We start from the raw sequence: 57671 nt of genomic DNA, 5'->3' as shown, positions 1-57671 counted from the left end.
CTCGACGTTCTCGATGACGACGATGGCGTCGTCGACGAGGATGCCGATGGCTAGCACCATGCCGAACAGCGACAGCACGTTGATCGAAAAGCCGAACAGCCAGAGGCCAAGACAGGCACCGGCGAGCGCGATCGGGACAACGATCGTGGGAATGAGCGTCGCCCGCCAGTTCTGCAGGAACAGGAACATGACAAGGAAGACGAGCAGCATCGCCTCGGCAAGCGCCTTCACAACCTCGTCGATCGAGACGGTGATGAACGGGGTCGTATCGTAGGGGATCGACCAGGCGATGTCGGCCGGGAAGCTGTGCTGCAGCTCTTTCATCCGCGCATTGACGCCCTCCGCCGTGGCGAGCGCATTCGCGCCGGGCGTCATCTGCACGGCAATGCCGGCCACCGGATTGCCGTTCAGCTCCGAATCGAACGTGTAGTTCTGCGCGCCGAGTTCGACGCGCGCCACGTCCTTGAGGCGCACTGCCGATCCGTCCGGGTTGGCGCGCAGGATGATTGCCGCGAACTGCTCCGGATTGGTGAAGCGGCTCTGCGTGATGATCGTGGCGTTGAGCTCGCTGCCGTTCGCCAGCGGCCGGTCGCCGAGCGCACCACCTGGCGACTGGCTGTTCTGCTCGCGCACGGCGCCGAGCGCTTCCGCCGCCGAAAGGCGGTAGTTCGCGAGCTTCTGCGGATCGAGCCAGATGCGCATAGCGTAGGGGGGCGTGAACACCTGCACCTCACCGACGCCGGATACGCGTCGCAGCTCGTCGACGACACGGCTGTTGGCGAAGTTGCCGAGATCGAGCGCAGTCGTTTGGCCGCTCTTCGATTGCAGCCCGACGATGAGGAGGAAGCCGGTGTTCGCCTCTGCAACGGAAATGCCCTGTCGGCGCACCTCTTCGGGAAGCCTTTGCTCGACGCGGCGCAGACGGTTCTGCACCTCCATCTGCGCTTCGTTGATATCGGTGCCGGTGCTGAAGGTGACGTGGATTTCCGCCGTGCCGTTCGAGAGACTGGTCGACGACATGTAGAGGAAACCCTCGACGCCGTTCAGCTGCTGCTCGATGACCTGCGTGACGTTCTGCTCGAGCACCGCGGCATCGGCGCCGGGATAGGTGAGCTGGATCGTGAGCGAGGGCGGCGCGACCGACGGATACTGCTCGACCGGCAGCCCGCGCAGCGCCAGCACGCCCGCAAGCGTGATGCAGAGCGCGAGCACCCACGAGAAGACGGGGCGATCGATGAAGAAACGCGGGGTCATTTGGCGCCGGCAGCCTTCTCTGCAGCCTTTTTCGGCGCAGCATCCACGATGCGGACCGGCTGACCGGGGCGGACGCCCTGAAGGCCGCTCACCACGACACGGTCGCCGCTGTGAAGCCCCTCGTCGATCACCCAGCTGCCACCCTGGATTCGCCCGAGCTTCACAGGGCGTACCTCGGCGACGTCCTTAGTGCCGATCACGTAAACGCTGCCGCCATCTTCGGTGACGGTGACCGCGCGCTGCGGCACGAGGATGCCGTTCGCCCGCGTTCCTGCACCGATCTGTGCGCGTACGAACTGGCCGGGCAGCAGTATCCGCCTGGGGTTCGGAAACTCGGCGCGCAGCGCGGCCGTGCCCGTCGCTTCGTCGATCGAGAGGTCGAGGAAGTCGATGTGGCCGACCTGTTCGTAGGTCGTGCCATCCTCGAGGATCAAATTCACATCCCAGCGACCGAGCTCCGGAATGTGCAGCTTGCCGCCCGCGATGTCGCGGCGGATCGCCAGCAGATCGGAGCTCGACTGCGAAAAGTTCACGTAGATCGAATCAATCTGCTCGATCGTCGTGAGCAGCGTACCTTGCGATGCGCTGACAAGCGCGCCCTCGGTGACCTGCGCCCGGCCCGCGCGGCCTGCGATCGGCGCCCGAACGGTCGCGTAGCCGAGGCTGAGCCGTGCCGATTCGGCCTGCGCGCGTGCCTGATCGACATCGGCCTGCGCCGTACCCAGCCGCGCCACGGCCGCATCATATTCCTGCTTGCTGATCGCCTGACCCGCGATCAGCCCTTCATAACGCTGCAGGTCCTGCGCCGCGTTCGCCGAGGTCGTCTTCGCCCGGGCGAGCGCCGCCTGCGCGGCATTGAGCGCCGCGGTCATCTCGCGCGGGTCGATGGCGAACAGCGCCTGCCCCGCCTTTACGTCCGTGCCCTCGTCGAACAGGCGGCGTTCGATGATGCCGTCCACACGCGCGCGCACCTCCGCTGTGCGGATCGCCTGCACGCGCCCCGGCAGCTCGATGACGTTCGCGACCGGCTGCGACCGGACCGTGACGATCTCGACTTCGGGCGGCGGCGGCGCGGGCGGTGCATCCTCCGCGCAGGCGGAAAGCCCCACGCAGACGGCGAGTGCCGCTGCCGCCAGCCATCGGTTGTTACGCATGAAAACTCCGTCGCGGGGGATGAATCGGGACACTGTCGGCGCCGCCCTTGTCAAAGCGTGTAGTGTAACGTACATTACAGGTCAACAACCAAAGACAAGATCAATATGGGGAACGCCAGAATAGCATGAACGCAGAGGCAGAGCAGCTAGACGTACCACGCATGACACAGGACGAGCGCCGCACCGTCCGGCGTCAGGCCATTCTCGACGCCGCGGAGGCGCTGTTCCTCGAATACGGCTATCCGTCCGTCAGCCTCAGCACGATCGTCCAGCGCTCCGGCGGCTCGCTCGCCACCATCTACCAGATGTTCGGCAACAAGCAGGGCCTGCTGCGCGCCGTGGTCGACCGCAGCAGCGACGAAAGCCTCAAGGATCTGGATACGCTGCTGGCCAGCGGATTGTCGCCAAGGCGCATCCTCGAAGAGTTCGCCGTCAGTTATCTCGCTTTTACAACAACGCCGCGCAAGATCGCCTTCATGCGCCTCGTCATCACGGAAAGCCTCACCGATCCCGACTTCGGTGAGGCGTTCGATAACGACATGCAGATGAAGTACATCGCGCGTATCGCGAGTCTTTTCGAAAACTGGACCGCGCGCGGTCTTGCGCAAATCGACCGTCCGCAGCAGGCAGCAGAGCTGTATCTCGCCATGCTGCTCTGCAATCTGCCGATCCGGTTCATGCTCGGCAGGCCGGCAGAGAAACCCTCGCGCGAGGACACCATTTGGCGCCTCGCCGGGTTCCTCGATCGCTTCGGAATGAAGGCCGAGGCCGAGGCTTAGCGCGCCGGTCCCATCCAGCGGTTGAACCAGGCGACGATGCGCTTCAGCGCGTCATCACGCTCGGGCGTCGCGCCCTTCATGAACACGTGGCCGCCAGGAGCCTCGTCGTAAATCTTGGCCTCGTGGACTTTACCGTTCGCCTTCAGCGCATCGACAAGCCGGCCGGTATGGATCGTATGCGGCACGATCTTGTCGCCGCTCGTGGCGAGCACCAGCACCGGCGCCTCGATCTTATCGACGAAGTTGATCGGCGACACGTTGATGTAGGCCGGCAGGTTCTCGTGCGGGAGCTTGCCCTTGAAGCTCGGGTTGGTCTCGGCGATTTCCTTGCGGCGGTAATCGGGCTTGTAAGACATATAGGCCACGAAATCGGTGAGCCCGACGATATCGACCGCCGCCTTGAACTGCTTCGGTGCACGCTCGATGGCGAGCAGCGTGACCATGCCGCCGCGGCTCTGGCCGAGGATGCCGATGCGGCCACCGTCGATATCCGGGCGCGTCGCAGCATAACGCGCCGCCGCGAGCACGTCCGCAACATCGGTGTTGCCGTAATCGTTCTGGTAGATGGCATCACCGTAGCCGCGGCTGCCGCGGTATTCGGGGAACAGCACCGCATAGCCCGCTTCCACCGCCGCTTCGATAATCGGGAACCATGACGGTTCCAGCCGCTCGTGGAAGCCGCCGTGCACCATCACGACGGCGGGGCGGCGCGCATTCGAAGCCTTGACGGGCGTGAACACGTGCGTCGGGATCAGTTCGCCATCGCTGTTCACGTACTCGGTCGACAGCCGGATGCGGTCTGAATAATCGAGGCGGAACTGTGTAAGGATCGCGAGCTGCTGGTTGACGTAAATCTCCTGCTGGAGATGCTTCAGCAGCGCGGCGGGGTCGTCGGTGCCTGTGTTGGTGAAGCTGTCGAGCGCGCCTTCGCGCCCGTCCGCCGAGCGTGAAAAATTGTTCGCGGCGCCCTTTCCGGCAGCGGAAGTTTCCGGAGCCGCAGAGGCGGCCAGCGATGCGATGAGAGCCGTAACAAGCAACATAATCTTCCCCCTTATGCCCCCTTGTGCCCGCCATAGCTGACGCCACGCTGTCGCGTTCAGGCGCCTTCCCAGACCCGGGCGTAGAGTGCAGCCATCTCCGCTTCGCCGGGAACGCGTGGGTTGTTCGCGGGTGAGCCCGAGGCGAGCGCCTGCGTGCACATCAACGGCACGAGATTGTTCCAGCGCGCCTCATCGATGCCCCACGCGGCCGGCGACGGCACATCGAGATCACGGTTCAGCACAGAGAGTTCTTCCAGCAGACGCGCGACCGCCGACTGATCGCCTTCCCCCTCCTCAGCGACGCCCATCGCCCGCGCGCAGTCCGCATAGCGTATCATGGCGGCAGGCGCCGACCACGCCGTGACGGCAGGGAGCAGCATGGCGTTCGAAAGCCCGTGCGGGACATGGAAATGCGCGCCGATTGGCCGGCTCATGCCGTGCACGAGCGCGACCGAACTGTTCGAGAAGGCGATGCCGCCCTGCATCGCGCCGAGCATCATCGCCTCACGCGCCGGGCGGTCGTCGGGATCGGCGCAGACACGGCGGATGTTGGGTGCAATGAGCCGCATCGCGGAGAGTGCCATGCCGTCGCTGAACGGATTGGCCTTGCGCGAGACGTAGGCCTCGATCGCGTGCGTGAGCGAATCGATGCCCGTGTCGGCGGTGAGCCGCCGCGGCTTGCCCAGCGTCAGCTCATAATCGACGAGCGCCGCGACCGGCAGGTAGGCAAGGCCCGCGCAGAGCATCTTTTCGTCGGTTTCGCCATCGGTGACGATCGTAAAGCGCGTCGCCTCCGAGCCCGTGCCCGCCGTTGTGGGGATGGCGATCACCGGCAGGCCCGGCGCATCCTGCACGTGCGGCACCTTGTAATCCGCCATCACGCCGCCGTGGACGGCAAGCATGGCGATCGCCTTGGCGCTATCGAGCGGGCTGCCGCCGCCGAAGCCGACAACGCAGTCGTGGTCGCCTTCCTTCAGAAACGCGAGACCCGCTTCGATCGATGCTACCGTCGGGTCCGGCACGGTCTCCGTGAAGACCCGCGCGCTGACGCCCGCCGCGCGCAGTCCGTCCAGCAGCCGCTCGACCATGCCCTGCCCGGCGAGGAAGGAATCGGTGACGACAAGCGGCCGCGAGACACCAAGGGAACCCAGCACTTCGGCAAGCTGCTGCGAGGCGCCGCCGCCGATCTTGAGAATGCGGGGAAGCGCAATACTGGCAACCGTCAACGAACCATCTCCTCCCGGATCATCGGCGGCCAACCTATCGCTTTCGCGGCGGCGAGGCCAAGGGGATCGCCGCACCAAGCCACAGGCGGTCGCGGATGAACAGCCCTGCGAGCACCCACACCAGCCCGAACGCCCAGCCGCCGAGCACATCGGACGGCCAGTGCACGCCGAGCATCACACGGCTGAGCCCGACACATCCGGCGAGCGCGACCGCGAGACCCACCGCCGACCGCGAGCCCGAAAGCAGGACCGCGAGAGCCAGAAACGTCACCATGCTGTTCGCGGCATGGCCGCTCGGGAACGCAGCAGAGCCGACATCCACGAGGTGGACAACGTCCGGCCGCTCACGCGCGAAGAGGTGCTTCTGCGCCTCCACGGCAAGGCGGGCGCCCACAAAGACAAGAAGCAGGAAAAGCGCATCTCGCCGCCGCTGCCGAAGCCATAGCCACAGCACTGCGCTTCCGGCCGCGATGGTGAGCGCAATCCATCCGCCGAGCTCGGTCACGACGTGCGCCGCCGTCGCAAGACCCGGGGCGTGCTCCGCATGAAGCGCTGCAAGCAGCACTGCATCGGCGCTCGACGCAGGCCCGCCGAAATAGCCTGCGGCGAACCACAGGACTGCGGCCGCGCCGATCAACGCGATGCGGCCGCAGTCCTGTGGCATGGAAATCAATCCGCCGGGAAGCCCTGGCGCTTGCCGCCTGCCTTGTGGACGACGCCGCGGCGCATCACGAAATCGACGCTTTCCATGCGCGTCACGTCTTCGAGCGGGCTGCCCGCGACCGCAATGATGTCGGCATCCTTGCCGGGCGTGATCGTGCCGATGTTCGCCGAGCGGCCAAGCGCCTCGGCGGCGTTCACCGTCGCGGTCTGGAGAGCGGCAGCAGGCGACAGGCCCGCCTTCACCATCAGCGCAAACTCCTTCGCGTTGTCGCCATGCTTCGAAACGCCGCTGTCGGTGCCGAACGCGATCTTCACGCCCGCTGCGAACGCCTTCTTATGGCTGTTGAATGCGTTGGCGGCCGCTTCCTCGGCCTTCGGGATCACCGCGGGCGGCAGCGCGCCGGCGCGCGCCTGCGTGACGGCCGTATTGGCCGCAAGCATGGTCGGCACGAGCCACGTGCCATGCGTCTTCAGGAGCTTGATCGCCTCGTCATCAAGGAACGAGCCATGATCGACCGTGTCGACGCCCGCCGGAATCGCCGCCTTCGTGCCCGCGGCATGGTGGCTGTGCGTCGCGACCTTGCGGCCAAGACCGTGCGCCGTGTCGATCACCGCCTTGATCTCCTCGTCGGTCATCGAGCGGCCGAGACCGCCCGAGACGTTGGAAAGCACGCCGCCCGTCGACATGAACTTGATGACCTGCGCGCCGAGCGCGACCTGCTGGCGCACCGCGCGGCGGCAATCGTCCGCGCCGTCGCACGTGTTGATCTGATGCTCGTGGACGGCGTTGTAGAAAGGCTCGGCAAGGCCGTTCGAGGGATCGCCGTGGCCGCCCGACACCGAAATCGGCGCGCCTGCGTTCACGATCGTCGGCCCCTCGACATCACCGCGCTCGATGCCGTCGCGCAGCGCGCGGATACCGCGCGGATCGCCGCCGAGATCGCGCACCGTCGTGAACCCGGCATCGAGCGTGACGCGCGCGTTCGAGACGGCATACATCATGTCGTCGGTCGTATCGTTGGTCATGCCGGTGAGCCGCGCGCGCAGCGGATCGCCGCCGATGCCATAGAAGTGGACGTGGAGGTCGATGAGGCCCGGCAGCACGAAGCGGTCCTTGAGGTCGACGACCTTCGCGCCCGCCTCCGGCTCAGCATAGCCGTCGCGCACTTCGGCGATCTTGCCGTTCCGAATGACGATCGTGCTCGGCCCGCGCGGCGCCTTGCCGGGCTCGGCAAGCAGCGTTCCAGCGTAAACGAGGGTCACGGCCTCGCCCGTCGGCGCGGGCTGCGCGGCGAGCAGCGAGGTGGAAAGCAGGGCGAGGGTGACGGCAGCAACACGACGCATATGGAAAATCCCCTGAAGCTTTGGATATGAACCCGTCATAGTCCCGCTTCTTTCAAAGGATCAAGGCCAGCCTCGGCGCCGTGATGGCGGACGCTGGGTCAGGCCGGGTCGCGGTGCCTTTCGATATGCCGCCGCAGGATCATCAGCGACACGGCAAGCAGCGCCATCAGAAGCGCTATGGTGACAAAAAAGCCGCCGGCCTGCCAACCGATGAGCACGCCACCCGCCAGCGCGCTGATCATCGCGCCCGTCCGCCCGAAGCCGAGCGCCACGCCGATCGCCGTCGATCGTGTCTCAACCGTGTAGAGCTGCGCGGCGACCGCGAAGAGAATCGACTGGATGCCCGCGCTGGAAACACCAAGCAGAGCGATCAGCGAAACGCTGAGCAGGAACGATCCGGGATGCGGTGGAAAGCTCGCGAGCAGCACGCTGGTGACGGCGCCGCCAAGTGCCATCGCGACAAGCACGGTCCGTGAACCGAATCTGCGAATGAGCACTGCGCCAAGCAGCGCCCCGACGATACCGCCGCAGTTGAAAAGCGCAGCACCGATGCTGGCATCGCCGAGATCGAACCCCGCGCCGACAAGCAGGCTCGGCAGCCAGTTAAGCGAGAGGTAAACGGCCATCAGCGACCAGAAATAGGACACCCACATCGCCAACGTGTCGCGCCGCGCATCCTTGCCGAGCACCAGAGCGAGGGTTTTGCCGAAGCCCGGCGAGGGCAAGGGGCTGATATCGGGCGTTTCAGGTGCGGCAGTGGCTTCATATTTTTGCAGGAACAGAAGCGCGCCGAGCAGGATCGAGGCCACGCCACAACCGATGAACAGCGGCCGCCAGCCGAATGTGGGCAGCACCCACGACGCGAGGATACCACCCAGCATCCCGCCGAGCGGAATGCAGAGGATCGTGGCTGTCACCGCGACGGCCCGCCATCGCGGCGCTATGGTTTCCGACATCAGCGCCGCAGCGTTCGGAAGCGCGCCGCCCATGCCGAGACCGGCGATGAACCGCAGGAGCAGGATTTCGTTCACGCTGCCCGCCATGGCGCAAAGCCCTGTGAACAGCCCAAAAAGTACGACACTGATGCCGAGCGCGATGTGCCTGCCGAAACGATCGCCGACATAGCCGAGCACGATGGTTCCTGCCGCCATGCCGACGAGCCCGGCCATGAAGACGAGGCCGAACGCACTTTTCTCCGCACCCCATTCGGCGGCAATGGCGGGCAGGGCAAAACTCAGCGCCTGGCCATCGAGACCGTCGAGCAGGATCGCAAGAACGGTGAGCACACCAAGCTGCCGGTAAGCCGGCCGAACGAAAATCATCTGCACCCGATTCCCCCAACGCAAGGCGCACCCACAGCCGCCTCCCAGGCAGGACATATCGCAGTCCGGCCGCTGTGCGAACGCGATTTCCGGCTGTGGTGCACTTTGCTCCCTTACCTTATAGACAAATATTATATTTTATATAATCTGGAAAAAGGCAATGGGAGTGAGGGTGTGCGGTCAATCTTTCCGATCAGCGGCGGCATCAAAAGCGGCCTGGCCAGCCTCGCCGTTTGGAGCTTGCTCGCCGGAACTGCCAATGCCGGCATCACCCCCGACAATGTACTGGAGCGAATGCGAAAGGCGCTCGGCACACCTTCCGCCGAACTGCAGGCGGGATGGACGCTGGAAGGCACGGGCGAGGCGTTCAGGATGCCTGCCCGCTTCTCGGTGAGCCGCGAGGGTGACGCCCGGTTCAGCGTTTCGATCTCGACCGCCGTCTACCAGATCGCGCGCGAGGTGGACGCGCACGGCGGCACGGAGCGCAACGGCTGGGACGGCATGGCGCCGCAAGCCCCTGCCCGCACCCGCGAACTCGCGCCCGATGCACTCGCCCGCACGCGCGCTGCGTCGATCTTCCTGCCCTTCACCGGCACGCTTCAGCCGCTTGCCAATGCGAAGCTCGATGCCGAAGAGGTGGATGGCCGCAAGGCTTACCGCATCGCGATCAAGGACGGCTCCAGCCTGTTCGTGGATGCGAAGACCTACCTGCCGTTCCGGCGCGACTATCCGGCACATTGGGATGAAGGCGCAGCGGTCAGCACCTCGCGCTTCGAAGACTATCGCAAGGTAGGCGGAGTGCAGTTGCCGTTCCGCATCCGCGACGCCGCACCGGACAACAGCAAGCAGAGCGTATCGATCACCGTTTCGTCCTACCGGCCGCTCGCCACGAAACTTCCGCCTGTCGCGGGCGCCTCCGCCGCGCCGCTCGCCATCAGCCTCGATGTGGCCCCCTCAAGGCTGTTCAAGGAACACGACTTCATCGTCAGTGACAGCAGTTGGGAGATCAACCCCGCGTGGGCAATCTCCTACCCCGCGACCGAGACGTTCACGCTCGACCTCCTGCTCGATGAAGCGGACGGGCGTTGGGTGGAGCCGGTCTCCGCCACCGCGTATCTCGAAACAAAAGGCACGCCATTCCGTACGATCTTCTTCTCTTCCGAAGAATTGAAAACCGTCCGCCGAACCGTCCTTTCGCGCTACTCTGGGAAAGCGCCGGTGTCAGTGTTCCGCCATCATTTCACGACACCGATTCCGGTGGATATCGATGCTATCCGCTACGAGATGACCGTGCGCGATCCCAGAGGACAGACGGCGACCGTATCGCGCACCTTCCCGGTGACCGTCTACGATCAGAAGACGCCGCTCATTTTCCCCATCAAGGGGAATTTCATGGCGATCTCGGCACACGACCACGATGACCCTTCGCACAAGGACGATTTCGGGCAGTGGGGCGCTTATGACATCGTGGCACTGGGTCCGCGCTTCGAACTGCTGAACAATCCCGTATCCGTGCCGAAAAACGCGGACGTCTACACGTTCGAAAAGGAGATCATCGCACCCGGCGCGGGCACGATCGTGGCGATGCGCGACGGCGTTCCCGACGATACGCCCGCTGACCTTCTGATGCAGGGCATGTCCGACCCTGTTCACGCCATGCCGGGAAACTGGATCATGATCGATCACGGCAACGGCGAGGTCAGTTTCTTCTGCCACCTGCGGCAGGGATCGCTGCGAGTGAAAACCGGTCAGAAAATCCGGCAGGGCGAGGTGATCGCGCTGCTCGGTGGATCGCAGACGACGGGCTATCCGCATCTCCACTACCAGTTGCAGACGAACGCTAACCTGATGCGCACAGACGGCGTACCGGCGCGCTTCGACAATATCGAACTCGCCTTCCCGGCGCCGGGCGTGAAGGTGAGCATTCCGAAATACGGATATTATCTGCGCACAACAGATACGACGAAGGAGGCGAAGTGATGCGCTTCCGCCGCCGCGAAATCCTGGCCGCGTTCAGCGCCGTGCCGTTCGCGGCGAAGGCAGCGCCGCTTGAGGCCGCCGACGCCATTGCCGTGCGCGACCGGATGCAGGCAGAGCTCAACTTCCTTGCCGCGCCGGGCGATGTTCCCTCGCTGCCAGGGCGGCCGTTTTCGGGCGTGCCGATCCTCATCAAGGATCTGCTCGACGTGAAGGGGCTGCCCACCCGCTATGGCTCGCGCGCCTACGAGGGAAAACCCGCCACCGGCCAGTCGCCCTATGTCGACGCACTGCAGAACGCGGGCTTCGCGATCATCGGGAAATGCACGACCTCCGAATTCGGCTTCCTGCCGACATCGGAGGCGCTCGGCACCGGCCCTACACGGAATCCGTGGGACACCAGCCGGTCGACGGGCGGCTCATCCGGCGGCGCGGCGGCAGCGGTTGCCGCGGGCGTCGTCCCGATCTCGCACGCGGGCGATGGCGGCGGCTCGATCCGTATTCCGGCAGCGTGCTGCGGCCTCTTCGGCCTCAAGCCCTCACGGGGCCGCCTGATCCGCGTCGCGCCGCCTCCACCGCGACCGGTCGAGCTCGGCACGCAGCATGTGGTGACGCGCTCGGTGAAGGAGAGCGCTATGGTGTTCGCGCTGACGGAAGACACCGCCGCAAACACGCCGATCGGCTTTGTATCCGGGGCCAGCGAGCGAGCGTTGCGCATCGGCTTCGTTGAAGAGAGCATGGAAGGCATTGCGCCCTCCGACGAGGTGCGGGCAGCATTCGATGCAACGCTACAACTGCTCGGATCGATCGGGCTGAAACCTCTTCAGACCCGCTGGCCGGTGAAACGCGGCGTGATGCACGACTTCCTCACCTACTGGGCGGAAGGCGCGATGATGCAGGAAATGGTGACGCCGAAGCCCGACCTCCTCGAGCCCTTCACACGCGCACTCGCCGAGCACGCCCGGCGCATGTCTCCGGCAAAGCGGCAAGAGGCGGTGGATGGCCTGCTCGCCGCCTCGGCGGCCTACAACAGCTGGTTCGACGACTTCGACATCATCGCGACGCCCGTTCTGCGCACGACCGCGCCGAAACTCGGACATCTCGCGCCCACGGTTCCGTTCGATACATTGTACGAGCGCCTCGTGGAATTCGCCGGATACACGCCGATCCACAATGCGGCGGGCGCACCCGCCATGAGCGTGCCGCTCGGCTGGTCGCCAGAGGGACTTCCTATCGGCATCCAGTTCGCCGCCGCGCCGGGCCGCGACGACGTGCTGTTCGACCTCGCTTACCGGCTGGAAGCCGCGCAGCCTTGGGCGGACCGGAAACCGCCGGTACACGCCTGACGTCTATTCGATAGTTACGTTGATACCGGACACACGCCGGTTCCGATCGAGCGCCATTTCCAGGACCACATCGAAGCGCCCGGCGTCGAGGCGGTAGACTGCCTCTTTCTTGTCTCGCCTTACAAGCGCGAAGCTCTGGGACGTGCGCACGGGCGATGCGAAATCGAGCAGTTCCTGACGTGCGCGGCCGGTCCATAGTGCTTCGGCCGCAGGAGTCATCGCGCCTTCGATGGTCTTGCCATCAAGCAACGCCTTGAAGAGCGCTCGGTGCGCCTGCGTGGTCTTCGGATCGGGATCGACCGCCGTCGCTTGTCTGTAGAGCGCCGGATCGACGAGCCCTGCAAGTTTCCACGCGAGCCGCCCTGTGCCCGCGCTTTCGAGATTGGCTAGCACCGCTACGCTGAGACCCGTGGAAGGCACATGCAGAAAATAGGCGCGATAGCCCGCCCACGTGCCGCCGTGGCCGACGACAGCGACCCCGCCCGCTTCCTGCGATTGCCAGCCGAGGGCGTAGCGGATCACCGGATGCGACCCGTCGGAAAATGGCGCGACAGGCCACATGCGCGGCGGGATTCCCGAGACGCCGCCGGACTTCGCCGTGAGCAGCCGGTGCCACGCCTCAAGATCGTTCACAGACATCATCAGGCCACCATCGCCGGTGCTGTAGAGCGTCGGCGACACCCAGTCCGCATTTCGCAGGCCCTCTTCGCGCCAATACCCGTCCGCACGGTTCGGGATCAGGGCTTGCAGACTGGCCTTTCGCGCGGTGTTCATGCCCACGGGACCGAACAACCGCCGAGCGAGAAAATCCGTGTACAGCTCGCCAGCGATCTTCGTGATGAGCGCGCCGAGAACCACGTAGTTGCTGTTACTGTATTGGATACGACTGCCCGGTGCGAAAATAAGAAGCGGCCGTGCGAGACGCGTGACAAGCTCGGCATCGGTATAATCGCGGCGCAGGTCGATCGCGGCTTCGGAGTCACCGCCGAGCGAGGCCTCTTCATAATCCGCGATCCCTGATCGCATCCCAACGAGCGTTCTCAGCGTCACGGGCTTCCAGTGCGCAGGCGCTTCTGGAAGATAGTGCGTGATGCTCTCATCGAGCGCGAGTTTGCCGTCTTCGACCAGCAGCATGACCCCCATCGCGGTGAAGGTCTTGCCGAGTGAGCCGATCTGGTAAACGCTCTGCGGTGTTGCCGGCGTGCCAAGCTCTACGTTGGCGTGCCCGAAGCCCTGCTTGAACAGAGTCTCGCCGCCGCGCGCGATCATTACAGAAACGCCAGGGATTCCTTCGGCCAGTCGAGCCGCCTCCACAGCGCTCTCAAGCGCCGCCGTTTCCGCGGCAAGCGCACGTGCCGGAAGCAGCACCGTAAGCAGGATCAGCAGATACCGCATCAGACGAGCTTTGCCGGATCAACGGAGCGGCCGCAAATGATGACGGCGATGCGTCGGAAGCGCCCGGTTTTTCCGATCACCTCGGCGGCGGCAAGGCTGAGCGCCGCGGCACCCTCGATCATCCAGCGCTCAGTGCGGGCGAAGCGCTGCATCGTATGGTGAATCGCAGCCTCTCCTATGAGAATCGCTTCGTCGAGCATGGCAGCTCCAATCGGGATCGTCATCGATCCCGGTTCCAGCGCGTTCGCCGTTCCGTCGGAGAGCGTCGGCCGTTCCGATGTCTTCACATAGTGCCCGGCGGCAACCGACCGATAGAAGGTCTGGGCGTTGCGCGCAGAGGCGCCGATAACGGTAACGTCCGGCTTCACGGCCTTCGCACCGATGGCAACGCCGCATACAAGCCCGCCGCCACCCGAAGAGGCGACGATGGCGTCGATCTCGAGGTCCTGCCGCATCAGCTCGGCGCCAAGTGTCGCCTGTCCGGCGATCACATCGAGATCATTGTAGGGCGGTAGATAAAGGTGCGTGCCCCTGTCCGCGCGTTCGCGCACGGCGGCGAGCGTTTCGTAGCCGGTGCGGCCCCGCTTAACGATCCGCGCAGAGGTCGCCCGCAACAGAGCATATTTGAACGGCGCAATCGTTTCGGGAACAAGGATTTCGGCCGGCCGGCCCAGCGCACTGGCGACATGCGCCACGGCAAGGCCGTGGTTGCCGCTCGATGCCGTAAGAACGGGACGGTCATCGCCCGCCTCCGCAAGCGCCTTGCTGAAGGCGCCGCGCACCTTGAACGACCCCGAATGCTGAATGTGTTCGAGCTTCAGGACAATCGGAACGCCGGCGCGCTTCGAGAATACGGGCGAGGTTTCCACGGGCGTCGTGCGGATATGCGGCCGGATACGCGCCTCCGCCGCCGCCATCCGGGCCCGCACCGCGGCCACGAGATCAGCCCCCTCCCCCAAGTCACGCACTCCTTTCCTATATATTTTATATAATAAGAGCGGGCATTTACCCGCCTAACCCGTGCCGCCTTCTACGCCGCCAGAAGGTTCGCCGCGTGCCGCTCGTACCAAGCCAGCGACTTTTCGAGCAGCGACAGCATGATCTCCTTCGCGTGTACCGCGTCGTGCGCGCGCAGCGCATTCACGAGTTCGACGTGCTGCGGCTGCACGGCGAGGAAGTCTTCGCGGTCGGCAGGGGCGGAGTTGAACACGCTGATGTGCAGCGGCCCGATACGCAGCCACAGCCGTTCGATCATCTCGACGATGTAGGAGGAGCCGCACGCCTCGTAGATCTGGAAGTGAAAGTCGTAGTTGGCCTTCAGCTTGTCGCGCGCCTCGGTATCCGCCGGGCGCGTAAACATCTCCTGCAACCCTTCATTGAGCGCCGCGACCTGTTCGGGCGTAATGTATTTCGCGGCCTGCTCGACCGCGTAGCACTCGATCAGGATACGCGCCTCGTAGATCTTGCGGACCTCTTCGAGCGTATAGACCGGCACGCGGACCGAACGGTTGGGCAGAAATTCGAGCGCGCCCTGCGAGGCGAGCTGCTGCACACCTTCGCGCACCGGCATGAAGCCGAGCTGCATCATCTCGGCAAGTTCACGGACCGTGATGGCCTCGCCCGGCGCGAAACGCCCGGAAAGCAGCGCCGCGCGAAGCTCGCCGTAAGCCAGCTCGCGCAGCGTATACCCCTTCACCCGCCCCACCTTGGGGGCAACCCACCTGTCGACCATAGATTCCGGCACTCCTTGACCGGAACCTAGGCGATTGTCGGGCGGGACGCCAGCGGCCGCAGGCCACTGGCTCCCCTTCTCGATCACAAACATGCAAGGTCTCAGAACGCGGCGCGAACGCCCGCGAAGAAAGACCGGCCGATCACATCGTAAAAGATCGGGTTGGTGGCCATGGCGCTCAAGAAGTTGAGCGGCACGGCGGGCGGGTCGTTGTCGAAAACGTTGTTCACACCGGCGAAGAACTGGACCGACTTGTTGTCCGCGACCTCGACGTTGAGCCGTGCGCCGATATTGAAATACCACTGCGCGCCGACCTTGTTGTCGTTGATGTCCTCGATCGTGAAGCTGTTGTCATACTTCGCGGAGCCGATGTACCGGGTTTGCAGGAAGCCGGAAAAATCACCCCGATCGTAATTCAGGCTCGCGGTTCCGCGCCACTTCGGAACGCTGAGCGATGTGTCGGCGTTGGGGTTCACCTCGCCTGCCCGCTCAAACACATCGACCCCGTTCGGCGAGAACTCCTTGTCCATCACGTGGGTCGCCAGCACCCGCGCCGTCATGCGGCCGCCGAACGACAGGAACGACGATTCCGGCACGCGGTAGCTCGCCTCGAAATCCATGCCCTTCGTGCGCAGGCTCGCAACGTTGATGAGCTGTGTACTAATACGTGTGATCACGCCGGAGCCATCACGCGTGATCGTGCTGCAGGCATCGGCATACCCCTCCGAGCAGAGGTTCACAGCCTCTTGCGCGGCGAGCGAGCCGATCGCATCCTTGATCTTGATGTCGTAGTAATCGACCGAAAGCTTCAGGCCATCGATCCAGCGCGGCTGGAAGATGACACCGAAGGTCTTGTTATCGGCCTTCTCGACGTCGAGGTTCACGTTGCCGCCGGTGAGCGTCGGCGTGAACGTGTTCGTCCCCGTCTCCGGATCGAGCACGTTGGCGAAGGAAAGCCGCGTGCTTGCGAACAGTTCACCGATGTTGGGCGCGCGGATATCACGCGAGATCGTGCCGCGGAAACGCAGGTCAGGAACCGGGCTCCAGTTCGCGCCGAGCTTCCATGTCACCACCGAGCCCATCGTGGAATAGTCGGTGAAGCGGACGGCGCCGTTAACCTCCAGAAGTTCGATACCCGGCTTTCCGGAGATGAGCGGCGCGGCGACCTCCGCAAAGCCTTCCATAACGTGGTAGCCGCCATCGAACGGCTGCGCGTTCACGATCAGGAATGCATTGTTGATCGATGACTCATCCGCCACCGAACGCACCTTTTCCTTTCGGTATTCGGCACCGGCCGCAAAGCCGATCGGACCAGCGCCAAGATCAAACAGTTCACCGTTGATCGAGCCCGCGACCACCTGCTGCGTGAGGCGGGACTGAAGAAGCCCGGTTCCATTCACGTAATCGATTGCCGCCTGGCTCGGCGAGCCATAGCCGAACAGGTTCAGCGGCTGGCAACCCGGCGCAGTCCCTGTCACCGCTGCACGGCACACGGGATCGCCAGTGACCGGGTCTTCAATCACATCGACGGCATTCGCGAAATTCGCGACCATGAGATTGTTCAGCTGGCGATTGTCGAACTTGGTCTGGCCATATTGGTAATAGGTTTCCCACGTCCACGATCCACCCAGGCCGCCGCTGAGCCCCATGAGACCACGGAAGGTTTCCGTCGTGGAATCGGCCGTGATGAAGCCCATGTCGGTGTTCAGGCGGAACAGATTGAAACCCATGATGCCGTTGTCGTCCATGATCGTGCGAAAGGCGGCAGGAATGAAAGGATTCTCATTGGTGATTCTCGCCGGAAAAGCGAAGCTCTGCACCGTCTTCGTCACCGAATGGGTACGCCCCCAGCCAGCCTCGAAGAACAGCGAGATATCGTCGGTGACATCATAATCGCCCTGCGCAAAAATGCTGGTGCGCGAGACGGGCACGGAAAGCTGGGAAGACTGCCCCATGTTGCCGCCATCGCCACCGATCTGGGAATTGCCGTCGTTGAATTCACCGAAATCGTTCTGCTCCAACGTGCCGCCCGGACCGAAGCGGATACCGTGAATCGCCGGATGACCACCGAGCACGAGGCCGCCCTCGTTCGCGAAGAACATGTTGACGTCCTGCGCGATCAGCTGCGCAGGAATTCCGTCATTCGGACCAGTGTCGGCGGGGTTGCCGATAAGCCCCCAACGCTTGCGACCCCAGCTACGGTCGCGCTGTTCTGCCACGCCCTTGTCTCGCTGATATTCGGCCGCCAGCATCAGGTAGCCGCGCCCGCCTGCGAGATCGGATCCGACTGCGCCGCCGATACGGAAATTCTGCGCGTCGCCGCGCTGGCTGATGCCCTGCTGCACTTCCAGCCGCGCACCCTGTAGCTTCTTCTCCGCGAGCAGGTTGACGACACCGGCCACGGCATCCGACCCCCAGGAGGCGGAAGCACCGCCAGTCACCACCTCGACCCGGCTGAGCGCGATCGAAGGCACGACGTTGAGGTTCACCGTACCATCCGTGGAGGTCGGCACATGGCGGCGGCCGTTGATGAGAAGCAGTGTGCGGTTCGCGCCGATGCCGCGTAGATCGAGCGTGTTGCTGCCATTTTCGCGCGAAAGAAGCGATGTGCTGGCCGGCGTAGTCGTCGGCGTGAAAGATGGAATCTCATTGAGGAAATCCGCGACGTTCACCGTGCCGCGCGCCTGAAGATCATCGAGGCTGACCGCCGTTACCGGGGTCGGCGCTTCGAAGCCGGTCTTCACACGGGTCGCCGTTACGGTGATCTCCGCGTCGTCCGCCTCCTGCGCAGCCGCCACCCAAGGTGACAGCACCGATCCGGCGAGCAACGCCGCCGCGCATACAGGCAAACGCGAAACAACAGCCTCACGACTCACGATACCGAGCTTTTCAATGCGCATGTTTTCCCCCTCTGGCGTGGAAGGGCACCCCTTCCCGCTCCCATTTCGACGTTGCGATGTTCGGATATATCTTTTATAAAATATTTTTGTCAATCGGGTGATGGGGGACATGAAGCGACACGCATGGCTGTCGACGTGGCTGGTACTGGGGCTGATCATCGCTTTGATGCCTGCACACCTATCCGCCGCCCTCGTCGCCCCCGGAGACGATGCCTCGGAGACGATCGCCGATATTCCACGTGCAGCGCTGGATGCATTTGCCGAGGCTGAGATCCATGGCCGCCTCGCCGCGACTGAGGCACCCGGCGCGATGATCGTCGTGGTGGATCGACAGGGGAATCGCTACGCGCGCGCCTTCGGCACGCTTGGCCCGAACGATGCAACACCGCTCGACACACGCCGCCACCTGTTCCGCATTGCGTCCGAAACCAAGGTTCTGACCGCGCTTGGGATTCTTCAGCTTACCGAAACCGGACGCCTGTCGTTGGACGACGACATCGAAACGCACCTCGGCGGCCTGCATCTGAAGCCCCGGGGGGGGGCGCCGATCACGATCAGGCACCTGCTTCAGCATCGCGCCGGGATCGGCAACATTCCGATGGTCGGCAGCGGTCTGCGCGACACCCGCGATCATCCGGCGCTTGCGGATTATCTTGCTGAGAACGCGCCCCGGCGCCTGCGCGCGCCCGGCGGCGGCATCGCCTACACGAACGGTGCCTACACGCTGCTCGGACGCATCATCGAAACGGCATCGGGCGAGACATACGAGAACTACATCACATCGCGAATCCTGAAACCGCTCGGCATGGATCACGCGGGGTTTCCCGGCACCGTAACGGCACCCATTGCGCAGGGGCTCTTCGTGTCACCGGACGGCGTGGCGACATTTCCCGCCGTGGACACGGTAACGCGTCCGTCCGGCGACGCCATGATGACCGCACACGAGATGGGTAGTTTCCTGGGGATGATGCTGAACGGTGGGCAGTATCAGGGCCGGCAGGTGATCGGCAGACATGCTCTCGAGTCGCTCTATGCCGACTGCTGGTCCGCCGACCCGGCCCTTGGCGGCCGCTGCCTCGGCCCGACTCGGATCCTGCGTGCCGGCACGCCGATCTATCTGCATGGCGGCGACTACATCACCTCGATGAGCACCTGGTACATCCTGCCCGAACAAGGCCTCGCGCTCTGGATCGGCAACACATCCAGCGTGCCGATCGACAACGACGTGTTCGAAGCGTTCCTGAAGCGCTTCCATCCCACGCTCGCGGCAGCGAACACAACGAAAGCAACAGGACCAATCGAAATCGATCTCGGCGGAACCTACCGCATCAACAGCCAGACGATGAGCGCTTCGGGGCGATTCTTCGAACTTCTGATACCGAGCAGCGAACTCGTCGTTGAAACCAGCGCGAACGGTATTTCCGTGAACGGGCGGCGCTACGTACGGATCGGGCCGGACCTTTACCAGGCAGCGGAATCGCCGACGATCGACGGCGATATACTCCGCTTCCGCCGCAATGAAAATGGCCGGGTGTTCGAACTCCATTCCAATGCGCGGTCAGCGACGAAGATCAACGTCACGGGATCCGCGCATGTCGCACGCTTCACTTTCGGAAGTCTGCTCGCGGCATTGGCGATCCTGTTTCTCTTCGGCACAGCACGTACGATCATGGCGTTCAAGCGTGGCACACCGAGATCATTGCCTGCACTTTCGGCAACGGCCTGTCTGCTGCCGATCGCGGGCACGCTTGCGGCATTGAGCCTGCCTGCTGCCGGCCCCTTCGTCATGTTTGGTTTTCCGCCGCTGTTTCGTGCGGCGCAGACCCTGTGGGTGCTCGGCGGAATTGCTGCCACCGCACTCGGTATCGCGCTCGCACGTGGTTCCGCGCCCCGGATCGATCATGCGGCCGGAATCCTCGCCATCGCCACCGCGGCTGCCTTCATCTTCATGCTTGTCAGATGGGATTTCCTGTAAATGCCGATTTCGATCAAGGGCGGTGTCACCGTCGCGGGCTATACGGTGGGCATCTTGTGTCTGCGCAGCACGCACCCGCTGCTGCCCGGCAATGTCCAGCACGCGCAGAGCTTCGACGCGCCCGTACTTTACCACGTAATCGATCTCGATGACCCGTGGCCGATGATGCGCGGCGAACCGCAGGTCGCGGACATGCTCGCCGAAGGCGTCACCGCGCTCGCGCGTCAGGGCGCGCGCGCCGTTGCGGGCGCGTGCGGATCGTTCGGCTACTATCAGAAAGCCGTGGCGGCCACCGCACCGGTGCCGGTATTCCTGTCCATCCTAACGCAGCTGCCGTTTCTGCTGCAGGCGATGCCGCAAAGTGCACGTATCGCCGTGATCCCTGCCGTCGGCGAATCGATGAACGCGCGCATCTACGAACAGTGCGGCATCGACGATCCGTCACGCCTCCACATCGCGCCAATGCGCGGCCGCCCTGTGTTCGACGCGCTGCTCGACGACGGCACGATGCACGATGTCGAGGCATTGAGACGCGAGACCGTCGAATGCGCCGTCGCGGCGGCGCGCGAACCCGGTGTTGCGGCGATTTTGATCCAGTGTTCCGAACTGCCGCCGTTCGCGGCGGACATACAGGCGGCGACCGGCCTTCCCGTTTTCGACATGACGACACTGATCCGGTGGCTTGCGCTCACGACGAATTGCCAGTCTTACTCCGGCCTGATCCACCGGACCCTTCCTTGAACTCAGGAGACTACAAGTGATCCCAGGTTATTCGCGCCCATCGGCGAAACGTAAGGTCGTGCTGACCTGCGCGGTCAGCGGCAATGCACCGGTCAATCCGCGTTATCCCTATCAGTATCCGATCACGCCCGCGCAGATCGCCGATACCGTGGCGGAAGCCGCCGCCGCGGGAGCAACCGTCGCGCATATTCATGTCCGCGATCCCGAAACCGGCCATGGTAGCCGCGATCCAAAGCTGTTCCGGGAGACGGTGGACCGTATCCGCCAACGCGGCACGAACATCCTCATCAACCTCACCGCGGGTGCGGGCGCGCTGTTCCTGCCGGACCCTGAGGACGAATCGCGGGGCCTTCCCGAAAGCGATATGCTTTCCGCCGAAGGGCGCACCGAGCATCTTCGGGACTGCCTGCCCGATATCGCTTCCATCGACGTGACCACCGGCAATCAGGTGGAGGGCGATTTCGATTACGTCTACCTCAATACGCCTTACACGCTGCGCCGCATGGCGGAGCTGTTCCGGCTCTATGGCGTGAAGCCGGAGATGGAGGTGTTTCAGGCGGGCGACGTGCTGTTCGCGAACCAGATGTATGCCGAGCGGCTGATCAACGACCCGCCGCTCTACCAGTTCGTGCTCGGCGTGAAGTGGGCATCTCCCGCCGAAACATCGACGATGATCTACCTGCGCGATCTGTTGCCGACCGGCGCGCACTGGGCAGGCTTCGGCATCGCCCACCGGCAGATGCCGATGGTGGCGCAGGCGGTGCTGCTCGGCGGCAACGTGCGCGTGGGCCTTGAAGACAATCTCTATCTCGATCGCGGTGTGTTCGCCACCAACGGCCAGCTCGTGGAGCGTGCCCGCCGGATCATCGAGGATCTGGGCGAAGCCGTCGCAACGCCTGAAGAGGCCCGCGAAATCCTGGGTCTCAGGTCCGCCTGACACCCCGGCACGGGGCGCGTCAGCTCAGACTGCGCGCCCCGCGCGACAATCGCACAAGACCGAAACCAAGCGCCGCCCAGCCGGCCATCATGAACCACTCAATCGGCATCCCATCTGCCCTGAACAGCGGCAATACTGCAGCCGCCGAGCCCATCGCCAGCACCAGAAGCAGTGCGATCACGATGGGCAGCGCGTTGCCGGGCACCTTGAATTCGGGATCAGGGGCGCCGGACGCACGCTCCTTCAAAAGCACGACGAGAAGCAACACGAACGTGACCGCAAGACACATGGCGCAGAGATTGAGGATCGGCAGGATCGCGCCTGGCCCAAGCAGAACGGCGAAGCCGGCGACGATCGAAAACGCGGCCACTGCCCGCGAGGGGGCACCACGCGCATTCAGCAGCGCCAGCGATGGCGGCAGGAAATTGTCCCGCGCCAGCGCCACGACCAGCCGCGCGCCGATGATGACGATGACGTTCCACGTCTTGGTAAGCGACGCGATCGCGATGATGATGACGACATCCGCAAGCCAAGGCGCGGACGGGATGAGCGTGCCGAACGCGTGCGCGGTGGGGAGCCCTGCCGCGACCGTCTCGTGCCACGGCGTCGCGCCCGCAACGGCGAAGATGATCAGAATATAGAACATAGTAGCCGCCCCGACAGCGGCGATCATCGTCCCCGCGACGGCGCGCAGGCTGACGCCGTTCGCGCGCTCCTCGGCGACCTGCGCTGCACCTTGAAAGCCGTTCAGGAACAGGATGCCGAGCGAGAACACCCAGAACATGCCGGACCATGGCAAACCGCTGTCATCCACCTTGAACAAGGGTTTCGCGTTGGAGAGATCGCCGAGACCGAGGCCAAGCACGATGAGCACCAGGGCAAAGGCCAGAAAGCTGTAGGTCATCACCTTCTGAAACAGGACCGTGGCGCTGCTGCCGCGACCGTTCAGCCAAGCGAACAAGGCGATGCCGCCCAGGCTGACGGCAAGGCCACCGACGTGGACGGGTTCGCCCAGCACTGTGTAGAGCGCGGGCCCTTCGATGGAGGGCAGCAAGGCCGAAAGCAGCCACACCAGCGCCGTGCCTTCGAATGCGGCGAGGCCAATGAAATTCAGCAGCAGGAACCAGCCGACGAGAAATCCCGGAATTGGCCCCAGAGATTCGCGCACGTAGACGAATTCCGCGCCGGTACGCGGCATCCGCGCGGTGAGTTCCGCATAGCAGGCACAGATGAGCGCCATGGCAAGACCGCCCGCCGCGAAAGCCAATGCCGCACCGCCGGGTCCTGCCGCACCCAGCCATTCACCGAGCACCACGACCCAGCCTGAGCCTACGATCCCGCCGAAAGCCAGCGCGAAATACCCCAGCCGTCCGATGTGGCGGCGGAACTGCATCGCATCGCCCCCTTCGATCGAAGGCGCTACGCTCACGCTAGTTTTCCCACTCGACGTTTCCGTCCACCGACAGAAGCTGGCCGGTGACATGCCGCGCCGCGGGGGACATCAAATAAAGCACAGCGCCGACGATCTCCTCGATCGCGATCTTGGTCCGCATCGACACGAAGGCAAGCAACTCCGCCTCGACATCGCGCTCGCTGCGCCCGATGTGCTGCGCCCGCGAGGTGACGATGCCGCGGAACCGATCGTTGTCGATAGCACCGGGCAGGATCGCGTTCACGCGAATGCCATGCGGGCCGAGTTCGCGCGCCAGATTTCGCGTCAGGCCTTCGAGCGCGTACTTCGCGGCGACGTAAGGGGTCCGTAACGGAAGTCCGACCTTTGTCGAGCAGCTCGAGAAATTGATGATACACCCCCCGCCCCGCGCCTTCATGCCCGGCACGACCTGCCGGATCGCATAAAAAGCTGCGCCTGCTGAGCCCGCTATGATCCGGTCCCACTCCGCAACAGTGGTCTCCTCAATGGGTCGCGGTTCGCCGCCGATGCCGACCGTGTTGACGAGCACGTCGATAGGACCATCGGTGCGTTCGATCTCCTGAAGACAAGTCTCGACCGCCACGGGATCGATCGCATCGACGTTCCGGCAGACGATGTCGGGCCTTGCCGCCACCAGATCATCGAGATCCGCCTGGACGATATCGGCGACATGCACCTTGAGGCCAAGGTCCGCCAGCGCGACCGCAATTCCGCGCCCGACACTCGATCCCCCACCCATGACAACGGCAATCTTGTGAACAGGATCGTGACCCACAACACCTCGCGAAGACAATTTATGATATTTTATAAAATAATGCGATATTGGCAACCCTGTCCGCTGATCCGCGACGCCGAGACCTCCACCATCCCTCACTTTCGCTGAGCCACGAGGTTTATCGCTCCACCAAGCTTGGGATGGAATCCCACTCAAACTCAAAATATAAAGCATTCATCCCATAAAGCGGTAGAAAACGTAGCACATTTGGGGCCACCTTCTGCGCCCCTCCCCCTATTCTACACCCACTAGCGGACGGACAAAGGGCGGAGGACACATGCGATCATTTTTCGGGCTCTTTACGAATCATCCTGCCTCGGTGGGTGAGAGCTATTTCGAACACATGGCCGTGTCGTTCGCCTTTTCGATCCGCATGTTCGGCGGCTGTCTTGCATGTCTGCTCCACGGGTTGTTCCCGTTCCTGTTTGTGCGGACCGGCAGCGACCAGATTCGCATTCTTCATGATCGGATGGTCGCGCACCGCGACCGCCGGCTTCCCCGTATCGACGGAGACCTGAGCGGCGCCCGCTAGCCGTGTCCAGCATCGGGAGCGATCCGGCGCAGGCCGGCGCAGGCGCAAACGAGCGGCCGCGCACAACACTGTTCCTTTCAGGCATCGCGCTCTGCGCCTCGCTGGCAGCAGGCGCGATCGGAATCGCAAGCGTTTCGGCGCTTCCCGGCGTGGTCGCCGCACTGATGATGGGGATGATCGCGCGTGCATTGCTTCCCGGGCTCGCGGAAGCGACCGAACCCGGCATACGTTATTGCAGCCGTACACTGCTGCGCATCGCCGTGGCGCTGCTCGGGCTTCGGCTGGCGGCACCCGACCTCGCCGCACTCGGCCCCGGTGCGATCGGCATCGTCGCGGTTTCGCTCGCAGCCACGATCGGTGCCGGTTATCTGATCGCGAGGCCCATGCTGCGCGATCGGCAGGTCGCGGCCGTGGCCGCCGCCGCGGTGGCGGTCTGCGGCGCGTCCGCCGCGCTGGCAGTCTCCGCGATCTTTCCGCAGCGCGCCGCGCTCGAACGCATGACCACGCTCGTCGTCATCGTCGTCTCGCTGCTGAGCACGATCGTGATGCTGGCGTATCCACCGCTCGCTGCCGCGCTCGCCTTTTCCCCCGCCGAAACCGCGCTGCTGTTCGGCGCGGCCATCCATGATGTCGCGCAGGTGGCGGGAGCAGGCCTTGCGATATCCCCGGAGGTCGCAACGCAGGCCGTCGCCGTAAAGATGATCCGCGTCGCGGGACTTCTGCCGATCGTTCTCGGCTTCGGAATCCTGCTTCGCGCGAAACACGACGGCGGCACGCGTCCCCAGCTCCTGCCAACGTTTCTGGTCGCTTACGTCGTCCTCGCCCTGATCGCCGGTTTCGGGATCGCCCCGCCGCTCCTCGTCAGCCTCGGCAGCACGGCGGCGACATGGCTGCTGACCGCGGCCGTCGCGGCTCTCGGCCTTTCCACCCGACTTGAAGACCTGCGGGCCGCGCCGCCGCTCCTACTGGCCTTCCTTGCCGCCCAAACGCTGTTGCAGCTGGCGATCGTGGTGCTGCTCATTCGCGTGTAAACTACACCTGCCTTCCAATATGGGCCGTTCATTCTCCAGCCATGTTCGGAGGCGGAAAATGGTGCACAGGTTTCAGATCACTTAGGAAGGCCAACATGAAAAGGTCGTTCTTCATTCTTCTCTCCGGCGCATTGCTCGCCGGCACCGCCGCGCAGGCCAAAACGCAAACCGCTGACGAACAGCTTGCGCGCGCGATCGAAGGCCGCGTCGCCGGCAAGCCGCAGGACTGCCTGAGGCAGCGGGACATCCGCTCGTCGCGCATCATCGACCGCAAGGCGATCGTTTATGAAACGGCGGGCGGCACGATCTATGTCAACACCCCCGACTCGGGCGCGGCATCGCTGCGGCGCGACTATGTGCTGGTGACGAACACGCATTCGGACCAGCTCTGCTCGGTCGATATCGTGCGCTTGTTCGATTCCGGATCGCACATGCAGGCCGGATCGGTGGGGCTTGGTAAGTTCGTGCCCTACACGAAGGCAGCCAAGGCAGACCCTCACAAGCACTGATCGAGGCTTGAAACCTAAGGCTGTGCGAGCAGTTTCCCGATCGGCCGCATGACAAGCAGCATGATCAGGAACGCTGCAAAGGCGAGCCCTGCGTGCAGGGCGAAGAAGCTGGCGTGGGTCAGCGTCTCCCATAATCCGGCAAGCATGCCGACGAGGAGATTGGCGAGGAAGATGGACAGGAAAAGGATGCCCATCATCGTCGAATTGACCTGCGCTGGCGCCGCCCGCGAATAGAGCGCCAGCTGTGTCGGCCAATAGAATATGAACCCAAGGGCGTTCAACGCATAGAGCGCAACCGGCCAGAGCGCGCTGACGGTCTCGCCCTCGTCTACCCGCCCTGCTGGAACGACCATCATCAGATTGGCAGCGGCAATGATCAGATAGCCGATTGTGATCTTGCTGAGATCATGCGGTTCGCGGCCCCGCTTCGCCTGCCACTGCCAAAGGGCAATCAGAAGCGGCACGGCCATGATGCAGAAGAAGCCGTCGAGCGCGTTGAACGATGCTGCCGGAATGATCCAGCCGAACAGTCCGCGATCTACCGACGCTTCAATGAACAACAGGCCGGCATTCATTTCCTGAAAATAGGCAGCACAGGGTAGAATCGCGATCGCGCCCACGAACAGCAACGCGGCAATGATCCGCCAATCTCTTCCCGTCAGCGCCTTGGACGCAGCGGCGTTGCTCTGCCGCTTGCGGTCGGGAGGGAGATGCTTCCAGCCCGCGCCGTAAATGACAAGCGCGATCACCATCAGAGCACCGGCTACGCCGAAGCCGACGTGCCAACCGTAAATCTGCGCAAGCACACCGCACACCAGCGGGCCCAGCAGGGCACCGGTGTTGATCGCGGCATAGAAGATCGCGAAGGCGCGGGTGCGCCGCCCCTCGTCGCCCGGTTGATAAAGCTGCCCGACTTGCGCCGAGATATTGCCCTTGAGACATCCCGTCCCAAGGATCAGCAGAAACAGGGCGATCAGGAAGCTCGCATCAAAGGCCATCAAGACATGGCCCGCTACCATAAGCAGCGCACCGAGCACCACAGTGCGCCGCTGCCCGAGCAGGCGGTCCGCCAGCATTCCACCAAACACCGGCGTGAAATAAACAAGCCCCGAATAGAGGCTGAACACCTGGCTTGCGAACGCCTGGTTGGAGAGCGGACCAGTCAGCGTCTCGATCCCCGTCCGGAGGCTGTTGAACGCAAGGACGCTGCCTGCGATCTCCGGCGTCAGCAGCCGCTGGATGATATAGAGCAGCAGCAAGCTTGACATGCCGTAGAAGGACAGGCGCTCCCACGCCTCGGTGAAAGCGAGGTAGGTAAGGCCCTTGGGGTGACCGAAGAAGCTCTGCTCATCACCCTGCATGGCGGGAACGGGTGCTGTTGATGCTGTTGCCACCATGTTGTTTTCTGCCCGAATTCGATCAGGCGCTGCCCGCCCTCGCAAGATCCGATCTCAGCGAGCCCACTGCGGCATAGAAATGCCATGCCGCCCAGATGCCTGTCAGCCCGAAACCAGCGAGGGCGTAGCGCAGAGATTGGGCGGGATCGGCGATCCGGCTGGCGAGGATGTCCGACACAAACCCGATCAGTTGCGGCGCGATTGCAAGGTTCGCGATGTTTGCCGTGAATAGCAGAACCGCGACCGTGAACCCGCGCACATCGGGTCGTGTCAGATTCTGGATGAGCGCGAGGCTCGGCCCGATCATCACGTTGATGAACGGTATAAAAAGCCACAGTAGGACAATGGCGGTCGCACGATCCGAAACCACGTGGGCGGCAACGCCGGGAATCGTGATCAGCAGCGTCAGGCCCGCAAGGAAATAGCACTGCCACTTCGGGTCCATGCGGGCCATGCGGAACATCAGGAACATGGCCGCCAGCATCGCCGCCGCACCGGCCGCGCCGCTCATCAGCCCGACCTGGAGCCCGGCCTCGCCGACACTGAAGCCGTGTGATCTTCCAAGGAAGGCCGGTGTCCACCAAACGAGGCCGCCGCCGGCGAACGTCGCCACCGTGCCTCCCGCAATCACATGCATCAGCGCGCGCTGCGAACGGATGAAGTCAAGCGATTCCCGGAAACCGGGCTTTTGAACGCTGGCACTGACGCCGGGATCGCAGGCGCCGCGACGCGGCTCGCGAATGGTAAGGAGCATGAGGAGCGCCGGGAGGCTCGCGAAGGCAAATATGATGAGGCAGGTTCGCCAGCCGAACTGTTCCGTCAGCAGCCCTCCGCCGATACCGCCGATCGCAGAACCGAGCGAGACGCCTAGCGCATAGATCGACATTGCGATGACACGTTCGGACGGCAAAAAATAGTCGGCGATGATGGAATGCGACGGCGGCGTACCACCGGCTTCGCCGACGCCGACACCGATACGCGCGATGAGCAATTGCCAGAAATTCTGTGCGAGCCCACAGCAGGCCGTGAAAATCGACCAAATCGCGAGTGCCCAGCCAATCATCTTCTTGCGGTTGACGCGGTCTGCCAGGATACCGAGGGGCAGCCCAGCAGTTGTGTAGAACAGGGCAAGCGCAACGCCGGTAAGGAAACCGACGGCGCTATCCGACAACGCGAACTCCGCCTTGATCGGTTCGATCAATGTCGAAAGGACAAAGCGGTCTGCGATATTGAGCGCGTAGACCAGCGTCATCACCGCCAGAACCCAATAGCGCTGAAGGAGGCTAGCGCCCGAGGGATGGGAGATCATCGGCGTATTGCCCGAGGCGCTGACGTCCATTTTGTGTCCCCCCTCCCGTGAGCTGCGCAGAAAGAGCGACAGTCGCCTTCTTGTCAATACATAACTGTACTGTATGTGAATTTGGATAAGGCGGTAAACTGCCTGTACTGCCCCCCTTTTAGAAAGGCGATTGGGCGAGGAAACGCTTCACCTCGGCCCTGAGCCAGTTTCCGACAGTCTCGATAGCCGGAGTTTCCGAATACGCGCTTGGGAAGGCAAGCCAGTAGGATGCAGGGCTTTTCACTTTCAAGGCGAAGGGTGCGACAAGGGCACCCGCTTTTAGCAAGTCGCCGACCAATGCGGTTCGGCCCATGGCGACCCCCTGATCGTTGAGCGCGGCGTGGATTGCCATGTCGGCAAGACTGAAGAAACGGTCCTGCGATGCCGGTATTTGCAGGACCCCCGCCTCCTGAAGCCAGACCTTCCATTCCGCATCGTTCGCGCCCCCGCTCCAGGCATGGGCGTCGTGCAGGAGGGTACACGTGTCCAGTCCGTCGGGCGTATTGAAAGGATGGTCTTTCAGATAGGCCGGCGTGCAAACCGGGGTGATGTATTCGTCGAACAACCTTTCGGAATGAAGGCCGACGAGCGGCTGCACGGCTTGTTCGATCGTAATATCAAAATCGCGCTCGGACAGATCGATATCGCCATATTCGGCAATCATGAAGAGCTTGATGCCGGGGTGTTTCGCATAAAAATCGCCGACGCGCGGCATCAACCAGCGCAGCGCAAACGATGGATTCACGCGGACACGGATTTCCGTTCTCGTGTCGCCGACACTGATGGCGCGCGCTTCGTCTTCGATCTCCGCGAGCGCTTTCCGCACTGTAGCCGCGAAGCGTTCGCCTGCCTCCGTAAGCGCGATACGCCGGGGCAAACGGAGAAAGAGTTTCTGCCCCAGCGCCTCTTCAAGATGCTTGATCTGCTGACTGACGGCGCCGTCGGTTACGTGGAGCTCAGCCGCCGCTTTCCGGAAGCTCAACTTGCGTGCGGCAGCTTCGAAGAAGCGAAGCGAGGCAAGCGTCTGTGAATTCAGGAACATGGTTTAGCAGCGCTCGCCCTCGCGTTAGGACTACTGGTTTGTCTTGCCTGCAGCGACGGGTCAAACCCACGTTCCCATCACAACGCACTGGTTCGGCGCCGGCTCTTCGCCGCGCCCGCACACAGGCAAAAATGGATTTTTACAGGGAATATGCTGACGATCAAGAAACCGTTTCTCCTCGTCATCGGCGACATGACGAACCCCCGCAACGCGAAGACCGCCTTCGGCCTGCGCGATTGGGCGCGAGCCGATTGCCTGGGCCAGCTCAGATTCGCAGAGGATGCAGTCGATCTCGGCCTACCTTCGATGACGGTTGAGCAGGCCGCAGCCGAAGGCGCGAAAACCGCCGTGATCGGCATTGCGCCGCAAGGCGGAGTCCTGCCGGCACACTGGGTGCCGATCTTGCAGGATGTGCTTCGGGCGGGCCTCGATATCGCATCCGGCCTTCACAGCCGTTTGAAGGATATTCCGGAAATCGCAGATTTGGCCGCAACGCTTGGACGCACGCTCCACGATGTACGCCACAACACGCTTGCCTTGCCCGTAGGCAACGGCAAGCCGCGCGCCGGGTTGCGTTTGCTGACGGTCGGGACGGACTGCGCGCTCGGGAAGAAATATACCGCGATGGCGATCGCGAGCGAAATGAAGGCGCGTGGATTGAAGGCAGATTTTCGCGCGACGGGCCAAACCGGCATTCTCATCGCTGGAGGCGGAATCGCGATTGATGCCGTGGTGGGCGACTTTATTTCAGGTGCTGCAGAGATACTGTCACCCGATAACGACCCGGACCACTGGGATATCATCGAGGGACAGGGCGCGATCCTGCACCCGGCCTATGCGCCTGTCACACTCGGGCTTCTCTATGGTTCGCAGCCCGATGCTCTTGTACTGTGCGACGATCCGCTTCGGGAAAGGCTGAACGATTTTCCCCACGTCCGATGCCCGACGCTTCAGGAAGCCATGGCCGCCTACCTGCCGCTGGCGCGCGCGGCAAATCCAGCCGCGCGCTTCGTCGGCATATCCCTGAACACGTCTGCAATGTCGGAAAGCGAAGCGTTCGAAACGATCATTCGCACGGCGGAAAAGACAGGCCTTGCCTGCTTCGACCCGATACGGACCGGCGTGAAAGCCGTCGTAGACGTATTGGCGGATTTTACGGCCACTCACCCGGTAGAGAGTAAAACGCTGAAAATACAATGATGTATGTTGAAACCTATGCGCCGGCCAAGAAGCGGGTTATGCCGGACTGGAGTCGTGCGCGGCTTGCAAGGAATTTGAATTGCGACGTTTCTTTGAAGAAAGTTTTACGGATTTTCTCGCCTCACCAGTCTTCGTCTACAGGGCTGGTGTGAAGATCCGATACGCGCCGTTATGCCCGGCCAGAAATGGGAGAGGTTGAGTTTGCGTTGGCAACTCACGCTTGGCGGCGCTTTTGCCGCCTCCGTGGTTGTTGCCGCGAATGCTCAGGCTTTGCCGGCGGGCTCCTACGATCTTCGTATCGAAGAGGAGACTCTCGGGGAGGCACTGTCATCGTTGGTAAATCTTACCGGCGCACAGCTTCTCTACCCTCCAGATCTGGCCGATGTCCCGAACGCTCCGCGCGTTCGTGGACGGCACACGGTCGATGAAGCGCTCGCAATTTTGCTTCAGCGCACAGGATATTCCGCCCGCCTCACCAAGAAAGGGGTGATCGTCATCACCCCGAAACCAACAGGTGAAGGCAGGGAGATGAAAGTGGCAGGCAGGGGATTGAAAGCGTCGCTCTTCGCGGGAATTTCGACGTTCATATTCGGTGCAAACGGGGCAGCGGCACAGGATGTTGCTGTCCAAAGCAACGACCGCGAGGAGATCGTCGTAACCGCACGATTCCGCCAGGAATCCATCCAGAACATCGGCGGCAGCGTCGCTGCGCTCGATGGCCGGGAGCTTCGCCGTTCCGGCATCGTGGACTTTGAAGACCTCTCGAACCGGGTTGCCGGCGTGGAGCTTCTGGATCGAGGCCCGAACACGAATGAAATCAACATTCGCGGCGTAACGAACAGCACCCAGGTTTCGGGCAATCAGCTGCAGCCGCTCGTTTCCATCCTCGTGGATGACATTCCGGTTGCATCAGCATCCGCCTCGCAGCGCGACTTCAACTTCTTCGATTTCGACCGGGTGGAGGTTCTCCGCGGCCCGCAGCCGACCTATTTCGGCGAAGGCGCAATGGGCGGTGCGATCCGCTATTTTTCGGCCGACCCCGACCTCGATAACGGCAAGGTGATCGAGGGCATGTGGAGCAATGGCCTCAGCGCCACGAACCACGGCGGCTTCAACTATCGCGTGGACAATGCGACGAGCTTCGTTCTGGTACCGGGCAAGCTCGGTGTGCGCGTGGTCGGCTTTTATCGCAAGGATGACGGCTACATCGACAACATCGGCCTCGGTAAGAAGGACATGAACGATTTCGAGTCCTACGGAGGGCGCGCCATCGTTCTTTTCAAGCCGACGGAGGATCTGAGCATCCGTCTCGCCGCGCATTTCGGACGCGACGATATCGGCGAACTCAACTTCATCGAACCGACGACGATCGGCAATTCCGTTGGAACCGAAGACCTGATCGCGCCGTCGCTCAGCCTCATCGACGGCCTGGGCGAAGATGATTTCGAGCTCTACAGCGGCAAGGTTTCTTGGAACGGCGGACCGATCACGATCGAATCGATCACCGGCCTCTACAAGCGCAAGCGCCAGGCCGAAACGTTCAGCTCGGCATATACATATGGCTTCGAAGGCTTCTTCAATGCCTTCCCGCCGTTCGATACGGCAAGCAACCTGCTCTCGTCCGATCTCACCGCCATTGCCCAGACGCGCGGCAAGGAAAAGAGCGTTTCGCAGGAGTTCCGTTTCGTTTCGGACTTTGAATCGCCACTGAACTTCGTTGCCGGCGCTTTCTATCAGGATACAGAAGCGACCGATACGGCGCTTGTCGCGGGCCCCGGATACGCCAACATCACGGACAGCGGCACAACGGAGATCGAACGGTCGACCACAAAGGTCGATACACGCCAGTTCTCGGCGTTCGCCGAATTCAGCTATGATGTGTCGGAGCGCTTCCGGGTCTTCGCCGGCGCGCGCTACGTGAACGAAAAGGTAAGATCGACGCTGGTCGAGTCCTACGTGATCGGTATCTTCTCACCGATCTTCACGAACCCGGCTGACATCTATGCACCGATCTATTTCCCGGTTCCGAATGACGTGGAAGCACTCACCGCACCGGGCGGCCCCGGCGTCAGCTTCGATTTCAAGCTCAACACATTCCTGCCACGCGCCGGCTTCGAATATGATATGTCCGACGATGCAATGCTTTACGGCACGATCGCACGCGGTGTCCGCAACGGCGGCCTGAACAGCCCATTTTCGGCGATGGGCTTCGGCCCGGTCGGCTCGCCGGAATTCGAAGATGCGCTGACCTATGGCTCCGATGATATCGTGACGGGCGAAATAGGCCTCAAGTCGCGGTGGATGGATGGCGACCTCACCTTCAATGTCGCCGGCTTCTATTCCGATTTCGATACGCCCCAGATCGGCATCAGCAATCCGGGCGCGCTTACGGCGAACGGGCCGCAGCTGCGAATCTACGGCCTTGAGATCGAAAGCCTTTACAAGATGAATCCGAACGTTTCGCTGTTCTTCAGCGGCAACTATACGGAAGCGGAATACACTAAGGGCATGACGGTCTTTTCCATTGCCGGCGCCCCTGCTGACTTCCAGGATCTCGCCAAGGGCAACCGCCCGCCGAACGTGCCCAAGGTTTCATTCTCGACCGGCGCGGATTTCAATTATCCGCTCGGCGTCGGCGATATCGAGCTGACCGGACAGGTCGCGTTCCAGTATATCGGCGAGCGTGAGACGTTCCCGCAGAACTTTCCGTCAGGCCGACTCGGAAGCATGGAGATGCTGAACCTTCGGCTGGGTCTTGAAACGGAACGCTGGTCGCTGACCGCGTACATGAACAACGTTTTCAACGACCTGGAGCTGCAGGCGACCACCATTCCGACGAGCGCGGCGACTCTGGTTGACGGCGTGCTCGATGGCAATCTGTCGTCGGCCTTCATTAACAGGCCGCGGACAACCGGACTGACGTTCACCGTTCGCTACTGACACTGCACAGAGGACGGCGGCACTCATGCGGGCGCCGCCGTTCTTGCTTGGGAAGAGTGCTATGCTGAAGGCGTATGTGCGGCGGGTATTGATCGGGGCGCTGGTCCTGCTCTCCAACTCCTGCGGAAGCATCAACCAGCTCGGAGCTGGTGAGGCGATGCCGGGGCTGACGCGCGCCGATTTCGAGCGCGCAGCACGCTTTTATCCCGATGCCATTCGCGGCCTCGTGCTCAATGCCGCGCCGGTTCCAAACTGGATCGGGGAAACCGATCAATTCTGGTATCGCCGTGACGTGAGCGGCGGCTATCGTTTCGAGACCGTGAATGCCGCGACCGGTGAAACGGCGCCCTCGTTCAATCATGAAGCGGTCGCACGGATGCTTTCGCTTGAACTCGGCAAGGCGATTTCGGCGTACAAACTGCCTTTCACGTCCTTTCGCTATTCGGACGGCTTAAAGAGGGTCGCCTTCGTCGCAGGGGAAAAGACGTTCGAATGCAGTCGCGACGCCAGTTTTTGCAACATGAAAGCGGAAACGCCGCCCGATCCGGCAGCCACTCTCTCGCCGGACGGTATGCAGGCGGTCTTCGCCCGCGATCACAACCTGTGGCTGCGGGAAACGTCGAGCGGCAACGAAAGATCGCTGACGACAGACGGAACAGCGGAATTTCCGTACAGGTATACCGCATTCCGAACGACGTATATCGAGGAGCGTCGTGGCACGGAGCCACCCACCTACCCCGGTGCAACATGGTCTCCTGACGGGCGCTATATTCTTGCGGTTCGCACGGACTACCGAGGCGTAAAGTCCGCGCCTTATGTCGTCGAATATCTCCCGCCGGATTCGCCGCGGCCCATTGCACACCAGATTGCGATGCCGACGGCCGCGGATGCCCCGAAGGTGCCTTACGCGCTTTCGCTCATCGATCGAAAAAGCGGCCGCGTTGTCGAGGTCAATGGCGGCGCTTTCGGCTTCAATGACTACGCACCGTACTGGGCGATCGTTGGTGAGCCCGGCTGGGATATGGAGAACGGCGAACTCTATCTCGTGACATCGACTCGCGATTCGCGCGCGCTTGGCCTCGTTGCCGTCGATCTCGAAACCGGCAACGTTCGGGCCGTTCTCGAAGAACGAGGAGACCAGTTTCTCAATCTCAACCCGTTCGACTACCACGTACCGAACGTGCGCCTGCTGGCGAGCCGGGGCGAAATTCTGTGGTGGTCAGAGCGTAGCGGCTGGGGACATCTCTATCGCTACGACGCCAGAACCGGCGCCCTCAAGAACGTCGTGACCAAGGGCGACTGGGTAGTGTTCGATATCGTGCGCCTCGATGAAGCCGCGGGCGTCATCTACTTCACGGGCGGCGGCAAGGAGGAAGGGCGCAATCCCTATTATCGCCATCTCTATCGCGTCAATCTCGATGGAAGCGGGCTGAAGCTGTTGACCCCCGAAAATGCCGACCACACCTATACGAACTTTCCGGAGCGGGGCCTCAATGGTCATTACGACACGCAGATGCGCCGCTTTTCGCCCAGCGGCCGCTATTTCGTCGACACCTACTCAACAGTGTCGGAAGCGCCACGCACCGTGGTGCGTACGGCAGCTGGCGCGCGCGTTTTCGATCTTGTCGATGCGGATGCAAGCGCCCTGCTCGCGACCGGGTGGTCACCGCCGGAGCGACTGGTCGCGAAAAGTGCTGACGGTGCGTACGACATTCACGGCGTTCTCCTGAAGCCCACGAATTTCGACAAGGCCAGGCGCTATCCCGTGATCGAGCAGATTTACGCCGGCCCGCAGGTATCGTTTGCGCCGCAGGGCTTCATGGATACGCTTGGTGCGCGCGGCGCCTATATGCAGGCGCTTGCGGAACTCGGGTTCATCATCGTTGTTCAGGACGGGCGCGGCACGCCGCGACGATCGAGGGCCTTTCACATGGCCCCGATGAAGGACGAAGATTCCTTCGCCCTCATCGATCATGTTGCCGGGATCAGGTCGGCTGCAAGAACGCGGCCTTATATGGACCTGGAGCGGGTCGGCATCACCGGCATTTCGTTCGGCGGCTACGCCTCGGCGCGAGCCATCCTGCTGTTCCCGGATTTCTACAAGGCCGCCGTCTCGATCGCAGGGCCGCACGACTACCGGACCATGATCTCATCGATTTCGGTCGAGCGCTTCTTCGGCATTCCGGTGGATGGCGAGGACGATGTCTACACACGCGTCGACAATCTGCATTTGGCGAAGCGGCTAGAAGGCAAGCTGATGCTGATCGCAGGCGAGATCGATCAGAACGTACCGTTCAATCAGGCGGTGGCGTTGTCGAATGCGCTGATTGAGGCAGGCAAGGAGTTCGACTTCGTTCTTGTGCCCAACGCGGCCCATGACGTGGGATATCATCCCTATGCCGCGCGGCGGCTCGCGGGTTTCTTCGTTCGGCATTTGCAGCAACAGGAACCGCCCGTGCCTTTTGCACAGGCGGCGAAATAGGGTTTGGACAGGGAGGCTTTCTGATGGGATCCGAAATGAACCGACGCGGGCTGATGAAGCTGACGGGAGGAAGCCTTCTTGCCGCCGCGGCAAGTACGACCGCAGGCCGCGCCGTTGCGGACGAGCCTTCCGCAGTTGGTCCGATCGTCGTGGATGGATGCAGCCCGGCTGCGCCGACCACCGAATATCTTGAACTGCTTCGAAAGGGCGGCGTCGATTGCTGGAACGTCAGCATGTTGCCGACGCTCCTCCAGATGTCGCAGCTGCTCGAGTTCGTGGCCCGGAACGCAGCGCAAGTCGAAATCGCCAAATCGGCCGCCGATATCAGGCGCATCAAGCGCGAGGGCAAGATTTCCCTTACCATCGGCTGGCAGGAAGCCGACCTCTTCGTCATGAAGGGCGAAAGCGACTGGTGGTCCAAACCGCCAAAGACAACGATGCGACTTTTCCACGATCTCGGCCTTCGCGTTTGCGGCCTGATCTACAACCTGACCAACGCCTTCGCCGGCGGCTGCCTCGATCCGCATATCGGGCTCACCAAGGCCGGGCGGGCCATCGTCTCGCAGATGCAGTCGCTCGGCATATTGGTCGATGTCGGTGGCCACACCGGCGAGCAGTCCAGCCTCGACATCATTGCGATGGCGGAGCGGCCGGTCGTGTGCACGCATTCGAACATCGCCGCGCTCAACGCCAATCCGCGCAACACATCGGACCGGGTGATTGAAGGCATCGCGAAGACCGGCGGCCTTTTCGGCGTCAGCGCGATCGATCCCTTCATGAGCTGGGGCCGCGATGATGTCGGCAAACGCAAGGAGCCGCAACGCCGCGCAGACATCAAGCGTTATGTGGACGAACTCGACTATCTGAAGAGGCTCGTCGGCGTAGACCACATCGGCATTGGCGGCGATTTCACGACCGGCGCGACGTCTTCCATCAATCCGGAGGAGTCCTTCGCATTTCCGCCGGAAATGACCTATCTTCAGGACCCGATCCAATACGCACAGGGCTTCGAAGACATTTCAAAGCTGCCGACCGTCCGCTCCGAGATGGAGCGGCGTGGCTGGAGCAAGCCCGACATCGACAAGGTGATGGGCGAGAACTGGATGCGCGTTTACGAAGCGAGCATGGGGGCCTAGAATCCGAATGGCAGCGGTAAAGAAAACCGAGGCAGCATGATGGATTCTGGCCTGCCATGCCGCTACGTGCTAGCGTCCGCATCGCCGAGCACCCTCGGCCGCTTCGGAAAGCATCGATGTCGAGTTTGCTGAACACGTTTATCGAGTGCGAGGTGACGCTTCGGCGCGTCGTCTCCCGGTATCGCCGCCGGGGCGACGATGTCGACGACCTCGTGCAGGAGGTCTTCCTGCGCACCTTTGTTGCCAGCGAAAAGCAAGACATCGGAAACCTCAAGGCCTTCCTCATCCGCGTTGCAAAAAACCTGGCGATCAGCGAGGCGACCAAGAAGGAAAACAGCACGACGGAATTCTTCGAGGATTCAAAAGGGTCCGAAGCTCTCGTCGACGAGCGTCATGGCACAGTCGAGGAACAGGTCGATGGGCGCATGAAATTGTTCGTCCTGTGTCAGGCCATTGCCAGCCTGAAACCGGAACTGCGGCAAGCGCTCTGGATGTGCAAGGTTGATAAACTGAAGTTCAAGCAGATTGCAGCGAAACTGGATGTCTCGGTCAGCACGGTTGAAAAGCGCGTAGCGGCGGCCTTGATCGCGTGCAACGCCTACCTCCGCAATCAAGGCTATGACCCGGCGGAATTCAGCGGAGGCGCCCTGCGCAAGGCAAGCACAGGCGCGATCGTGGAAATGAAGGCTGCCGGAACCGAAATTGCGCGCAAAGCCAATGACTGACGCGGGGAACATCTATCTTCTTCCTGATCCGAAGAAGAGCGAGGCAGAAGCTGCCGAATGGGCGGCGCGCCTTGAAGGCGGTGAGATGACGCCGGCAGACCACGCGGCGTTCGCCCGGTGGCGAGGCGAAAGCGAACAAAATCATGATGCCTTCGAACGCTTTTCCGGGCTCTGGGATGGCCTCGACAGGCTGGAAGACCTGAACGCCTATAACGCGGCAGAAGACGTGCCCATGAAGCAGCCGTTCCTGCGCCGCGTGGCGGTGGCATTGCCGGCACTGGCTGCGGTTCTGCTGGCCGTGGTGGCCATCGGTGCGCTTATCAATCGCGATGTTCTTGAAACCCGCTCTCCCCGCTTCGCGGCAGACTATCAGACGAAAGTGGGAGGGCAGGAAATTGTCACCTTGCCGGATGGTTCTAAGCTGACCCTGAATACGGACAGCCGGATCGCCACAGAATTCACGGAAACGGAGCGGCGCGTAAAGCTCCTGCGCGGAGAAGCGTTTTTCGAAGTCGCGCACGACAGATCGAGGCCGTTCTCCGTCTATGCCGGAAACGGTATCGTGAGGGCGGTGGGAACGGCTTTCTCTGTGCGCCTCAACAAGGCCAATAAGCTCGACGTCATGGTCTCTGAAGGGCGCGTGGCCCTCTCCGCAGCGAAACCGCGCGCCGGAACGCAAAGCGCCAGCTCACCGGCCCGCACGGTCATGGAACTGACAGCAGGCCAGAGCGCAGTCTTTTCTGCCGAACACGTTGAAATTCTGGAGCATGTGACACCTAACGAGATCGATCGAAAGCTATCGTGGCGCGTTGGAATGCTCGCCTTCGCGGGGGAACCGCTTTCGGATGTTGTGGATGAGGTCGGCCGCTATTCGGACGTCGACATCGAAGTTCGCGGCGATGAACTTCGCGCCATGCCCATAGCGGGCTACTTCAAGGCCGGCGAAGTCGAAGGCTTCGTGGAGGCACTGCACATCATGACGGGCGTGGAAGTGACGGAGGTCGCTCCGGGCCACCTGGTATTGTCCGCATCGAAGTGACGGTTATCGTTAAATAGTTGGAGGCCTCCGAACGACTTGATCCGTCAAGCGTTTGATTTCGGGAAACAATCGGCAATCTCGATCGATTTCTGCGAACCCCTTAAGGAGGGGTTCGTGGCGGAGCGGGAGGGATTCGAACCCTCGATACGGTTTTGCCGTATACTCACTTTCCAGGCGAGCGCCTTCGACCACTCGGCCACCGCTCCGCATCGCTGGGGGAGCGCCTTAGCGCCCATCGCGGGGGTTCGTCCAGTCCTCAATGCAAATGCAGTCTCCCTCGACCTTCCGAAAATGGCTATTCTGCCGCCGGTCAGCTGTGACATGCGCGGAGCGCTGTGGAAGGAGAGCCGTGATGAAGTGTGGCCTTTGGATCGTGACGGCTCTGATGGCGGCGGGGTGTACGGCGGAGACATCGGGGCAGGATGCAGGGGGACCAGCTTCGCCCCCCGCTGCGACCCCGCCCATCGTCCCTGCGATGTGGGAACTGGAAACGCTGGTGGGAGCGGCCCCCGCGCCTGGCGCGCGGTTTCAGCTGAAGATGGGCGTTGACGGGCGCATCGGTGGGCGTTCGGGCTGCAACAATTTTTCAGCGCGCTATGCGCTGAACGGCACTGCGTTCACGGTGCACCCACCGATGATCGGTACCAAGATGGCGTGTCCCGAGGCGGTCATGGCACAGGAAGCAACCTTCCGCGCCGTGCTGGAGACGGCGACTACGGCGTCGGTAGGCGCGGACGGCAGACTGACGGTGACGAGCAGCGACGGCCGCGCGCTTCGCTTCGCCAGCACTGGAGCATGGGAGAGCGGCGGCGCCGAAAACACGGCCACGGGAGGTATTGCCCCGCCGATGCCCGTTCCCTCACACATCGTGATGCGTTGCGGCCCGGAGCAGCTGCGCGTGCGGCTTGTGGATGGGCAAGCCGAGGTGGTGCTTGATGACGGCAGCGCCACCATGCTCCCGCGGCTTGCGGGTGAAACGGTCGCGGCCGAAACCTACACGAACGGACGCATGACGCTGGAGCGCCAGACATCGCCGCAGCACGGCTTCCGCTTCGCGCGCGGCCGCATGGCGCTGATGCCCTGCATCCTCGCGCAGAACTGACCCTCTTCGGACTGCCCATTTGTCCATCGGCGGGCAGTTTATCACGATGTGATAGACCCCGGCCGAGCGCGGTTTGCAGCCCCCACACGGCTTCCCCTATGCACGGGAACGGCACTCCCGCCGCGTAAGGGCATCCATGGCGCGTCTCTTTCGTATCGGCCAGATCGTACCGAGCTCCAACACCACGATGGAGACCGAGATTCCGGCGATGCTGCGCGCGCGCGAGGGTATCCGGCCGGAGCGGTTCAGCTTCCATTCCTCGCGCATGCGGATGAAGCGCGTCACCCGCGACGAGCTTGCCGCGATGGACGCGCAGAGCGTGCGCTGCGCCGAGGAACTGGCCGACGCGGAGGTCGACGTGATGGGCTACGCCTGCCTCGTCGCCATCATGTCGTCGGGGCTCGGCTATCACCGTACCAGCGAGGCGCGGCTCGGCGCGGCGGTGCGCGAGGCCGGTGCGCCCTGCCCCATCGTCACCAGCGCCGGTGCGCTCGTTCAGGTGCTGGGCGAGATGCACGTGCGCCGCGCGGCGATCATCACGCCCTATCTGCGGCCGCTCACCAATCTCGTCGCCGAATATATCGAGCATGAAGGCGTCCGCGTCGTCGATACGATCGCGCTCGAGATCGCCGACAATCTGGAGGTCGGCCGCCGCGATCCGCTGCTGCTGCTCGAAGACCTGAAACGCCTCGACGTCACCGGCGCCGAAGCTGTGGTGCTGTCGGCCTGCGTGCAGATGCCCTCGCTGGACGCGCTTTCGCGCGCGGAGGACGCCATCGGCCTACCCGTCGTGTCCGCCGCGGCCTGCACCGCGCGTGTCATGCTACAGTCGCTCGGGCTCGAACCCGTGGCCCCCGGCGCGGGCTTCGCGCTTTCCCCGGCCTTCGCGCCACTTCCCGAAGCTCTTTCCTTGTGAGCGTGGCTCCGTTAACCCGGCCTGTCAGTTCGGTGGTCAGGCAGGAAAAGCGCATGGAATCGAAATTCTATCAAAACTGGCATTTGGCCAAGACCGATGGCGAATACCGCGTCACCGAGTTCGAATGGTCGATCATCCGCTTCTACGAGGCCTTTTCGCGCTGGGTGACGACGACGGGTTCGGTGCTCACCGATGCCGACATCAAGTTCTCGGAGCATCTGATCCTGCATGTCATCCGCATGCAGAACCGCCCGAAGAGCAGCGCCACCATCGCGCGGATGATCAACCGGGATGATATCCCCAACATCCAGTACAGCCTGCGCAAGCTCGAATCCGCGAAGCTGATCCGCAAGACCAAGGAAAAGGCCGGTAAGATCTTCTCCTACAGCGTCACCGAGGCGGGCAAGCGGATGACGGACGAATACGCCGATATCCGCAGCGATCTGCTGCTGAAGGCGATCGGCACGATTTCGAACATCGACGAACGCATTGCCGAGATGACCCAGCTTCTCGGCGTGCTCACCGGCATCTACGAGGAGATGGCCCGCAGCGCGGCCACGTTCAGCACGCCCTGATCCCGCCTTCGCGGGCGTCGTGCACGCTGAACCTCTGGCCTGTTTCGACGCCCCCTCCTCCCGTGAAGACAGGAGGAACGACATGACGGACAATCCCGAACTCGGCACCATGCTGCCGACCTGCGGCTATCGCACCAACTGCCACGATCAGGGCGAAGGCGACGCGGTGATCCTGCTGCACGGCTCCGGCGCGGGCGTGTCCGGCTGGGCGAACTGGCGCGGCCTCATCCCCGAGCTTGCGAAGTCGTGGCGCGTGCTTGCGCCCGATCTCGTCGGCTTCGGCTACACAGAAACGCCGGACGGCTTCACCTTCCGCTTCATGGACAGCTGGGTCGATCAGGTATTCGGCGTGATGGACGCGCTCGGCATCGCGCGCGCCCACATCGTCGGCAACAGTTTCGGCGGCGCCGTGGCGCTGTGGATGGCGCACCGCCAGCCCGAGCGCACCGGCCGGCTGGTGCTGATGGGTCCCGGCGGCTGGCCGCTCGCGGTCGGCGCCGAGCTGGCCTCGCTGTGGGGCTACAAGCCCTCGCCCGAGGCCATGCGGCAGGCGATGAGCGTGATGGCGTATAATCAGGGCCTCATCACCGACGAGCTGGTCGAGATGCGTTACCGCGCCACCTTGCGCGAAGGCGCGCAGGAGGCCTTCGAGCGCGTGTTCCCTCCGCCCTACCAGCGCTGGCTCGATGCGCAGACGCTGCCCATCGCGGCGCTGCAGGGCATCACAAACGAGGTGCTGCTCATCCACGGCCGCGACGACCGCGTGGTCGATCCCAAGGTCTCGTGGAACCTCCACCAGCACCTCATCAATTCGCAGTTCCACAGCATCTCGCGCTGCGGCCACTGGACGATGATCGAGCACGGCCGCCGCTTCCGGCAGCTCGTCGAGAATTTCCTCGAGGAGGAGCGCGCAGCATGAGGCGCTGGCAGCTCGCTGGCGTCGGCATCAACGCGCTGAAGCTGAACGCGGCGCCGGTGCCCACGCCCGGTCACGGCGAGGTGCTGGTGCGCGTGAAGGCCGCGGCGATCAACGCCCGCGATCTCGGCATCCTCGCCGGCCACTATCCGAACAAGCCGGGTGTCGTGCCCTTTTCCGACGGCGCCGGCATCATCGAGGCGGTGGGACCCGGCGTCTCCGGCTTCGTGGCGGGCGAAGCGGTGATGGGCTGCTTCTACCCCTTCTGGGAAAGCGGCCCCGCCGACGAGAACAACCGCACCTCGCTCGGCTGCAACCTCGACGGGATGCTCGCCGAATATGCGCTGGTACCCGCCAGCGGCCTCGTCCTGAAACCCGCCACGCTCGACTTCGCCGAGGCCGCCACGCTGCCGTGCGCGGCGCTCACGGCGTGGACGGCGCTCTATACCGAAGGCGGGCTGCGGCCGGGACAGACGGTGCTGGTGCAGGGCACCGGCGGCGTCGCGATCTTCGCGCTGCAGCTCGCGAAGCTGTCGCACGCGCGCGTCATCCTGCTGTCGGGCAGCGACGCGAAGCTCGAACGCGCGAAGGCGCTCGGCGCCGATGTCGGGATCAACTACCGCGAGACGCCCGAATGGTCCGCCGCCGTCCTCGACGCCACCGGCGGCAAGGGCGCCGACATCGTCGTCGAGGTCGGCGGGCAGGACACGCTGGCGCAGTCGCTCGGCTCGGTTCGCGTCGGCGGGCGGATCAGCGTCGTCGGCGTGCTCTCCGGCCTCGTCGCCCCGGTGCCGGTGCCGCCGATCCTGTTCCGCCACGTCACATTGTCGGGCATCACCGTCGGCCACCGCGCGGATTTCCGCGCGCTCGCCGCCGCCGTGGATGCGGCGGGCCTGAAACCCGTCATCGACCGCCGCTTCGCCTTCGAAGACGCCGTCTCCGCGTTCGCCGAACTGCCTACCGGGAAACACTTCGGCAAGCTGGTGGTGGAGGTGGATCGGTCCTAGAGGCCCATCTCGCCGCGGCTCCGCGTCAGCGTGTCGATCACCGCGTACATGATCTTCCGCGCGCAGGGCATCAGATCGGGCACGTAGGTCGCGCCCATGCCGCCCAGCCCCTCGGCGATCGGCTCGGGCGAGCCCGTCGCCGGCCAGGGCCAACCGATGCGCGCCGTGGGCACGCCGAGGCGCCGCAGCGCCGCGCCGTCGGTCTGCCCGCCGAGCAGATCAGGATCGCGGTAGGGCGCGTTCTCGATCGTCTCCCAGCCGCGCCGCGCCGACTGGATGATCCAGTTGGACGCATCCGTCGTGCCGCCGGGCGTGGAGCCGTACATCTCCCAATCGAGGTCGAGATCGGGATGCGCCGCGCGCAGGTCCGCGATGAACGCCGCGAACTGGCTCTTCACCTCGGCGGGCGTCGTGCGCGGGTTGATGCGCACGTCGAGGAATATCTGCGTCGTCGCGCTCGGGAATGCCGGCCGCTCCGGCCAGCCGCCGCGCACGCCCGCGATCCAGCCATAGGGCTTCACGACGCCGGAGGTGTTGCGCTCGGCATAGTCGATCAGCCACGCCTCCAGCTTCTGGATCACCGTCACCGCCGGCACCACGGAACTACGGAACGCCGGCAGCCCGCGCGGAACGCCCGCGTAGCCGAGCGTGCCCTTCACGTCGATGCGGAACCAGCCCATGCCCGGCTCCTCGTGATACACCCAGTTCCACGGTTTCATGATGATCGCGAAATCGGGCGCCATGCCGCGATTGAGCAGGTGGAACACGCCGTTCGACATGCCGGCGTTGTCGCGCGCGGCGATGTTCACCGGCATGCCGCCATCGGCGAACCCCACGTTGAGGTCGCCCACGATCGGCACGTCCGCCTCAATGAGCGCGGTCGCGATCTCGACGAGCGTCGAGACCATCGCCTTCGGGTTCGAAGAGCCGAGCCCATAGACCCAGTCCCCCACCATCTTCGCCTCGGGCCTCAGGTCAGCGTATTGCTCGGGCCCCGCCCACGGAAAATCGCTTTCGTCGCCCTCCAGATGCGTATCGATCGGCGCGTAGAGCAGCAGCGTCGCGCCGCCGCCGCTGCCGCGCCGCTCGGCGAGCACATTGCCGGTGCGCTCGCTCATCGGCTTGTAGGCGGAGCGCAGTCCCGCCGCGCCCAGCCGCGCCGCCACGAATTCGCTCGCCGCGCGCGTCGCGCCGGTGGGGCTGTGGATGTTGGTGAGGTCGAACAGCAGCTGCTTCAGCCGCCCGGCATCGAGCCGAGCGCACGCCGCCTCGTACCAGGCCTGCTGCTGCGCCGAGAAGGGGATCCTGACGGTGGGTTCCATGACTGATCGCTCCTTCGTTATGCCAGCGCCGCGAGCATCGCCGCGCCTTGCCGCAGCAGCGCGCGGTCGCTGCCGCTCCGCCCGACGAATTGCAGCCCGAGCGGCAACCCGGCCTCGCTGCCGCCGGGAAAGCCGAGGCAAGGCGTGCCGAGCGCCGTCCACGCGCGGTTGAAGCGCGGGTTGCCTGTCGCCGACAGGCCTTCGGGCGCGATGCCGGGCGCGCCGGGGGTCAACAGCACGTCGGCCCCGCCGAACAGCACCGCCTCCTCCGCCTTGCCCGCGTCCTGCACCGCGCACGCCCCGGCGTAGGCCTCCGCACCGATCCGCTCGCCTTCGTCGATGAAATCGCGGAACAGCTGGCTGACCTTGGCGGCGTGCGTGCGGCGGATTTCACCGAGGCACAGCCACGCCTCGCGCTTGTGGATGATCGCCTGCGCCTCGGCGAGCTTCGCGAACGGCTCCGCCGCGGCGATGTCGATCACGTCGTAACCCGCGGCCCGAAGCCGCGCGGCGGTCTCCTCCAGCGCATCCTGCATGGCGGGGCTCGCCTCCTCCCACGCCTCGCTGCGGTAGAGGCCCACGACGGGTGTCGGCGTGGGCACATCGGCGGCATCGCCGAGCACGGCGTCGAGGAGCAGCAAGTCCTCCACCGTCCGCGCGAAGCTGCCGAGTGTGTCGAGCCGGTGCGCGGTCGCGAGGACGCCGTCGTTCGAATAGCGGCCGAACGTCGGCTTGAAGCCGTGGATGCCGCAGAAGCTCGCCGGGCGGATCACCGATCCCGCGGTCTGCGTGCCGAGTGCGAGCGGCACATGGAAGTCTGCCACCGCCGCCGCCGATCCGCTCGACGAGCCGCCGGGCGTGTGATCAGGGTTTAGGGGGTTCGCCGTGGGGCCGGGCCGGTAAGTCGCGAACTCGGCGGTGACGAGCTTGCCCATGATGACGGCGCCCGCCGCGCGCAGGGCCGCGACGCAGGCTGCGTCGCGGGCGGGGAGATGCCCGGCGAATGCTTCGGAGCCGAATTCGGTCGGCATGTCGGCGGTGTCGATGACATCCTTGAGGCCGAGGGGCACACCGTGCAGCGGGCCGCGCGGGGCCTCTGCGTCGCAGGCGCGGGCGGCGGCGAGGGCGGCGTCGGGATCGAGCCATGCCCAGGCATGGACCACGGGTTCGCGGGCGGTGATGCGGTCTAGGCAGACGCGGACGAGTTCTTCCGATCCGAGTGATCCGGTGCGGATGCGGGCGGCGGCTTCGGAGGCGGAGAGCGCAGGGAGATCGGTTAGGTCCGTCATCCGCTCAGCCGACCATCCGGTGCCCGAACAGCATCGGCTGATCGTAGTTGCGCACTTCCCAATCGGGGCCGATCAGCCGGCCGCCGTAACCGTATTCGATGCAGAAACCCGAAGGTGTGCGGATGTAGAAGGATTGCATGTGATCGTTGCTGTGCTTGCCCATTTCCATGAACAGCGGCACGCCGCTGTCGCGCACGATATCGTAGGCGTAGCCGACGTCGTCGTAGCTCAGCGCCTCGATCATGATGTGGTTGAGCGCACCCGGCTGGATGCCGTTGAAGCAGTTCATGATCGCCAGCGTATGGTGGCGCGGATTGCAGTGCAGGAAGATCGCTTCGATGCCGTCCCAGCCGATGTAGTCCGAAAGGCTGAAACCGAGCACATCACGGTAGAAGGCAACCGTCGCATCGGTATCGGCGACGTGGAACACGACGTGGCCGAGACCGAGGCCGCGCGTGTTGTATCCTGAAATGCCGCGCGTCGGCACGAAGGCAAGATTGTGCGCGAGGGGGCCGAAGAACAATTCCGTCTCCGCATTCAGCAGCGGCTCGTGGAAACGATAACCCGAGATCACCTTGCGATCGGCGCGCGTCGCCGCATCCATCTCGTCCACAGTGAAACCGAGACCACGCAGTTTCTCGACAAGCGCGAGCAGATCTTCGGGCGACGCCATTTCCCAGCCAAGGCTGTGCAGCCGGTCCGTGGCAGAGGGATAGAGCGTGAAGCGGTGGTGGAAATCATCGATGCGCAGGTCGACGGCGCCATCCGGGCGACGCGTCGTCTGCATCCCCAGGACGTTCGTCGCGATCTTCAGCCAGGCATCCATATCGCTGACCTCGAGCGTGACGTAACCGAGTGCTGAAACTCCCATGGTTCCCTCCCTTGCCGCGTTCAGGTGCCGCTGGCGGTGAACTGTTCCGCGAAAATATTCTCGGCCGCGAGGCCAAGCCCCTCCAGATGCCTCCGCGCCGCGTCGATCATGCCCGGCGGGCCGCACAGATAAGCAACACTCGCGGGATCGATCGGCTCTCCCGTGCCGATCGCCGCAACCGGATTGCCGATCCGCACGCCTTCGGGTCCGCTGCCACGCTCCACCGAGATGCGGAGATCGAGCGTCGGCAACCAGTGACGGCGTAGATCGAGCGCATCGAGATGGAACAGCCCTTCAGCCGACTGGCAGCCGAAACTGAGCAGCATCTGCGGCTTGCGGCCGGGTACGCCGCGCAGGCTGTCGATCATCGACATCATCGGCGCAAGGCCGGTGCCGCCCGCGATCATGATATGCGGCGCGCGCACCTTCTCCCGCAGGAAGAAATGGCCGTAGGGTCCCGAGATCTCCACCACGTCGTCCGGCGCCGCGCGCTGCGTCAGCCATTCGGACATCACGCCGCCGGGCAGGATGCGGATCAGCAGCTCGATCTTCGGAAGGTCGCCGGGCGTGCTCGACATCGAATAGCTGCGCATCGCATCGGTGCCGGGCACCTTGACCTGCACGAACTGGCCGGGCCGGAAATCGAACCAGCAGCCTTCGGCGAGTTCCAGTTCCAGCCGCACCACGTCCGCCGCGACGCGCTCGACCGCGTTGACGAAGGCGTGGCCCTCCACGGGACGCGAGGCCCCGGCCTCGCTATCGTAGCCAAGTTCGAAGCGGCAGTTGCCGTGCGGTTCGGTGACGCACAGCAGCCGAAACCCTTCGGCCCGTTCGGAGGCGAGCAGCGTCGAGCTTGCCCCCGCCCGAGTGTCCGCCTCGCCCGCCGTGAGGCTGGCGAGGCAGCTCGAGCAGCTTCCCGACCGGCACTGGTAGAGCACCGGTAGGTCCGCCTTCAGCGCGGCATCGAGCACGGTTTCGCCGGGGGCGACCTCGAGCCGATGTTCGACGCCGTCGCTGAACGCGATCTCGACCTGGAACGGACCGTCCGTCATCAGTCTTCGATCTTTTCCACGAAGTAGCTGGGCTTCTTGCCTTCCGCGAGCCGGCGCATACGGATGCTCGACGTCTTCGTGGCGTTGGTGACGCCGCGTCCCGGCTTCGCGATGCCGCGATTCCAGCGCGAGGCGAGCTTGCGCCACGTGACGGGCGAAACGTCCGTCGCGACGAGCTGCTCATCGTCCCAGCCGGTGCCGTCCGCGTAGAATTCCTCCATCGCCTCGCGGGCGTAGAGATCGCAGTCGTTGAAACCGTTGAGGCAGAGCGGCACGTAGACGCGGTCAAAGCGATACTTGAATTTCGTCCGTTCCTCGTCGGTGCGGCACACCTTCACGAGCACTTCCCAATATTCGTAGAGGTCGTCCGTGATCGGCACGTACCATTCGTATTGAACGACGTGCTCCTCGGGCCAGTTTTCGACCATCAGGCAGCCCGGCAGAACCACCGACGTGCGATAGAAGCGGCCGTTGACGCCTTCCACCTTCAGACCCAGTTCCTCGTTCTCAAGAACCGGCGCCCACTTGTCGGTGAACAGCCACTGCATCAGGCCCTTGGGGCCGTTTTCGTCCTCGATCAGCGTGATGGCGTCGTCCGACGTCGGCAGCAGGCCGAGCGGCAGCACCCAGTTCATCGCCTGCACGATGGTGTTGTCCTTGTGGACGAGGATGTGCGCGTTATCGAAACCGTTCTCGCACGCGATCCGCCAGTTGGTCTCCCCCGTGCGGTGGATGCCGAGCGCCACGGCATCCTCATCGAGAATGCTCGGCGACGCGGGCCACAGCGGATGCGGGAAACGCTCGCTGCTGTCGGGGAAGCGCACCGGCAGGTCGGATGCCAGCGGCGGCACATCTTCATTGGGAAAATCGTCTTCGCGCACGAAGACGAAGATCATCCCGCCCTTCTCTTCCACCGGATAGGTGGTGATCCCGGTATTGCCGATGAGCTTGTCGCCAGGGTTCGCGATGATCGTCGTCAACCTGCCCGATTCAAGATCGAACGTGAAACCGTGATACCAGCAGCTGATGCTCTTCTTGGTGAGGCACATCGGCTTTGCTGACAGCCGAACGCCGCGGTGCACGCACTGATCCTTCAGCGCATAGATTTTGCCGTCGACGCGGCGCAACACGATCGGGATGCCGCAGATCTGGATACCTTCCACACCCTCTTCGGGCAGTTCCTCGCTGAACAGCGCCGGATACCAGTGGTTGATGAAACCCCAGGCCGCATCCTTGTAGGGCTGATACTGCCCCTGCAGCTTCTGGTCGTTCATGCGCTTGTCGCTGATCTCGTTCAGCCGCACGGTCTGGCGGCGGCGGATCGGTGTTGCTTCGTTCATCGTGTCGTCTCCCTCGGAATTGAGTTCATGCTCACGCCTGCATGAAGGCTCCCACCACCGCATCGTGTTCCTCGGGCCGCTCCCATTGCGGCCAGTGCGCGCAGCCCCGCATGATGTGCTTCTGTGCGCCCGGAATGATCTCCGCGAGCCGATCGGCCGCGTCTTCCCCGTGGATCGGGTTCTTGTCGGTCCAGAGCACGAGCGTCGGGCAGATGATCCGCCGTATCTCGTCCTCAGTGAAATAGAATTCGCCGATGTTCGGCGCGAACAGCCGCTTGTAATATTCGATGAGCGCATCGCGCGTTTGCGGGATCGACCACAGCGCCATGCGCAGATCGACGAGCTCTTCGGTAACGCCGCCGAGCGGCATCAGCCATTCGAGACGCTTGCGCAGCAATTCGCGCGTGGGATTGAGCAGCGCATTCACCGAGGTTTCGCGCAGCGCATCGAGATCGGCATCACCTTCGTGCACCTTCGTGGGATCGAGGCTCATTCCCCACGTGGTGTTGAGGATGACCTTCGAGGTCCGCTCCGGGTGATTGACGGCCATGTCATACGCAATCCAGCCGCCGAGCGATTCCCCTTCGATGGCCGCCTTCTCGATGCCGAGATGATCCATCAGATCGAGCACCTGCGCGGTGAACTGGTCGAGCCAGTTGCCGTCTTCGTTCGGTGCCTTGTCCGAGAACGCGGGCGCCGACGACATGCCGTGCCAGATGAAATCCATCGCGATCGGACGGCAATATTCGGCAAGCCGCATCATGTTGCGCGAATAGGTTTCCGCGTGGCCGCCGCCGCCGTGCAGGAGGATGAGCGGCGGCTTGTCGTTTTCGACCGTGATGATGCGCGTGCGGAAACGGCCCGTGTCCACGAACCGGGTTTCCGTTCCAAGCAGGTCGATATGAATTGAAGCCACCGTATCCCTCCGCATGACGTGATCCGCATCCACCGCAACGGCCGATTCATGATCACTCGATTCACAATAAAAAATCAATAGACTTTCAATTTAATGGGTACAAAAAAACCGCTGGACCGCGGCTTTCCGGGGGCAGGCGGTCTCCCTGCCCGCCCCCGGAAACCGGACCTCAGCGGAAGCTGTAACCCATGCTCAGTCCCCACCAGCGCGGGCGCCCATAGGACTCCTCGGTGCAGCCGCAGAGCGTCGAGAGATCGTAACCCACCGTTTTGTATGTCTTGTTGGTGAAGTTGTTCACGAACGCAGAGATGCGATACGCCTCGCTTGCATCCGTCCAGCTGACCCGGGCGTTGAACAGTGCATAGCCATTGATCTTGTTCGCATCGAAGTTGCGGATGTTGTGGTAGAAGCTCGACGAATAATTGCCGTCGACACCGATGGTGAGCGCGCCGCCGAACACGTCGGTCGGCAGTTCATAGCTGATCCGGCCCGAAAGCTGGGTTTGCGGCGCGAACGTCGGCCGCACGGTTTCGAACACGCCCGGTGCGATCTGCACGTTCTTCACCCGCGCGTTGAACACCGATGCGGCAAGACCGATCTCAAGGCCGGGCGTGGGCCTGAGCGCAACGTCAGCCTCGGCGCCGTACGTGCGCCCGTCGCGGTTCTGAACGAAGCCCGACACGTTCGAGAAGGTGAACGCCTGGTAGTTCGAATAATCGTAGTAATAGACCGAACCGTTGAACGTCGCTCGCCCGTCCATCAGCGTCGACTTGAAGCCGCCTTCGTACGACAGCAGCACTTCGGGCTTGTACGGGATGTCGCTCGGGTCGAGCGGCGGCGTGCCGTCGGGCAGCTTGGCGTTGTAGCTGCCGCCCTTCACGCCGCGGTTGATGCCCGCGTAGAGCAGCAGATCGTCGTTCGGGCGGAATTCGATCTGCGCCTTGCCCGCCCACAGCGTCTTGGTGCGCTTGTCGGCGAACGAGGGCTGCAGCGGGAACAGGATCGTACCCGTGTCGATCCGGTATGGGTCTTCGTCGACGATGCCGTTCGAGGCGAAATCATACTCCTGATGCTCGCGGATCAGGCGGCCGCCGACGATGAACGTCCACTGCGGCGCAAACTTGTATTCGACCTGACCGAAGATCGATCCGGACTGCGTCTTCAGCCGGAACGTGTTGACGAGATCGATGCCGGTCGTCGTCGCGCCGAGCAGGCTCGAATAGATCGAGTAAGCGGGCGCGAGGAAGCCGTTCGAGGACTTCGCATCGATATCGAGGTAGTAGGCGCCCACCGTCCAGTCGAGCGTGTCGCTGCTGCCGGTCAGGCGGATTTCCTGCGTGAAGCTGCGTGTATCCGCCTTGGTGCCGTATTCGACGAGGCTGAGCGGCGAGGCTTCGACGTCCATGCTGAAGTTCTTGGTGAACTTCTTGTAGTCGCTGATCGAAACGAGCGTCGCGCCGTCGAATTCATAATCGAGGTGCAGCGCGCCGTTCCAGCTTTCGGTGCGGTTGAGATCGGACTGCGCGAAGTCCTTGGAAACAAGACGCTTCGAAGGATCGGGGGCGATGAAGCCGAACCAGTCTGCACCGGGCAGGCGCGTCGCCGGTGCGCCGGCGAAAGCCGTGTAATTGTTACCGTTGTGATCGATGCCGACGCGCGTTTCGTTCGGGCCCGCGTAGATCGCGTTGATGACGCGGCCGAGAGAGTCGACAACCGGCACCGTCGCGGCCTGCGTGTAAGGCCCGGTTGAGAGATGCTGACGGGCAGCCGCGCCGACGAGGCGAACGGTCAAGCGGTCGCTCTTGAACTGGAGCTGCGCGCGGCCCGCGAGCGTGTCGTCGTTCCACTCGCCCTCGCAGCAGGGCGAGACTTCCTGACCGAGGTTGAGCGGTGCGCCTGCGGCGGCGCCCGACGGATAGATGTTTTTCCAGATTTCGTCGTGCCGGTTGTAGAACACCGACACGCGTGCGCTCACCGTTTCGGAAAGCGGCCCGCCGATCGCGGCCTCGACGCGGACCTGATTGAAGCGCCCGTAGGTACCGTCGATCGAACCTTCGAGCGTGTCCGAGGGCTTCTTGATCACGTAGTGGACGAGACCGCCCGTGGCGTTGCGCCCGAAGAGCGTGCCCTGCGGGCCTTTCAGAACCTCGACGCGTTCAAGATCGAACAGGCCGAAGGTCTGGCCCTGAAGGTTGGGGATGTAGCCATCGTCGACATACACGGCGACCGGCGCCTCTATAGCGTCGTTGAAATCGTTCTGCGTGACGCCGCGGATCGTGAACTGGCTGTTCTGGCCGCCGACATTGCCCGAGATGTGCACGCCGGGCGTGAGCCGGGCGATCTCGAGGCTGGATTCGACGCCGAGCGATTTCAGCTCCTCGCCGGCAAAGGCGGCGACCGAGATGCCGACATCCTGAAGCGACTGCGCGCGGCGCTGCGCGGTCACGACGATTTCACCAAAGGTTTCCGGCGCTTCCGGCTGCGCATCCTGCGCGGCGGCCGTACCGAGCGGCAGGGCGAGCGCCGCAAACGCGACACCGGCCCGAAACATCGATATGCTTTTCATTCCGTCCCCCTCCTCATTCCCACCACATGTGCCGGCCCCGAGACCTTCCAATCTCAGCCGACTGCTCCCTGTCCCGACCGCCCGTTTTATCGGCGGCTTCGGTCCTGATGATGAGGATGTGCGGGGCCGGGCAGGCTGTCAAAGCGCCTGACGGCCTGGCTCTCATTATCTGAGATACGCGGAAAACCGTGGGTTCGCAAAGTACGGATTTACGTTACATCGAAGTTCAATCGACATTCGATATATTTTCGCTTAAATCTTTAAAAAACGGTGGGACGGATTCGCGGGGGTTCGCAGAGCGGTGCGAATCACACTTCGCGATGGAGCAAGGGAGGGATGGGAGCAGTGGCGACACCCCGGATTCAGTCTGTGGACAGGGCATTCTCGTTGCTATCGCAGCTGGCGCTGAACGGCGGCTGCCAGAGCCTGCCGTCGATGGCGGCGGAGTGCGGGCTTTCGGTAGCGACCGCGCACCGCCTGCTCGCGACGCTCGAAACGCTGGGCGTGATCGTGCACACCGCGCCCGGCGAATACCGCCTCGGCATGGGCCTCGTCGACCTCGCGCGAACGGCAGCGCCCGACAAGCTCCTTGCCGCTGCCGCCGAGCCCGCACTGCGCCGGATCATCCAGACGCTGGGTCACACGGCGCATGTCGGTATGCTCGACGACGACTATATGGTCACGTACATCGCCAAGATGGCGCGCAAGTCGCATCGGATGCCGACGCAGATCGGCAGCCAGCTCGAAGCCTATTGCTCGGGCCTCGGCAAGGTGCTGCTCTCGGCGCTGCCGTGCCCGGAACGCAGCGCCTACATCGCGGAAGGCCCGTTCGTGCCGCTTACCGTCAACACGATCACGGAGGCCGCGCAGCTCGCACGCGAACTCGAACAGGTCCGGCGCCAGGGCTATGCGATCGACGACTGCGAGATTTTCGACGACCTGCGCTGCGTCGCCGTGCCGATCACGGGGCGGAACGGCAAGGTGGTCGCCGCGCTTTCGACCTCCGCGCCCGCCTCAGTGTTCGCGCCTGCGGACCTTCCGGACATCGCGCAGGCGCTCGCCGAGCACGCCCGCGAGATCAGCCTCAAGCTCTATCCTGCCGCGTCCACCGCGCGCCGCGCGCACTGAAGCCTAAAGAAGGAACCGCCGCGTGACGGACATCCGCATCAAGATCATCGTGCCCGTTCCGCTGCCGCCGGAGGCTGTCGCGGGCTTCGCCGAACAGATGCCGCCGGGCCTCGTGCGGCCGGGAATCGCAGTCGATTTCACCGGCATCCGCGCCGGCACCACCTGCCTCGATTCGCAGTTCGAAGCGACGCTCGCCGACGCCTTCTGCCTCGAGGCGGGCATCTGCGCCGAACAGGAAGGCTATGCCGCGATCTGCCTCAACAGCATGAGCGATTCCGGCCTCGCGGCGCTGCGCTCGCGGCTGAGCATCCCGGTCACGGGTCCGGGCCGCGCGTCGTTCCACCTCGCCGCCGATCTCGGCAAGCGCTTCTCGGTCGTCACCATGTGGCCGCGCTGGCGCTGGATCTACGACAAGCTCGCGCTCGAAACCGGGCTCGGTGATCGCCTCGCCTCGGTGCGCGACATCGGCGTCCGGCCGGACACGCAGGAGCTTCTCTCCGGCAAGGAAGACTCGGTGTTCGCGCTGCTCGAAGCCCAATGCCGCAAGGCGATCGACGAGGACGGCGCCGACGTCATCGTGCTCGGCTCCACCACCATGCACCAGTCGCACCGCTACCTCAGCGAGCGGCTGGACGTGCCCGTGCTCAATCCGGGCCTCGTCGCCTACAAGCAGTGCGAGATGCTGCTCGATCTCGGCCTCAGCCACAGCAAGCGCACGTACATGCCGCCGGAAAACCCGGCCGACGACGTGCTCTCGGGCGTACCCTCCGTCTACTGAACGGTGAAGCTGTCGCCGTAGCGCTTGCGCAGCTCGGTCTTCACGACCTTGCCCATGGCGTTGCGCGGCAACTCGGGAAGCACGTGGATCGCCTTCGGCTGCTTGAAGCGTGCGAGGTTCGCGGCGGCCGCTGCTTCGAGCGCGGCGACATCGAAGTTCGCCCCATCCACCGTCACCGCAGCCACGACCGCCTCGCCGAAATCGGGATGCGGCACGCCGAACACCGCGACGTCTACGACGCCCGCCACCTCGGCGAGCAGGATTTCGACCTCGGCCGGATAGACGTTGAACCCGCCCGAGATGATGAGGTCCTTGGAACGCCCGACGATCGTCACGCGCCCGTCCGCGTCCTTTCGGCCGGTATCACCAGTGCGGAAGAAGCCGTCCGCGTAAAAGCTCTCCGCCGTCGCCTCGGGGCGGCGCCAGTAACCGGCGCAGAGGTTCGGCCCCTTGATCTCGATCTCGCCGACCTCGCCCGCCGGGAGCGGCTTCCTGTCGGCATCGACGACATTCAGCGACACGCCCGGCAGAGGATAGCCGACGGTGCCCGCGATGCGCCCCTCCTGCGCGTAGGCGTTGGAGGTGATCATCAGCGCCTCGGTCATGCCGTAGCGTTCGAGGATGCGATGGCCGGTGCGTGCCTCGAACGCCTCGAACACGGACGGCAGCAGCGGTGCCGAACCGCTGACGAACAGCCGGATCGTGCCGCAGACGTCACGGCCGAATGCGGGCTCCGCCAGCAGGCGCGCGTAGAAGGTCGGCACGCCCATGAACACGCTCACCTGCCCCAGCCGCGCGAGCACGTCGGCAGCGTTGAACTTGGGCAGCATCACCAGCGTCGCCGCGTTGTAGAGCGCAAGGTGCAGCGCCACGAACAGCCCGTGCGCGTGGAACAGCGGCAGCGCGTGCAGGATCGAATCAGCGGACGAGAAATGCCACGCCTCGTGCAGCGCCGCGACGTTGCTCGAAAGATTGCCGTGGCTCAGCATCGCGCCCTTCGGCCGCCCCGTGGTGCCCGAGGTGAACAGGATCGCGGCGAGATCGCTGGACGCAACCGGTTCGATCGAGAGGTCCGGCGCCAGCGACAGCGCGAGGTCGGGCAGCGATCCCGATCCATCGGGCTCCAGCGTCACGCGTTTCACCGGCGCCACGTCCTCGCCGGGCACCGGAGTCGCGGCGGCGTGGACGAGAAGCGCAGGCTCCGCATCCTCGATCAGCAGCGCCACCTCGGCGGCGGTGTAGGCCGCGTTCATCGGCACAAAGATCGCGCCCGACGCGAGCACGGCGAGATAGGTGTAGACGAACGACGGTGAATTCTCGGTCTTCACCATCACCCGGTCGCCGCGTTTCACGCCGAGCGCGGTAAGCGCCGCGCGGTAGCGCCCGACCATCGCCGGCAGCCCCGCGAAGTCGATCAGCGGCGCATCACGCCACACGATCGCCGGCTTCTCGCCGAATGCCGCCTGCCGGCCAAGGAAGATCGCGACCAGATTCTCAGACATGCCCTGTCCCTAGTAATGCCCAATACCCGGCTGGCCTTAGCCCCGAACGGGGGGCCAAGGCAAAGCGCGGTTCTCATTTTTGCCAATCAACCGGTGCTCAGTAGCGAACGCTCGCGGTCAGCGACCATTCGCGGCCCCGGTTGTAGACGCCCTCGAACGCCTGGATCGCGTCTACGGTGATGCCCGAGACCAGATAGCGCTTGTCGGCGATGTTCTTCACCCCGGCCTGCAGGCCGAAGCGCTCGTCCGCCGACGTCCAGCCGAGGCTGGCGTTCACGAGGTGATAGCCGCTCTGGGCGATCTCCGGCGTGTTGAACGTGTTGTTGTAGAAGCGGCTGCGCCACGACCAATCGACACGCGGCCGCAGCGTCGATCCGCCCGCCAGTTCGTGCTCGTAGGTGAGCGCCGCCGACAGCGTCCACTTCGAGACGCGCTCGAAGGCGTTTTTCGGGTCGATGAACGTCGTCGTCTGATCGATGCTGTCGTAGGAGGCGTCGGTGAGGCCCGCCGTTCCCTCGATGGTCAGCCCGGCGAGCGGCCGCGCCTGCATTTCAAGCTCGAAGCCCTTGATCGTCGCGCTCGCCGCGTTCTGGAACACCGGCGCCACGCTGGTGAACACCTGCACCTGCATGTCCTTGTAATCGGTGTAGAACGCCGAGGCGTTGAGCGTCAGCGCACGGTCCGGCGTCTGGAACTTCACGCCGAGTTCGTAAGCGTCGACCTTCTCGGGCGAGAAGGACGGAATCGCCGCGACGGGATCGGTGATCGGCGTCGTCACGCCGGGAATGATCGGCGGGAACACGCGCTGGCTGAAACCGCCCGACTTGAACCCGCGCGACCACGTCGCATAGGTCATCAGTCCGTCCGTCACGTCGTAGGAGAGGTTCACCATCGGCGTGATCTCGCTGAACTTCACCTTGGCGTTCACATCGGGCAGCACGCGCGTGCCTTCGGCGAAGATCGGGCTGTCGAACGGCGCCCCGAGGAACGCGGCGCGGTTCTCGATGATGAACTGGTCGGGGTGGAA

The 57671-nt window shown here is 63.7% G+C and carries 47 protein-coding genes and 1 tRNA gene (2 of these 48 running past the window's edge); 22 read left to right on the top strand and 26 right to left on the bottom strand.

Annotated features, from left to right (window positions below; translation table 11 throughout):
* Together ACFQ00_RS09625 and ACFQ00_RS09620 are read right to left on the bottom strand one after the other, a co-directional pair.
* Positions 1–1254, bottom strand: partial view of a multidrug efflux RND transporter permease subunit gene (locus ACFQ00_RS09625; protein WP_381489567.1) — the beginning only. 1911 nt of this gene lie to the left of the window's left edge; 1254 of the gene's 3165 nt are visible here — the first part of the coding sequence; the start codon lies at positions 1252–1254; its stop codon lies off the left edge, out of view.
* On the bottom strand, positions 1251–2408 hold the full coding sequence (locus ACFQ00_RS09620; RefSeq protein WP_381489565.1) for an efflux RND transporter periplasmic adaptor subunit: 1158 nt from the start codon (positions 2406–2408) through the stop codon (positions 1251–1253). Before ACFQ00_RS09620 ends, ACFQ00_RS09625 begins: the two co-directional genes overlap by 4 nt.
* 125 nt (positions 2409–2533) lie before the next feature.
* Between ACFQ00_RS09620 and ACFQ00_RS09615 the strand changes: the two genes are divergently transcribed.
* Entirely contained in the window at positions 2534–3187 is a 654-nt protein-coding gene (locus ACFQ00_RS09615; RefSeq protein ID WP_381489562.1) for a TetR/AcrR family transcriptional regulator, read from the top strand.
* Here ACFQ00_RS09615 and ACFQ00_RS09610 read toward each other — a convergent pair.
* The 5 genes from ACFQ00_RS09610 to ACFQ00_RS09590 all read right to left on the bottom strand — a co-directional run bounded on the left by ACFQ00_RS09610 (position 3184) and on the right by ACFQ00_RS09590 (position 8782).
* Complete coding sequence (locus tag ACFQ00_RS09610; RefSeq protein WP_381489559.1) at positions 3184–4227, bottom strand: alpha/beta hydrolase family protein; 1044 nt, start codon at positions 4225–4227, stop codon at positions 3184–3186. The two genes, ACFQ00_RS09615 and ACFQ00_RS09610, sit on opposite strands and share 4 nt — an antisense overlap.
* A gap of 56 nt (positions 4228–4283) precedes the next feature.
* A complete protein-coding gene (locus tag ACFQ00_RS09605) occupies positions 4284–5453 on the bottom strand; it encodes an iron-containing alcohol dehydrogenase (RefSeq protein ID WP_381489556.1) in 1170 nt (389 codons plus the stop codon).
* A 34-nt stretch (positions 5454–5487) separates the two neighbouring features.
* The gene (locus ACFQ00_RS09600) at positions 5488–6117 is read right to left on the bottom strand and encodes a phosphatase PAP2 family protein (RefSeq protein ID WP_381489553.1); all 630 of its coding nucleotides are present in this window, start codon (positions 6115–6117) and stop codon (positions 5488–5490) included.
* Between the two features lie 5 nt (positions 6118–6122).
* The gene (locus ACFQ00_RS09595) at positions 6123–7460 is read right to left on the bottom strand and encodes a metal-dependent hydrolase family protein (RefSeq protein WP_381489550.1); all 1338 of its coding nucleotides are present in this window, start codon (positions 7458–7460) and stop codon (positions 6123–6125) included.
* Between the two features lie 98 nt (positions 7461–7558).
* Positions 7559–8782 (bottom strand): MFS transporter, encoded by a 1224-nt coding sequence (locus tag ACFQ00_RS09590; protein WP_381489546.1) that lies wholly within the window; start codon positions 8780–8782, stop codon positions 7559–7561.
* A 174-nt stretch (positions 8783–8956) separates the two neighbouring features.
* Here ACFQ00_RS09590 and ACFQ00_RS09585 point away from each other — a divergent pair, with 174 nt between their 5' ends.
* A complete protein-coding gene (locus ACFQ00_RS09585; protein ID WP_381489542.1) occupies positions 8957–10762 on the top strand; it encodes a peptidoglycan DD-metalloendopeptidase family protein in 1806 nt (601 codons plus the stop codon).
* Positions 10762–12105, top strand: a complete 1344-nt coding sequence (locus ACFQ00_RS09580) for an amidase family protein (protein WP_381489539.1) — start codon at positions 10762–10764, stop codon at positions 12103–12105. Before ACFQ00_RS09585 ends, ACFQ00_RS09580 begins: the two co-directional genes overlap by 1 nt.
* Before the next feature lie 3 nt (positions 12106–12108).
* On the opposite strand, the gene ACFQ00_RS09575 is transcribed toward ACFQ00_RS09580, so the two are convergent.
* From ACFQ00_RS09575 to ACFQ00_RS09560, 4 genes are all read right to left on the bottom strand, one after another.
* Positions 12109–13500, bottom strand: a complete 1392-nt coding sequence (locus tag ACFQ00_RS09575) for a serine hydrolase domain-containing protein (protein WP_381489536.1) — start codon at positions 13498–13500, stop codon at positions 12109–12111.
* The gene (locus ACFQ00_RS09570) at positions 13500–14438 is read right to left on the bottom strand and encodes a pyridoxal-phosphate dependent enzyme (RefSeq protein WP_381489533.1); all 939 of its coding nucleotides are present in this window, start codon (positions 14436–14438) and stop codon (positions 13500–13502) included. Before ACFQ00_RS09570 ends, ACFQ00_RS09575 begins: the two co-directional genes overlap by 1 nt.
* A 92-nt stretch (positions 14439–14530) precedes the next feature.
* Positions 14531–15232, bottom strand: coding sequence for a GntR family transcriptional regulator (locus ACFQ00_RS09565; protein WP_381489531.1), 702 nt, complete (start codon positions 15230–15232; stop codon positions 14531–14533).
* 101 nt (positions 15233–15333) lie between these two features.
* On the bottom strand, positions 15334–18132 hold the full coding sequence (locus ACFQ00_RS09560; protein WP_381489528.1) for a TonB-dependent receptor domain-containing protein: 2799 nt from the start codon (positions 18130–18132) through the stop codon (positions 15334–15336).
* A gap of 109 nt (positions 18133–18241) precedes the next feature.
* On the opposite strand from ACFQ00_RS09560, the gene ACFQ00_RS09555 reads away from it, so the two are divergent.
* The 3 genes from ACFQ00_RS09555 to ACFQ00_RS09545 are packed head-to-tail and all read left to right on the top strand — an operon-like array spanning position 18242 to position 21785.
* Positions 18242–20107, top strand: coding sequence for a serine hydrolase domain-containing protein (locus tag ACFQ00_RS09555; protein ID WP_381489525.1), 1866 nt, complete (start codon positions 18242–18244; stop codon positions 20105–20107).
* Positions 20108–20848 (top strand): aspartate/glutamate racemase family protein, encoded by a 741-nt coding sequence (locus tag ACFQ00_RS09550; protein WP_381489522.1) that lies wholly within the window; start codon positions 20108–20110, stop codon positions 20846–20848.
* A 16-nt stretch (positions 20849–20864) separates the two neighbouring features.
* On the top strand, positions 20865–21785 hold the full coding sequence (locus tag ACFQ00_RS09545; protein ID WP_381489519.1) for a BKACE family enzyme: 921 nt from the start codon (positions 20865–20867) through the stop codon (positions 21783–21785).
* 19 nt (positions 21786–21804) lie between these two features.
* On the opposite strand, the gene ACFQ00_RS09540 is transcribed toward ACFQ00_RS09545, so the two are convergent.
* Complete coding sequence (locus tag ACFQ00_RS09540) at positions 21805–23214, bottom strand: APC family permease (protein ID WP_381489516.1); 1410 nt, start codon at positions 23212–23214, stop codon at positions 21805–21807.
* 1 nt (position 23215) lies between these two features.
* Entirely contained in the window at positions 23216–23992 is a 777-nt protein-coding gene (locus ACFQ00_RS09535; RefSeq protein WP_381489514.1) for an SDR family oxidoreductase, read from the bottom strand.
* A 277-nt stretch (positions 23993–24269) separates the two neighbouring features.
* On the opposite strand from ACFQ00_RS09535, the gene ACFQ00_RS09530 reads away from it, so the two are divergent.
* From ACFQ00_RS09530 to ACFQ00_RS09520, 3 genes are all read left to right on the top strand, one after another.
* On the top strand, positions 24270–24524 hold the full coding sequence (locus ACFQ00_RS09530) for a DUF6356 family protein (RefSeq protein WP_381489511.1): 255 nt from the start codon (positions 24270–24272) through the stop codon (positions 24522–24524).
* A gap of 2 nt (positions 24525–24526) precedes the next feature.
* Positions 24527–25555: a YeiH family protein gene (locus ACFQ00_RS09525; RefSeq protein ID WP_381489508.1), complete on the top strand. Its 1029-nt coding sequence runs from the start codon at positions 24527–24529 to the stop codon at positions 25553–25555.
* A gap of 95 nt (positions 25556–25650) precedes the next feature.
* Positions 25651–26064, top strand: a complete 414-nt coding sequence (locus tag ACFQ00_RS09520) for a hypothetical protein (RefSeq protein WP_381489505.1) — start codon at positions 25651–25653, stop codon at positions 26062–26064.
* Between the two features lie 14 nt (positions 26065–26078).
* Here the strand turns inward: ACFQ00_RS09520 and ACFQ00_RS09515 are convergent, their stop codons facing one another.
* The 3 genes from ACFQ00_RS09515 to ACFQ00_RS09505 form a co-directional block, all read right to left on the bottom strand.
* Positions 26079–27461: a peptide MFS transporter gene (locus ACFQ00_RS09515; RefSeq protein WP_381489502.1), complete on the bottom strand. Its 1383-nt coding sequence runs from the start codon at positions 27459–27461 to the stop codon at positions 26079–26081.
* A gap of 22 nt (positions 27462–27483) precedes the next feature.
* Positions 27484–28800 (bottom strand): spinster family MFS transporter, encoded by a 1317-nt coding sequence (locus ACFQ00_RS09510; RefSeq protein WP_381489499.1) that lies wholly within the window; start codon positions 28798–28800, stop codon positions 27484–27486.
* A gap of 118 nt (positions 28801–28918) precedes the next feature.
* Positions 28919–29842, bottom strand: a complete 924-nt coding sequence (locus ACFQ00_RS09505; RefSeq protein WP_381489496.1) for a LysR substrate-binding domain-containing protein — start codon at positions 29840–29842, stop codon at positions 28919–28921.
* 150 nt (positions 29843–29992) lie between these two features.
* Between ACFQ00_RS09505 and ACFQ00_RS09500 the strand changes: the two genes are divergently transcribed.
* The 6 genes from ACFQ00_RS09500 (at position 29993) to ACFQ00_RS09475 (ending at position 39364) form a co-directional block, all read left to right on the top strand.
* The gene (locus ACFQ00_RS09500) at positions 29993–31042 is read left to right on the top strand and encodes a DUF1611 domain-containing protein (RefSeq protein WP_381489493.1); all 1050 of its coding nucleotides are present in this window, start codon (positions 29993–29995) and stop codon (positions 31040–31042) included.
* Between the two features lie 534 nt (positions 31043–31576).
* A complete protein-coding gene (locus ACFQ00_RS09495) occupies positions 31577–33982 on the top strand; it encodes a TonB-dependent receptor (protein WP_381489491.1) in 2406 nt (801 codons plus the stop codon).
* 61 nt (positions 33983–34043) lie between these two features.
* Positions 34044–36464 carry a S9 family peptidase gene (locus ACFQ00_RS09490; RefSeq protein WP_381489488.1) on the top strand — a complete coding sequence of 807 codons (2421 nt, stop codon included), beginning with the start codon at positions 34044–34046 and terminating at the stop codon, positions 36462–36464.
* A gap of 23 nt (positions 36465–36487) precedes the next feature.
* Positions 36488–37600 carry a membrane dipeptidase gene (locus tag ACFQ00_RS09485; RefSeq protein WP_381489485.1) on the top strand — a complete coding sequence of 371 codons (1113 nt, stop codon included), beginning with the start codon at positions 36488–36490 and terminating at the stop codon, positions 37598–37600.
* Between the two features lie 116 nt (positions 37601–37716).
* Positions 37717–38325 (top strand): RNA polymerase sigma factor, encoded by a 609-nt coding sequence (locus ACFQ00_RS09480; RefSeq protein WP_381489482.1) that lies wholly within the window; start codon positions 37717–37719, stop codon positions 38323–38325.
* Complete coding sequence (locus ACFQ00_RS09475; protein WP_381489479.1) at positions 38318–39364, top strand: FecR family protein; 1047 nt, start codon at positions 38318–38320, stop codon at positions 39362–39364. Before ACFQ00_RS09480 ends, ACFQ00_RS09475 begins: the two co-directional genes overlap by 8 nt.
* Positions 39365–39479: 115 nt before the next feature.
* On the opposite strand, the gene ACFQ00_RS09470 is transcribed toward ACFQ00_RS09475, so the two are convergent.
* Positions 39480–39570, bottom strand: a tRNA-Ser gene (locus ACFQ00_RS09470).
* Between the two features lie 146 nt (positions 39571–39716).
* Between ACFQ00_RS09470 and ACFQ00_RS09465 the strand changes: the two genes are divergently transcribed.
* The 5 genes from ACFQ00_RS09465 to ACFQ00_RS09445 all read left to right on the top strand — a co-directional run bounded on the left by ACFQ00_RS09465 (position 39717) and on the right by ACFQ00_RS09445 (position 43880).
* A complete protein-coding gene (locus ACFQ00_RS09465; RefSeq protein ID WP_381489476.1) occupies positions 39717–40466 on the top strand; it encodes an META domain-containing protein in 750 nt (249 codons plus the stop codon).
* Between the two features lie 136 nt (positions 40467–40602).
* The gene (locus tag ACFQ00_RS09460; protein WP_381489473.1) at positions 40603–41382 is read left to right on the top strand and encodes a maleate cis-trans isomerase family protein; all 780 of its coding nucleotides are present in this window, start codon (positions 40603–40605) and stop codon (positions 41380–41382) included.
* A gap of 53 nt (positions 41383–41435) precedes the next feature.
* Positions 41436–41957 carry a winged helix DNA-binding protein gene (locus ACFQ00_RS09455; RefSeq protein WP_381489470.1) on the top strand — a complete coding sequence of 174 codons (522 nt, stop codon included), beginning with the start codon at positions 41436–41438 and terminating at the stop codon, positions 41955–41957.
* Positions 41958–42039: 82 nt separating this feature from the next.
* Entirely contained in the window at positions 42040–42876 is an 837-nt protein-coding gene (locus tag ACFQ00_RS09450; protein ID WP_381489467.1) for an alpha/beta fold hydrolase, read from the top strand.
* A complete protein-coding gene (locus ACFQ00_RS09445; protein ID WP_381489463.1) occupies positions 42873–43880 on the top strand; it encodes a zinc-dependent alcohol dehydrogenase family protein in 1008 nt (335 codons plus the stop codon). The genes ACFQ00_RS09450 and ACFQ00_RS09445 overlap by 4 nt, the downstream gene beginning before the upstream one ends.
* On the opposite strand, the gene ACFQ00_RS09440 is transcribed toward ACFQ00_RS09445, so the two are convergent.
* The 7 genes from ACFQ00_RS09440 to ACFQ00_RS09410 all read right to left on the bottom strand — a co-directional run bounded on the left by ACFQ00_RS09440 (position 43877) and on the right by ACFQ00_RS09410 (position 53236).
* Positions 43877–45202, bottom strand: coding sequence for a M20 family metallopeptidase (locus ACFQ00_RS09440; protein ID WP_381489460.1), 1326 nt, complete (start codon positions 45200–45202; stop codon positions 43877–43879). The two genes, ACFQ00_RS09445 and ACFQ00_RS09440, sit on opposite strands and share 4 nt — an antisense overlap.
* A gap of 17 nt (positions 45203–45219) precedes the next feature.
* Complete coding sequence (locus tag ACFQ00_RS09435) at positions 45220–46491, bottom strand: amidase (RefSeq protein ID WP_381489457.1); 1272 nt, start codon at positions 46489–46491, stop codon at positions 45220–45222.
* Positions 46492–46495: 4 nt separating this feature from the next.
* Positions 46496–47362, bottom strand: coding sequence for a VOC family protein (locus ACFQ00_RS09430; protein WP_381489454.1), 867 nt, complete (start codon positions 47360–47362; stop codon positions 46496–46498).
* 20 nt (positions 47363–47382) lie between these two features.
* Positions 47383–48414 (bottom strand): FAD-binding oxidoreductase, encoded by a 1032-nt coding sequence (locus tag ACFQ00_RS09425; protein ID WP_381489452.1) that lies wholly within the window; start codon positions 48412–48414, stop codon positions 47383–47385.
* Entirely contained in the window at positions 48414–49754 is a 1341-nt protein-coding gene (locus tag ACFQ00_RS09420; protein ID WP_381489449.1) for a Rieske 2Fe-2S domain-containing protein, read from the bottom strand. Before ACFQ00_RS09420 ends, ACFQ00_RS09425 begins: the two co-directional genes overlap by 1 nt.
* 31 nt (positions 49755–49785) lie before the next feature.
* Positions 49786–50670 carry an alpha/beta fold hydrolase gene (locus tag ACFQ00_RS09415; RefSeq protein ID WP_381489446.1) on the bottom strand — a complete coding sequence of 295 codons (885 nt, stop codon included), beginning with the start codon at positions 50668–50670 and terminating at the stop codon, positions 49786–49788.
* 169 nt (positions 50671–50839) lie between these two features.
* The gene (locus ACFQ00_RS09410; protein ID WP_381489443.1) at positions 50840–53236 is read right to left on the bottom strand and encodes a TonB-dependent receptor; all 2397 of its coding nucleotides are present in this window, start codon (positions 53234–53236) and stop codon (positions 50840–50842) included.
* Positions 53237–53581: 345 nt separating this feature from the next.
* Here ACFQ00_RS09410 and ACFQ00_RS09405 point away from each other — a divergent pair, with 345 nt between their 5' ends.
* Positions 53582–54364, top strand: coding sequence for an IclR family transcriptional regulator (locus ACFQ00_RS09405; RefSeq protein WP_381489441.1), 783 nt, complete (start codon positions 53582–53584; stop codon positions 54362–54364).
* Between the two features lie 22 nt (positions 54365–54386).
* Positions 54387–55142 carry an aspartate/glutamate racemase family protein gene (locus ACFQ00_RS09400; RefSeq protein ID WP_381489438.1) on the top strand — a complete coding sequence of 252 codons (756 nt, stop codon included), beginning with the start codon at positions 54387–54389 and terminating at the stop codon, positions 55140–55142.
* Here the strand turns inward: ACFQ00_RS09400 and ACFQ00_RS09395 are convergent.
* Both ACFQ00_RS09395 and ACFQ00_RS09390 read right to left on the bottom strand, forming a co-directional pair.
* Positions 55136–56644 carry an AMP-binding protein gene (locus tag ACFQ00_RS09395; RefSeq protein ID WP_381489436.1) on the bottom strand — a complete coding sequence of 503 codons (1509 nt, stop codon included), beginning with the start codon at positions 56642–56644 and terminating at the stop codon, positions 55136–55138. The genes ACFQ00_RS09400 and ACFQ00_RS09395 overlap by 7 nt on opposite strands.
* A 97-nt stretch (positions 56645–56741) precedes the next feature.
* Positions 56742–57671, bottom strand: the 3' portion of a protein-coding gene (locus tag ACFQ00_RS09390; protein ID WP_381489433.1) for a TonB-dependent receptor. The gene runs 1419 nt beyond the window's last position; only the last 930 of its 2349 coding nucleotides appear in the window; its start codon lies beyond the right edge, outside the window; it ends in the stop codon at positions 56742–56744.

Origin of the sequence: Sphingosinicella xenopeptidilytica (genome assembly GCF_042676985.1) — a bacterium.
Taxonomy (GTDB): domain Bacteria; phylum Pseudomonadota; class Alphaproteobacteria; order Sphingomonadales; family Sphingomonadaceae; genus Sphingosinicella; species Sphingosinicella xenopeptidilytica.
The sequence above is the reverse complement of the archived record's forward strand: the minus strand, read 5'-3'. Positions and strand labels throughout refer to the sequence as shown.

Coding starts and splice junctions, on each gene's coding strand:
- ACFQ00_RS09620 (WP_381489565.1), bottom strand. CDS start 2,408: ATGCGTAACAACCGATGGCTGGCGGCAGCGGCACTCGCCGTCTGCGTG.
- ACFQ00_RS09615 (WP_381489562.1), top strand. CDS start 2,534: ATGAACGCAGAGGCAGAGCAGCTAGACGTACCACGCATGACACAGGAC.
- ACFQ00_RS09610 (WP_381489559.1), bottom strand. CDS start 4,227: ATGTTGCTTGTTACGGCTCTCATCGCATCGCTGGCCGCCTCTGCGGCT.
- ACFQ00_RS09600 (WP_381489553.1), bottom strand. CDS start 6,117: ATGCCACAGGACTGCGGCCGCATCGCGTTGATCGGCGCGGCCGCAGTC.
- ACFQ00_RS09595 (WP_381489550.1), bottom strand. CDS start 7,460: ATGCGTCGTGTTGCTGCCGTCACCCTCGCCCTGCTTTCCACCTCGCTG.
- ACFQ00_RS09590 (WP_381489546.1), bottom strand. CDS start 8,782: ATGATTTTCGTTCGGCCGGCTTACCGGCAGCTTGGTGTGCTCACCGTT.
- ACFQ00_RS09580 (WP_381489539.1), top strand. CDS start 10,762: ATGCGCTTCCGCCGCCGCGAAATCCTGGCCGCGTTCAGCGCCGTGCCG.
- ACFQ00_RS09575 (WP_381489536.1), bottom strand. CDS start 13,500: ATGCGGTATCTGCTGATCCTGCTTACGGTGCTGCTTCCGGCACGTGCG.
- ACFQ00_RS09565 (WP_381489531.1), bottom strand. CDS start 15,232: ATGGTCGACAGGTGGGTTGCCCCCAAGGTGGGGCGGGTGAAGGGGTAT.
- ACFQ00_RS09560 (WP_381489528.1), bottom strand. CDS start 18,132: ATGCGCATTGAAAAGCTCGGTATCGTGAGTCGTGAGGCTGTTGTTTCG.
- ACFQ00_RS09555 (WP_381489525.1), top strand. CDS start 18,242: ATGAAGCGACACGCATGGCTGTCGACGTGGCTGGTACTGGGGCTGATC.
- ACFQ00_RS09550 (WP_381489522.1), top strand. CDS start 20,108: ATGCCGATTTCGATCAAGGGCGGTGTCACCGTCGCGGGCTATACGGTG.
- ACFQ00_RS09530 (WP_381489511.1), top strand. CDS start 24,270: ATGCGATCATTTTTCGGGCTCTTTACGAATCATCCTGCCTCGGTGGGT.
- ACFQ00_RS09520 (WP_381489505.1), top strand. CDS start 25,651: ATGAAAAGGTCGTTCTTCATTCTTCTCTCCGGCGCATTGCTCGCCGGC.
- ACFQ00_RS09515 (WP_381489502.1), bottom strand. CDS start 27,461: ATGGTGGCAACAGCATCAACAGCACCCGTTCCCGCCATGCAGGGTGAT.
- ACFQ00_RS09510 (WP_381489499.1), bottom strand. CDS start 28,800: ATGGACGTCAGCGCCTCGGGCAATACGCCGATGATCTCCCATCCCTCG.
- ACFQ00_RS09505 (WP_381489496.1), bottom strand. CDS start 29,842: ATGTTCCTGAATTCACAGACGCTTGCCTCGCTTCGCTTCTTCGAAGCT.
- ACFQ00_RS09500 (WP_381489493.1), top strand. CDS start 29,993: ATGCTGACGATCAAGAAACCGTTTCTCCTCGTCATCGGCGACATGACG.
- ACFQ00_RS09490 (WP_381489488.1), top strand. CDS start 34,044: ATGCTGAAGGCGTATGTGCGGCGGGTATTGATCGGGGCGCTGGTCCTG.
- ACFQ00_RS09485 (WP_381489485.1), top strand. CDS start 36,488: ATGGGATCCGAAATGAACCGACGCGGGCTGATGAAGCTGACGGGAGGA.
- ACFQ00_RS09480 (WP_381489482.1), top strand. CDS start 37,717: ATGTCGAGTTTGCTGAACACGTTTATCGAGTGCGAGGTGACGCTTCGG.
- ACFQ00_RS09475 (WP_381489479.1), top strand. CDS start 38,318: ATGACTGACGCGGGGAACATCTATCTTCTTCCTGATCCGAAGAAGAGC.
- ACFQ00_RS09465 (WP_381489476.1), top strand. CDS start 39,717: ATGAAGTGTGGCCTTTGGATCGTGACGGCTCTGATGGCGGCGGGGTGT.
- ACFQ00_RS09460 (WP_381489473.1), top strand. CDS start 40,603: ATGGCGCGTCTCTTTCGTATCGGCCAGATCGTACCGAGCTCCAACACC.
- ACFQ00_RS09455 (WP_381489470.1), top strand. CDS start 41,436: ATGGAATCGAAATTCTATCAAAACTGGCATTTGGCCAAGACCGATGGC.
- ACFQ00_RS09450 (WP_381489467.1), top strand. CDS start 42,040: ATGACGGACAATCCCGAACTCGGCACCATGCTGCCGACCTGCGGCTAT.
- ACFQ00_RS09445 (WP_381489463.1), top strand. CDS start 42,873: ATGAGGCGCTGGCAGCTCGCTGGCGTCGGCATCAACGCGCTGAAGCTG.
- ACFQ00_RS09440 (WP_381489460.1), bottom strand. CDS start 45,202: ATGGAACCCACCGTCAGGATCCCCTTCTCGGCGCAGCAGCAGGCCTGG.
- ACFQ00_RS09435 (WP_381489457.1), bottom strand. CDS start 46,491: ATGACGGACCTAACCGATCTCCCTGCGCTCTCCGCCTCCGAAGCCGCC.
- ACFQ00_RS09430 (WP_381489454.1), bottom strand. CDS start 47,362: ATGGGAGTTTCAGCACTCGGTTACGTCACGCTCGAGGTCAGCGATATG.
- ACFQ00_RS09425 (WP_381489452.1), bottom strand. CDS start 48,414: ATGACGGACGGTCCGTTCCAGGTCGAGATCGCGTTCAGCGACGGCGTC.
- ACFQ00_RS09420 (WP_381489449.1), bottom strand. CDS start 49,754: ATGAACGAAGCAACACCGATCCGCCGCCGCCAGACCGTGCGGCTGAAC.
- ACFQ00_RS09410 (WP_381489443.1), bottom strand. CDS start 53,236: ATGAAAAGCATATCGATGTTTCGGGCCGGTGTCGCGTTTGCGGCGCTC.
- ACFQ00_RS09395 (WP_381489436.1), bottom strand. CDS start 56,644: ATGTCTGAGAATCTGGTCGCGATCTTCCTTGGCCGGCAGGCGGCATTC.